The 56,872-nt window shown below is 60.1% G+C and carries 52 protein-coding genes and 1 tRNA gene (1 of these 53 running past the window's edge); 14 read left to right on the top strand and 39 right to left on the bottom strand.

The genetic code is table 11. The features are described from left to right. Positions 1-362: 362 nt before the first annotated feature. Positions 363-719: a DUF6124 family protein gene (locus tag V5E99_RS15000; protein WP_499803128.1), complete on the top strand. Its 357-nt coding sequence runs from the start codon at positions 363-365 to the stop codon at positions 717-719. A 141-nt stretch (positions 720-860) separates the two neighbouring features. Further along, positions 861-1,490: a class I SAM-dependent methyltransferase gene (locus tag V5E99_RS14995; RefSeq protein WP_499803127.1), complete on the top strand. Its 630-nt coding sequence runs from the start codon at positions 861-863 to the stop codon at positions 1,488-1,490. A gap of 96 nt (positions 1,491-1,586) precedes the next feature. Here V5E99_RS14995 and V5E99_RS14990 read toward each other — a convergent pair whose 3' ends face one another. The 3 genes from V5E99_RS14990 to V5E99_RS14980 are packed head-to-tail and all read right to left on the bottom strand — an operon-like array spanning position 1,587 to position 6,804. Further along, a complete protein-coding gene (locus tag V5E99_RS14990; RefSeq protein WP_499803126.1) occupies positions 1,587-4,640 on the bottom strand; it encodes an efflux RND transporter permease subunit in 3,054 nt (1,017 codons plus the stop codon). Continuing rightward, the gene (locus tag V5E99_RS14985; protein WP_499803125.1) at positions 4,637-5,704 is read right to left on the bottom strand and encodes an efflux RND transporter periplasmic adaptor subunit; all 1,068 of its coding nucleotides are present in this window, start codon (positions 5,702-5,704) and stop codon (positions 4,637-4,639) included. The genes V5E99_RS14990 and V5E99_RS14985 overlap by 4 nt, the downstream gene beginning before the upstream one ends. After that, a complete protein-coding gene (locus V5E99_RS14980; protein WP_499803124.1) occupies positions 5,701-6,804 on the bottom strand; it encodes an efflux RND transporter periplasmic adaptor subunit in 1,104 nt (367 codons plus the stop codon). The genes V5E99_RS14985 and V5E99_RS14980 overlap by 4 nt, the downstream gene beginning before the upstream one ends. Positions 6,805-7,039: 235 nt before the next feature. Between V5E99_RS14980 and V5E99_RS14975 the strand changes: the two genes are divergently transcribed. Next, complete coding sequence (locus V5E99_RS14975; protein WP_499803123.1) at positions 7,040-8,200, top strand: AAA family ATPase; 1,161 nt, start codon at positions 7,040-7,042, stop codon at positions 8,198-8,200. A 114-nt stretch (positions 8,201-8,314) separates the two neighbouring features. Here the strand turns inward: V5E99_RS14975 and V5E99_RS14970 are convergent, their stop codons facing one another. From V5E99_RS14970 to V5E99_RS14920, 11 genes are all read right to left on the bottom strand, one after another. Next, positions 8,315-9,196 carry a transporter substrate-binding domain-containing protein gene (locus V5E99_RS14970; protein WP_499803122.1) on the bottom strand — a complete coding sequence of 294 codons (882 nt, stop codon included), beginning with the start codon at positions 9,194-9,196 and terminating at the stop codon, positions 8,315-8,317. Beyond that, a complete protein-coding gene (locus V5E99_RS14965) occupies positions 9,193-9,975 on the bottom strand; it encodes an amino acid ABC transporter ATP-binding protein (RefSeq protein ID WP_499803121.1) in 783 nt (260 codons plus the stop codon). Before V5E99_RS14965 ends, V5E99_RS14970 begins: the two co-directional genes overlap by 4 nt. Next, positions 9,972-10,631, bottom strand: a complete 660-nt coding sequence (locus V5E99_RS14960; RefSeq protein WP_499803120.1) for an amino acid ABC transporter permease — start codon at positions 10,629-10,631, stop codon at positions 9,972-9,974. The genes V5E99_RS14965 and V5E99_RS14960 overlap by 4 nt, the downstream gene beginning before the upstream one ends. After that, positions 10,612-11,277 carry an amino acid ABC transporter permease gene (locus V5E99_RS14955; RefSeq protein WP_499803119.1) on the bottom strand — a complete coding sequence of 222 codons (666 nt, stop codon included), beginning with the start codon at positions 11,275-11,277 and terminating at the stop codon, positions 10,612-10,614. Before V5E99_RS14955 ends, V5E99_RS14960 begins: the two co-directional genes overlap by 20 nt. Positions 11,278-11,843: 566 nt before the next feature. Further along, complete coding sequence (locus V5E99_RS14950) at positions 11,844-12,641, bottom strand: MetQ/NlpA family ABC transporter substrate-binding protein (RefSeq protein ID WP_123402724.1); 798 nt, start codon at positions 12,639-12,641, stop codon at positions 11,844-11,846. A 252-nt stretch (positions 12,642-12,893) separates the two neighbouring features. Further along, the gene (locus V5E99_RS14945) at positions 12,894-13,823 is read right to left on the bottom strand and encodes a sigma 54-interacting transcriptional regulator (RefSeq protein ID WP_499803118.1); all 930 of its coding nucleotides are present in this window, start codon (positions 13,821-13,823) and stop codon (positions 12,894-12,896) included. A 56-nt stretch (positions 13,824-13,879) separates the two neighbouring features. Beyond that, positions 13,880-14,461 (bottom strand): alpha/beta hydrolase, encoded by a 582-nt coding sequence (locus V5E99_RS14940; protein ID WP_499803117.1) that lies wholly within the window; start codon positions 14,459-14,461, stop codon positions 13,880-13,882. 276 nt (positions 14,462-14,737) lie between these two features. Continuing rightward, entirely contained in the window at positions 14,738-15,139 is a 402-nt protein-coding gene (locus tag V5E99_RS14935) for an ExbD/TolR family protein (protein WP_499803116.1), read from the bottom strand. 1 nt (position 15,140) lies between these two features. Then, the gene (locus tag V5E99_RS14930) at positions 15,141-15,548 is read right to left on the bottom strand and encodes a MotA/TolQ/ExbB proton channel family protein (RefSeq protein ID WP_499803193.1); all 408 of its coding nucleotides are present in this window, start codon (positions 15,546-15,548) and stop codon (positions 15,141-15,143) included. A 12-nt stretch (positions 15,549-15,560) separates the two neighbouring features. Further along, positions 15,561-15,866: a hypothetical protein gene (locus V5E99_RS14925; RefSeq protein WP_499803115.1), complete on the bottom strand. Its 306-nt coding sequence runs from the start codon at positions 15,864-15,866 to the stop codon at positions 15,561-15,563. A 45-nt stretch (positions 15,867-15,911) separates the two neighbouring features. After that, positions 15,912-16,724 (bottom strand): energy transducer TonB, encoded by an 813-nt coding sequence (locus V5E99_RS14920; protein ID WP_499803114.1) that lies wholly within the window; start codon positions 16,722-16,724, stop codon positions 15,912-15,914. 447 nt (positions 16,725-17,171) lie between these two features. Between V5E99_RS14920 and V5E99_RS14915 the strand changes: the two genes are divergently transcribed. Next, the gene (locus V5E99_RS14915) at positions 17,172-18,092 is read left to right on the top strand and encodes a LysR family transcriptional regulator (protein ID WP_499803113.1); all 921 of its coding nucleotides are present in this window, start codon (positions 17,172-17,174) and stop codon (positions 18,090-18,092) included. 120 nt (positions 18,093-18,212) lie between these two features. Here V5E99_RS14915 and V5E99_RS14910 read toward each other — a convergent pair whose 3' ends face one another. Further along, complete coding sequence (locus V5E99_RS14910; RefSeq protein WP_499803112.1) at positions 18,213-19,286, bottom strand: fatty acid desaturase; 1,074 nt, start codon at positions 19,284-19,286, stop codon at positions 18,213-18,215. A 100-nt stretch (positions 19,287-19,386) separates the two neighbouring features. On the opposite strand from V5E99_RS14910, the gene V5E99_RS14905 reads away from it, so the two are divergent. Next, entirely contained in the window at positions 19,387-20,391 is a 1,005-nt protein-coding gene (locus V5E99_RS14905; RefSeq protein WP_499803111.1) for an AraC family transcriptional regulator, read from the top strand. A 128-nt stretch (positions 20,392-20,519) separates the two neighbouring features. On the opposite strand, the gene V5E99_RS14900 is transcribed toward V5E99_RS14905, so the two are convergent. Both V5E99_RS14900 and V5E99_RS14895 read right to left on the bottom strand, forming a co-directional pair. After that, complete coding sequence (locus V5E99_RS14900; protein WP_499803110.1) at positions 20,520-20,885, bottom strand: response regulator; 366 nt, start codon at positions 20,883-20,885, stop codon at positions 20,520-20,522. A 153-nt stretch (positions 20,886-21,038) separates the two neighbouring features. Beyond that, on the bottom strand, positions 21,039-21,725 hold the full coding sequence (locus V5E99_RS14895; protein WP_499803109.1) for a Crp/Fnr family transcriptional regulator: 687 nt from the start codon (positions 21,723-21,725) through the stop codon (positions 21,039-21,041). Between the two features lie 84 nt (positions 21,726-21,809). On the opposite strand from V5E99_RS14895, the gene V5E99_RS14890 reads away from it, so the two are divergent. Beyond that, positions 21,810-22,334 (top strand): Mpo1 family 2-hydroxy fatty acid dioxygenase, encoded by a 525-nt coding sequence (locus V5E99_RS14890; protein WP_499803108.1) that lies wholly within the window; start codon positions 21,810-21,812, stop codon positions 22,332-22,334. Between the two features lie 114 nt (positions 22,335-22,448). Here V5E99_RS14890 and V5E99_RS14885 read toward each other — a convergent pair whose 3' ends face one another. From V5E99_RS14885 to dibA, 6 genes are all read right to left on the bottom strand, one after another. Continuing rightward, positions 22,449-23,438: a sulfate/molybdate ABC transporter ATP-binding protein gene (locus tag V5E99_RS14885; RefSeq protein ID WP_213941851.1), complete on the bottom strand. Its 990-nt coding sequence runs from the start codon at positions 23,436-23,438 to the stop codon at positions 22,449-22,451. Positions 23,439-23,441: 3 nt separating this feature from the next. Next, positions 23,442-24,314 carry a sulfate ABC transporter permease subunit CysW gene (cysW, locus tag V5E99_RS14880; RefSeq protein WP_054050211.1) on the bottom strand — a complete coding sequence of 291 codons (873 nt, stop codon included), beginning with the start codon at positions 24,312-24,314 and terminating at the stop codon, positions 23,442-23,444. 13 nt (positions 24,315-24,327) lie between these two features. Continuing rightward, on the bottom strand, positions 24,328-25,146 hold the full coding sequence (gene cysT, locus V5E99_RS14875; RefSeq protein WP_499803107.1) for a sulfate ABC transporter permease subunit CysT: 819 nt from the start codon (positions 25,144-25,146) through the stop codon (positions 24,328-24,330). Between the two features lie 176 nt (positions 25,147-25,322). Continuing rightward, positions 25,323-26,336, bottom strand: a complete 1,014-nt coding sequence (locus V5E99_RS14870; protein ID WP_213941852.1) for a sulfate ABC transporter substrate-binding protein — start codon at positions 26,334-26,336, stop codon at positions 25,323-25,325. Between the two features lie 154 nt (positions 26,337-26,490). Beyond that, entirely contained in the window at positions 26,491-26,673 is a 183-nt protein-coding gene (oscA, locus tag V5E99_RS14865; protein WP_499803106.1) for a sulfur starvation response protein OscA, read from the bottom strand. A gap of 257 nt (positions 26,674-26,930) precedes the next feature. Then, positions 26,931-28,850, bottom strand: coding sequence for a phosphodiesterase DibA (gene dibA / locus V5E99_RS14860; RefSeq protein ID WP_499803105.1), 1,920 nt, complete (start codon positions 28,848-28,850; stop codon positions 26,931-26,933). Positions 28,851-28,997: 147 nt separating this feature from the next. On the opposite strand from dibA, the gene desA reads away from it, so the two are divergent. Then, on the top strand, positions 28,998-30,182 hold the full coding sequence (gene desA / locus V5E99_RS14855) for a delta-9 fatty acid desaturase DesA (protein WP_499803104.1): 1,185 nt from the start codon (positions 28,998-29,000) through the stop codon (positions 30,180-30,182). A gap of 226 nt (positions 30,183-30,408) precedes the next feature. Beyond that, a complete protein-coding gene (locus V5E99_RS14850; protein ID WP_499803103.1) occupies positions 30,409-31,398 on the top strand; it encodes a GGDEF domain-containing protein in 990 nt (329 codons plus the stop codon). 45 nt (positions 31,399-31,443) lie between these two features. Here V5E99_RS14850 and V5E99_RS14845 read toward each other — a convergent pair whose 3' ends face one another. The 3 genes from V5E99_RS14845 to gabD form a co-directional block, all read right to left on the bottom strand. Continuing rightward, complete coding sequence (locus V5E99_RS14845; protein ID WP_499803102.1) at positions 31,444-32,658, bottom strand: HDOD domain-containing protein; 1,215 nt, start codon at positions 32,656-32,658, stop codon at positions 31,444-31,446. A 136-nt stretch (positions 32,659-32,794) separates the two neighbouring features. Beyond that, positions 32,795-34,072, bottom strand: a complete 1,278-nt coding sequence (gene gabT / locus V5E99_RS14840; RefSeq protein WP_123515981.1) for a 4-aminobutyrate--2-oxoglutarate transaminase — start codon at positions 34,070-34,072, stop codon at positions 32,795-32,797. A gap of 183 nt (positions 34,073-34,255) precedes the next feature. Next, positions 34,256-35,698, bottom strand: a complete 1,443-nt coding sequence (gabD, locus tag V5E99_RS14835) for an NADP-dependent succinate-semialdehyde dehydrogenase (RefSeq protein WP_008148203.1) — start codon at positions 35,696-35,698, stop codon at positions 34,256-34,258. A gap of 349 nt (positions 35,699-36,047) precedes the next feature. On the opposite strand from gabD, the gene V5E99_RS14830 reads away from it, so the two are divergent. The 5 genes from V5E99_RS14830 (at position 36,048) to V5E99_RS14810 (ending at position 39,492) form a co-directional block, all read left to right on the top strand. Continuing rightward, positions 36,048-36,124 (top strand) — tRNA-Arg (locus V5E99_RS14830). A gap of 167 nt (positions 36,125-36,291) precedes the next feature. Beyond that, a complete protein-coding gene (locus V5E99_RS14825; RefSeq protein WP_499803101.1) occupies positions 36,292-37,527 on the top strand; it encodes a tyrosine-type recombinase/integrase in 1,236 nt (411 codons plus the stop codon). A 243-nt stretch (positions 37,528-37,770) separates the two neighbouring features. Next, positions 37,771-38,691, top strand: coding sequence for a hypothetical protein (locus V5E99_RS14820; protein ID WP_499803100.1), 921 nt, complete (start codon positions 37,771-37,773; stop codon positions 38,689-38,691). 80 nt (positions 38,692-38,771) lie between these two features. After that, entirely contained in the window at positions 38,772-39,107 is a 336-nt protein-coding gene (locus V5E99_RS14815; protein WP_499803099.1) for a helix-turn-helix transcriptional regulator, read from the top strand. Then, the gene (locus tag V5E99_RS14810; protein WP_499803098.1) at positions 39,064-39,492 is read left to right on the top strand and encodes a M48 family metallopeptidase; all 429 of its coding nucleotides are present in this window, start codon (positions 39,064-39,066) and stop codon (positions 39,490-39,492) included. Before V5E99_RS14815 ends, V5E99_RS14810 begins: the two co-directional genes overlap by 44 nt. Before the next feature lie 212 nt (positions 39,493-39,704). On the opposite strand, the gene V5E99_RS14805 is transcribed toward V5E99_RS14810, so the two are convergent. The 7 genes from V5E99_RS14805 to V5E99_RS14775 all read right to left on the bottom strand — a co-directional run bounded on the left by V5E99_RS14805 (position 39,705) and on the right by V5E99_RS14775 (position 46,512). After that, positions 39,705-39,977 (bottom strand): hypothetical protein, encoded by a 273-nt coding sequence (locus V5E99_RS14805; protein ID WP_499803097.1) that lies wholly within the window; start codon positions 39,975-39,977, stop codon positions 39,705-39,707. 20 nt (positions 39,978-39,997) lie between these two features. Beyond that, positions 39,998-40,621 (bottom strand): hypothetical protein, encoded by a 624-nt coding sequence (locus V5E99_RS14800; protein WP_499803096.1) that lies wholly within the window; start codon positions 40,619-40,621, stop codon positions 39,998-40,000. After that, positions 40,618-41,199, bottom strand: a complete 582-nt coding sequence (locus V5E99_RS14795) for an RNA polymerase sigma factor (protein ID WP_499803095.1) — start codon at positions 41,197-41,199, stop codon at positions 40,618-40,620. The genes V5E99_RS14800 and V5E99_RS14795 overlap by 4 nt, the downstream gene beginning before the upstream one ends. A gap of 17 nt (positions 41,200-41,216) precedes the next feature. After that, on the bottom strand, positions 41,217-42,929 hold the full coding sequence (locus tag V5E99_RS14790; RefSeq protein ID WP_499803094.1) for a vWA domain-containing protein: 1,713 nt from the start codon (positions 42,927-42,929) through the stop codon (positions 41,217-41,219). 89 nt (positions 42,930-43,018) lie between these two features. After that, a complete protein-coding gene (locus V5E99_RS14785; RefSeq protein WP_499803093.1) occupies positions 43,019-44,416 on the bottom strand; it encodes an amidase in 1,398 nt (465 codons plus the stop codon). A 52-nt stretch (positions 44,417-44,468) separates the two neighbouring features. Further along, entirely contained in the window at positions 44,469-45,782 is a 1,314-nt protein-coding gene (locus tag V5E99_RS14780; protein WP_499803092.1) for an MFS transporter, read from the bottom strand. 169 nt (positions 45,783-45,951) lie between these two features. Further along, entirely contained in the window at positions 45,952-46,512 is a 561-nt protein-coding gene (locus V5E99_RS14775) for a YbhB/YbcL family Raf kinase inhibitor-like protein (protein WP_499803091.1), read from the bottom strand. A 140-nt stretch (positions 46,513-46,652) separates the two neighbouring features. Here V5E99_RS14775 and V5E99_RS14770 point away from each other — a divergent pair, with 140 nt between their 5' ends. Then, positions 46,653-48,182 carry an FAD-dependent oxidoreductase gene (locus tag V5E99_RS14770; protein ID WP_499803090.1) on the top strand — a complete coding sequence of 510 codons (1,530 nt, stop codon included), beginning with the start codon at positions 46,653-46,655 and terminating at the stop codon, positions 48,180-48,182. A 122-nt stretch (positions 48,183-48,304) separates the two neighbouring features. Here the strand turns inward: V5E99_RS14770 and pgaD are convergent, their stop codons facing one another. The 6 genes from pgaD to V5E99_RS14740 all read right to left on the bottom strand — a co-directional run. Next, a complete protein-coding gene (gene pgaD / locus V5E99_RS14765) occupies positions 48,305-48,802 on the bottom strand; it encodes a poly-beta-1,6-N-acetyl-D-glucosamine biosynthesis protein PgaD (protein WP_499803089.1) in 498 nt (165 codons plus the stop codon). Then, positions 48,799-50,151, bottom strand: a complete 1,353-nt coding sequence (gene pgaC, locus V5E99_RS14760; protein WP_499803088.1) for a poly-beta-1,6-N-acetyl-D-glucosamine synthase — start codon at positions 50,149-50,151, stop codon at positions 48,799-48,801. Before pgaC ends, pgaD begins: the two co-directional genes overlap by 4 nt. 1 nt (position 50,152) lies before the next feature. Beyond that, positions 50,153-52,150, bottom strand: a complete 1,998-nt coding sequence (pgaB, locus tag V5E99_RS14755; protein WP_499803087.1) for a poly-beta-1,6-N-acetyl-D-glucosamine N-deacetylase PgaB — start codon at positions 52,148-52,150, stop codon at positions 50,153-50,155. A 12-nt stretch (positions 52,151-52,162) separates the two neighbouring features. Continuing rightward, positions 52,163-54,646 carry a poly-beta-1,6 N-acetyl-D-glucosamine export porin PgaA gene (gene pgaA / locus V5E99_RS14750; RefSeq protein ID WP_499803086.1) on the bottom strand — a complete coding sequence of 828 codons (2,484 nt, stop codon included), beginning with the start codon at positions 54,644-54,646 and terminating at the stop codon, positions 52,163-52,165. 260 nt (positions 54,647-54,906) lie between these two features. Continuing rightward, the gene (locus tag V5E99_RS14745) at positions 54,907-56,412 is read right to left on the bottom strand and encodes a YdgA family protein (RefSeq protein ID WP_499803085.1); all 1,506 of its coding nucleotides are present in this window, start codon (positions 56,410-56,412) and stop codon (positions 54,907-54,909) included. Between the two features lie 273 nt (positions 56,413-56,685). Beyond that, positions 56,686-56,872, bottom strand: the final stretch of a protein-coding gene (locus V5E99_RS14740) for an NADH:ubiquinone oxidoreductase subunit N (protein ID WP_201199503.1). It continues 449 nt past the right edge of the window; only the last 187 of its 636 coding nucleotides appear in the window; the start codon falls outside the window, past its right edge — the gene reads right to left on this strand; the stop codon is at positions 56,686-56,688.

Genomic DNA, 56,872 nt, shown 5'->3' with positions numbered 1-56,872 from the left:
TTCCCCGCCGATGGGGAATTTTTCGTACAAGAAAATCAGGGTGCCAGCAGGCCCGTTCCCTTTCATTTGCAGGACATTTCCTAGATCATTCCGCTCGCTTGCGCCTGCCAAATCCGGTGGCTAGTCTTCGGTCCGTCACTGCATATCAGTGATCGGGTTTAGTAGCCCGGAACAATAGGCGCATAGCGTTTCATGCTCATGTTCGGCCCCTTGCCGAACACTGAATATGGTGGCTGTGCGCGGGGCATCTTCGGGTGCACCGGTTTTCCTATTGACCGGCCTACTAACCTGCGTACAGCCGCCACCCAACGTTTAGTAGGCGAAAAAGTGACGGCTCCAATGCAGCAATAGGAGCAACTTGCATGGATAAAAGCATCCCCGACCCACCGCCCGAAACATCCTCCAACGAAGCCTTCACCGCCGACCTGCTCAAGGACCGTTCCGCGCTGTATCGCGCCATCGATTTCCACCTCACCGGCAAGCAACACACCGCCCGCGATGAACTGCGGTTCTACAACGTCAGTGAGGATGTGAGTTTCGAAGACATCCAGCTCTATGTCGCGGATCTGCTGCGCTGTGCATCGGTCACGACGTATCAGTGTGGCGACCAGCTCAAAGGGGCGGACCGCGCCATGGTGTTTTCGGTGTGGCATTTGCTGGAGATTGCCAAAGCGATGATTGACCGTTCGATTGATTGCCTGGGGATGAAACAAACCTAGGGCAAGATCAAAAGATCGCAGCCTGCGGCAGCTCCTACCGGGTGTACGTCATCCCACGGTAGGAGCTGCCGCAGGCTGCGATCTTTTAAAGCGCCAAAGCGCTTATAGTTTGCATACCTCCAATTGCCTGCGCAGCCCACCATGAAACAAACCCCCGACGACCTCGACCAGATCACCGCCACCACCCTGGGCCATTACAACTCGGTGGCCGAAGGTTTTCGCGAAGGGACGCGCGATCACGATGTGAGCCAGAACATCGACGCGTTGCTGCGGAATATTCAGGGTGAAGCGCCGTTCAGCCTTCTCGATTTCGGCTGCGGGCCGGGGCGGGATTTGCAGACGTTTACGCGCATGGGTCACATCGCGGTCGGCCTCGACGGTTCGGAGAAGTTTGCGCAGATGGCCCGGGAGGACAGCGGTTGCGAGGTCTGGCAGCAGGACTTTTTAAAGCTCGATTTGCCGGCGGAACGCTTCGACGGGATTTTCGCCAATGCTGTGTTGTTTCACATTCCGCGCCAGGAATTGCCTCGGGTATTGAAGGAGTTGCGCGGGGCGTTGAAACCCGGTGGCGTGCTGTTCAGTTCCAATCCCCGTGGGGAGAATCAGGAAGGCTGGAATGGGCCACGGTACGGGGCGTATCACGATTGGCAGGCCTGGCAGGAACGGCTGACCGAGGCCGGGTTTGTCGAGTTGGAGCATTACTACCGCCCGGCGGGGTTGCCGCGTGAGCAGCAGCCTTGGTTGGCGAGTGTTTGGCGTCGCGCCGGGTAACGTGAAGATCAAAAGATCGCAGCCTTCGGCAGCTCCTACATCGGGATGACGTACATCCTGTAGGAGCTGCCGAAGGCTGCGATCTTTTGCTTTTAATTACGCGGCGCCCTTCTTGGGCTCGCGAATCTTGTACCAAGCCACATAAAGCGCCGGCAAAAACAGCAGCGTCAGCAGCGTCGCGATGATAATCCCGCCAATCATCGCGTAGGCCATCGGCCCCCAGAACACTTCCCTCGCAATCGGGATCATCCCCAAACTGGCCGCCGCAGCCGTCAGCAAAATCGGCCGGCGCCGATGTTCCGTCGCTTGCGCCACCGCATCCCACGGCGCCAGCCCTTCTTTCTCCAGCGCATCGATCTGCGTCACCAGAATCACCGAGTTACGGATGATGATGCCGATCAGCGCCAGAATCCCGAGGATCGCCACAAACCCCATCGGCGTGCCGGTCGGGATCAGCGCCAGCACCACGCCGATCAAGCCGAGCGGCGCGACGCTGGCCACCAGGAACAGCTTCTGCACGCTGTGCAGCTGGATCATCAGGAATGTCGCCATCAAAAACAGCATCAGCGGCACGACCTTGGCAATCGGCCCTTGGGCCTTGCCGCTCTCCTCAACGGTGCCGCCCGTCGCCACTTTGTAGCCCACCGGCAAACCGGCGGCGAACTTGTCGATGGTCGGTTGCAGTTGTTTCACCAGATCGGTCGGCTGAATCTCGTCACGCACCGCAGCCTTGATGGTGATGGTCGGTTTGCGGTCGCGACGCCAGACCAGCGGTTGCTCCAGCTCATAACGCACCGTGGCAAACGCCAGCAGCGGAATCGACGTCCCGCCCGGTGTGACGATTTGCAGGTTTTGCAGGGTTTCCGGCGTACCGCGCTCGGCATCTTCGGCGCGACCAACGACGTTGATCAGGTAAATATCATCGTCCACCTGAGTGATCGGCGAGCCAACGACAATGCTGTTCATCAGGTTGGCCACATCTTCCGACGACAACCCGAGTTGCCGCGCCTTGTCCTGGGCGATGTCGATGCGCAGGACTTTGCCCGGCTCGTTCCAGTCGTAAATGATTTCGCCGATGTGCGAGTTCTTGTCGAGTTCGGTGGCCAGTTCAATCGCGTGTTTGCGCACCTGATCGATGTCCTTGCCGCTGACCCGGTACTGAATCGGCCGCCCCACCGGTGGACCCATTTCCAGGGCCTGGACGTAACTGCCGATGCCGACAAAATCTTTGCGCAGCCGCTCGCGCAAGCGCTGGCTCAGCGCGGTGCGCGATTCCAGGCCTTTGCTGACGATGATCAGTTGCGCGTAGTACGGGTTCTGCAATTGCTGGTCGAGGGGCAGGTAGAAACGGATCGCGCCTTCACCGATGTAAGTGCTCCAGCGCACGATGTCCGGGTCGTCCTTGAGCGTCGCTTCGAGCTTGTCCACGGCTTTGCGGGTTTCGTCGATCGAGGCGTTTTGCGGCAGGTTGAGGTCGACGAGGATTTCCGGGCGGTCGGAGGACGGGAAGAACTGGTTTTGCACGAACTGCATGGAAAACACCGACGCCACGAACAGCGCGACGGTGATGCCGATGGCCCACCAGCGATTGCGCATGGCCCAGAACATGCCGCCATTGAACGCCCGGCCGATGCGACCCGGCTCGGCGGAATGCGGTTTCACGTTGGTGCTGAGGATGTGCACGGCGATCACCGGGGCGAACAACACCGCGACCACCCACGACACCAGCATCGCCACCGCGATCACCGCAAACAGCGTGAACGTGTACTCGCCGGCGGAACTGGCGTTCAAGCCAATCGGCACAAACCCGGCCACGGTCACCAGCGTGCCGGTAAGCATCGGGAACGCGGTGGAGGTGTAGGCGAACGTCGCCGCTTGCTCCTTGGTCTCGCCCATTTCCAGGCGCGTGACCATCATCTCCACCGTGATCATCGCGTCGTCCACCAACAGGCCGAGGGCGATGATCAGCGCGCCGAGGGAAATCCGCTGCATGGTGATGCCGCTGTATTCCATGAACACAAAGACCATCGCCAGCACCAGCGGAATCGAGCACGCCACCACCAACCCGGCGCGTACGCCGAGGCTGATGAAGCTGACGATCAGCACGATCACCACCGCTTCGAACAACGCACTGGTGAAGCCGCCGACGGCTTTTTCCACCACGTCGGCCTGGTCCGAAACGTTATGTACGCCGACGCCCACCGGCAGGTCGGCGGTCAGGTCGGTCATGCGCTGGTGCAGGGCCTTGCCGAATTCCTGGATGTTGCCGCCCTTCTTCATCGCAATGGCGAGGCCGATGGCCGGGTGACCGTTGAAGCGGAATTCCGGGGTCGCCGGATCAACGTAGCCACGGCTGATTTCAGCAATGTCGGCCAGACGATAGAAGCGGTCGTTGAGCCGCAGGTTGACGTTGGCCAGATCCTTCTCGGAAGCGAATTGCCCGGAAGTGCGCACGGAAATCCGCTCCGGTCCGGCTTCGATCACACCCGCCGGGGTCACGGCGTTCTGCGATTGCAGGCTCTGCACCACTTGCCGCTGATCGATGCCCAGCGCGGCGAGTTTGCGCGTGGAGAAATTCAGATAGAGGACTTCATCCTGTTCACCCACCATCTCGACCTTGCCCAGCCCCGGCACATCACGAATCGCGGCTCGCACTTGCTCGACATAATCGCGCAACTGGCGCATCGACAAACCGTCGGCGGTGTAGGCGTAGACCGAACCGTAGACATCGCCGAATTCGTCGTTGAACCCCGGCCCTTGCAGGCCCTTGGGGAAGTCGCCGCGAATGTCGTTGATCTTCTTGCGCACCTGGTACCAGATTTCCGGGATGTCCTTGGCGCTGGTGGTGTCGCGCAGGTACACGAACACCGTGGACTCACCGGGTCGGGTGTAGCTTTTCACATAGTCGAGGGAGTCGAGCTCTTCGAGTTTTTTCTCGATGCGGTCCGTGACCTGCTTGAGGGTTTCTTCCTGGGTCGCGCCCGGCCAGCGGGTCTGGATGACCATGGTTTTGATGGTGAACGACGGGTCTTCCTCGCGGCCCAGGTTCATGTACGAGAACACGCCCATCAGCAGCGCGACGAACATCAAATACCAGACAAACGACTGATGCTTGAGGGCCCATTCGGATAAGTTGAAACTCCCTTTCATTGTGGGCTGCCCTCGTCGACTTTAACTTTCTGCCCGGGTTTCAGGCTGTTCACACCGGCGCTGACCACCCGCTCACCGGACTTCACACCGTCGGCCAGCACCACCGTTGCATCGGTGCGGCTGATCAGGCTGACGTCCCGTGGGGAAACGGTTTGACTCTGCGGGTCGATGATCCAGATACGGGTTTTGCCGTCGGCCTCCTGAAGGGCGCTGACCGGCAACTCGATGCGCGGTTTGATGGCTGAGCTGAGGGTCACGCTGATCGCCGTGCCGAGGCGAAAGCCTGGCGGCGTGTCCGCCAGGGTCAGGCGCGCGCGGCGGGTGCGGGTCGCGCTTTGGGCCTGGGGTTCGATTTCGCGGATGGTCGCGGTGCTGGTGATGCTCGGGTCCAGTTGCGAGGCGACCTGGAACACCACGTCGGCGGGCAATTGATCGACCAGAGTGTCGGGCAGGTCGATCACCGCTTCCTTGATGTCCGGTTGCGCCAGGGTCACCACTTGCTGGCCGGCGGTAACCACTTGCCCGGCCTCGGCATTCCACGCAGTGACGATGGCTTTGTGATCGGTGCGCAGTTCGACGTAGTTGAGCTGATCTTTGGCCTGGCTGACCGAGGCCTTGGCCTGATCGAGGGAGGCCTGGGTGGTTTTCAGGTCGGTTTGGGCAATGTCCAGTTGTGCCTGGGCGCCGACGCCACGATCAAACAATTGCTGCTGGCGACGGGCGCTGGCCTGGGCATTGATGAATTGCGCCTGAATGCGCGCCAGATCACCTTCGGCCGAGCGCAACTGGTTCTGCTGATCGGTGGGGTCGAGGGTCGCGAGCAAGGCGCCCTTCTCGACTTCGGCGCCGACATCGACATTACGGCTGGCAATCCGCCCCGGCACCCGGAAGCCGATGTTGCTTTCGTAGCGCGCTTGAATATTGCCGGCGAAGCGGCCGAGGTCTTCCTGATTCAGCGCTTTGACTTCAACCGACAGCACCGGGCGTACAGGCTCCGGCGGCGGTTCCTTTTTTGAGCAAGCGACCAGCAACAGGCCGGCGGACAACAGCATCAGGCGCTTCATTGGTCGGCTCCCGGTGCCAGATCCTTGTAGGTGTTCTCGGCGATTTCCACTTTCATTCCCGGGTGCAGTAACTGGCCGCCGGCGATGATGACTTTTTCGCCGCCGTCCAGACCGCCGCTGATGATGACTTTGCCGGTCAGGTAACGACCGACGGTGACGGTGTGCAACTGTGCTTTTCCGTCGGCGTCCACCAGCCACACGGCCGGGTCGCTGAGGTTTTTGGTCAGGGCTGACCAGGGCAATTCAACGGCGGATTTGCCCGGCGTCTTGGCGGTGGCGCTGACCACCGAGCCGAGTTGCATGCCGTCGGGCAGGCCGTTGAGACTGACTTTGACTTGTACGGTGCCGGTTTGCGCGGACACCGCTGGCGTGATTTCCCTGACGGTGCCGGTGGTTTTGATCGCCGGGTTGTCGAGCAGGCTGACCACCACCGATTTGTCCGAGGGCGGTTCGGCCAGCAGCGACTCGTAGACGTTGAACACGGCGTCGCGCTCACCGTCCCGGGCCAGGCTGAAAATCGGCACCGTGGCTTGCACCACTTGGCCGACTTCGGCCTGGCGCGCAGTAATCACGCCGGGGGCTTCGGAGATCAGCGAGGTGTAGCTCAGTTGCTCACGGGCATTGGCCAGTTGCGCCTGAGCGGCGGTCAGGGCGCTTTGGCTGCTGCGCAACGCGGCTTGAGCGGCATCGTATTCACTTTGGCTGGTGTAGCCCTTGGGCAGGAGTTTTTGCTGGCGCACGAACGCAGCGGCGGTCTGTTTGACTCGCGCCTGTTCGGCAGTGACTTGGGCCTGGGCCGAATCGACGTTGGTCTGCAAGTCTTTCGGGTCGAGTTTGGCGAGCACCTGTTTGGCGGACACCCGATCACCGACATCGACCATGCGCTGGATGATCTTGCCGCCGACGCGGAACGACAACTCGGTCTGCACCCGGGCCTGGACATCGCCGGTGAGGGTCACCGACGCGGCGTAATCCGCGGGTTTGACCGCCTGCACGAAGACTCGCGGCAGGTCTTTCTCGACCGGTTTCTTATCGCCGCAAGCGGCCAGCAGCGCGCAAACGCCCAGGCTCATTATTATTTTCAAACCGGTACCCGCCATGCAGACTCCTTTTCGTTGTACGAACGTGCAAGTGACGATACGACTGTGAGCTTAGAACAGGGTTCCACCTTCGCCCGCAGGAATGGGCATTTCCCCCGTAGGAGCTGCCGAAGGCTGCGATCTTTTGATCTTGATTTTCTAAAAGCAAAAGATCGCAGCCTTCGGCAGCTCCTACAACGTTAATTCGCTGACGCGGTTATCCTGATGCCGATTCGGGCCACAGAGAACGTCCCACATGCTCAAAACCCTCGCGGTGGCCAATTACCGCTCGATCAATAAATTGGTGATCCCGCTGGGTCGGCTGAACTTGATCACCGGCCCCAACGGCAGCGGCAAGTCCAACCTCTATCGCGCCTTGCGCCTGTTGGCGGAAACCGCCCAGGGTGGCGTGGTGAATGCGCTGGCCCGTGAGGGCGGGCTGGATTCGACGTTCTGGGCCGGGCCGGAAAACATTACCCGGCGCATGCGCAATGGCGAAGTCCCGATCGAGGCCACCGTGCGCCACGGCGTCAAACGCCTGCGCCTGGGGTTTGCCGGGGAAGATTTCAGCTATTCGATTGCCTTGGGCCTGCCGGCGCCGACTCGCTCTTACTTCGCCCTCGACCCGGAAATCAAAAAGGAATGCATCTGGTCCGGGCCGTTCTACCGCCCCGCCAGCCTGTTGGTGGACCGTGAAGGGCCGATGATTCGTGCCCGCGAGGGTCGCAGTTGGGAAGTGCTGGCCCAGCACACGCCGAATTTCGACAGCCTGTTCGATCAGGTCGGCAGCTTCCGCACCTCGCCGGAAGTCATGCAGTTGCGCGAGTTCATCCGCCGCTGGCGCTTCTACGATCACTTTCGTAGCGACGCCGATGCGCCGGTGCGCCAACCGCAACTGGGCACGCGCACGCCGGTGTTGCATCACGATGGGCGTGATCTGGCGGCGGCGTTGCAAACCATTCGTGAAATCGGCGATCCCGAGGCATTGCAGACCGCTATCAGCGATGCCTTCCCCGGCGCACGACTGAACATCGCGCCGTTGCAGGGCGGCCGGTTTGCGATTGAGTTTTATCAGGAAGGGTTGCTGCGGCCGTTGTCGGCGGCGGAACTGTCGGACGGGACGTTGCGTTATTTGCTATTGGTCGCGGCGTTGCTGACCCCTCGCCCACCGACGCTGATGGTGCTGAACGAGCCGGAAACCAGTCTGCATCCGGATTTGTTGCCGGCGTTGGCACGGTTGATTATTCGCGCGTCCGAGCAGTGTCAGGTGTGGGTGGTGTCCCATGCCCGGCGGTTGATTTCGGCGTTGCAGGAAGACCCGGAGTGCAATTGCATTGTGCTGGAGAAAAACCTGGGCCAGACCGGGATTGTCGGGCAGCGGGTGCTGGATGAGCCGGCGTGGTATTGGCCGGATTGATTTGAAAAGCGGAAAAGATCGCAGGCTTCGCCAGCTCCTACACGGGAATGCGTACCCCCGTAGGAGCTGCCGAAGGCTGCGATCTTTTCAACGGTCAATTACGACTTAGGCCGATCACCCCTGCCACTTCCCGCCTTCAACAATCACGCTCTCAGGCTTGGTGTCATCGCTCAATTCTTTACGCACGTATTGGTCGTACAGCTTGAGCAGGTACTTCTCTTCTCCCAACTTCGCCAACTCGGTGTTCACCCAGTCGCGCAGTTCGATGTTGCCCTTCTTCACCGCTGGCGCAATTGGTGCTTCGGCGCCCAGGGTCTGGGCCAGCACACGGTAGCCAGGGTTTTGCTTGGCCCAGCTGAACAGCACCAGGTTGTCTTGGGCATAGGCATCGCCGCGACCATTGGCCAGGGCTTGCAGGGACTCGGAGTTTTTCTCGAACTTCAGCAGTTTCCAGTCCGGGTGGTTTTTAGTCAGCCAGATATCAGCCGTAGTGCCGGTGGTGACGATGGTGGTGCGGGTGGCCAAATCATCGAGGTTCTGCACCGAACTGCCCTGGGGCACCAGCGCTTGTACCGCCACTTTGAGGTTCGGGTTGGTGAATTCCACCGCTTCCTTGCGCTCCGGGGTCACGGTCATGTTGGCCAGGATCAGGTCGACCTTGTCGCTTTGCAGGAACGGAATCCGGCTGGCCGGCTCCACCGCCACGAACTCGACTTTGTTTTCATCGCCGAGCAGATCCTTGGCGAATTGGCGGCCGATGTCGGTATCGAAGCCAACATAGCGCCCCGCCTCATCGACAAAACCAAACGGCGGCTTATCGGTGAACACGCCGACGATCAACTTGTCCCGGGCCTTGATTTTGTCCAGATAGCTGGCGGTTGCCGCGCTTTCGCTGGCGACTTTGGGCTTTGGTGGCTCTTCGGATTTGTTGCACCCGGCCAGCAGTGCGAGGCCGAGCAGCGGCAGTAAAAAGAGTGAAGACTTGGCAGTTTTCATAGCAGTTCCAGTTCCTTTGTTTGAGTCTTTTTGGGCAGGGCTTCGACGTAGGAGAATTTCTCCAGGAACTGCTGCGCTCGTGCGGTTTGCGGGTTCGTAAAGAAAAGCTCGGGAGGGTTTTGCTCAAGAATGCGCCCGGCATCCATGAACACGATGCGGTCGGCCACCGCGCGGGCGAAGGCCATTTCGTGGGTGACGATCAACAGCGTCATGCCTTCGCGGGCCAGGCCCTGAATCACTTCCAGCACTTCCTTGACCATTTCCGGGTCGAGGGCGGCGGTGACTTCGTCGAACAGCATCACTTTGGGGTTCATGCACAGCGAACGGACGATAGCGATACGTTGCTGCTGCCCACCGGAGAGCTGACGCGGGAAGGCATCGCGCTTGTCCGACAGGCCCACCCGCGCCAACAAGGCTTCGGCCTGTTCACGGGCTTCGCGGCGCTCACGTTTTTGCACTTTCAGCGGGCCGAGCAGCACGTTGTCGAGCACGCTCATGTGCGGGAACAGGTGATAACTCTGGAACACCATGCCGATCTGCTGGCGCACCTCGCGCCAGTCGGTGCCCTTGTCCAGCAGTTCGCGACCGTTGAAGGTCAGGCTGCCGCTGTGGGCGACTTCCAATCCGTTAAGGCAGCGCAGCAAGGTGCTTTTGCCACAGCCGCTGGGGCCGAGGATGACGATCACTTCGCCTGATTTCACTTGCAGGTCGATCTCTTTGAGCACCTGTTGCTCGCCGAAAAACTTGTTGAAGCCCTTGAACTCGATCAATGCGCTCATGCTTGCGTCCAGCGCCGCTCCAGCACGCGCGAGGCGGCCGAGAGCGGGTAGCAGATGAAAAAGAAAAACAGGAACAGGGCGCCGTAGATCAGCACCGATTCGTAGGTGCGCTCGATGATCTGCTGGCCGACCTTGATCACGTCCACCACGCCGATCAGCACGGCCAGGGAACTGGTCTTGATGATCCGCGTGTAGACGTTGATGGTCGGCGGCGTCATGCGTTTCAGCGCCTGGGGCAGCAGCACGTAGCCGAACAGTTGCGGGCCGTTCAGGCCAATCGACAGGCCTGCTTCACGCTGCCCGCGCGGCAACGACAGCAACGCGCCGCGCACCACTTCGCCGACCTCGCTCGCGCCCCACAGCGACAGCACCAGCACCGCGCACCAGAAACTCGGAATGCTCAGGCCAAAGAAAATCGGCAAGCCGAAAAACAGCAGGTAGAGCCAGACCAATACCGGGATCGCCCGGAACAGTTCCAGGTAAACCCGCAGGATCGCGTTCAGCCATGTCGAATTCAGCGTGCGCAACACGCCGTAGAGCACGCCGCCGACGGTGCTGATGGCGATGCTCAGAAACGATATCGATAAGGTTTGCACAGCGCCCTTGCCCAGTTGCGGCAACGACACCCACAACAACTCAAGACCCGAACTGGCCATGCTGGAGCCTCCTTTCCAGACGGCTGAGCAGCAGCGACAGCGGCAAGAACAACAGCACGCAAATCAGCGTCAGCACGGCGAGCATTTCGTAGGTTTTGTAGTAGAGCGCGATGTAGCTTTTGGTGGTGTAGAGAATCTCTGGCACCGCCACCGCCGAAACCACGGTGGTTTCCTTGAGCAGAAAAATGAAATTGGCGAACAGCGACGGCAGGCTGAGGATGCCGGCTTGCGGCAGGATCACGTAGCGCAACAATTGGCCGTGGGACAAGCCGATGGAGCGCCCGGATTCGAGCTGTGCTTGCGGCACCGCGTCCACCCCGGCGCGCAGCACTTCGGTGAGGTAAGCGCCACCGAGGAAGGTCATGGTGATGATCGCCGCCGCAAACCCGGAAACACTGATGCCCAGTGCCGGTAAGGCGAAGTAGACGAAGAACAGTTGGATCAGCAACGGCGTGTTGCGCGCCAGTTCCACGTACAGCCCGACCAGGCGCTGCAAGTAAGGCGTGCGGAACACCAGGATCGTCGCGTTGATCAGCGCCACCAGCAGCGAGGTGCCGATGGCAATGAAGCCGACCTGCAGCGTCACGCCCACGGCGTTGAGAAACGCCGGCAGGGTGCTGAGGATAAAAGCGTAATCGAAGGTCATTGAACATCCTGAACGCCGCTCGGTAAGCGACGGTGGTGCAGTCCATGGGCAGTGGATAACCACCCGGCAGGAAGCGACTTTAAAGGCATAAGAAGAAGAATTTAAATACCGTTAAAGCATATTGATATCACGCAAAAAACTATCTCGCGGATTTGCCGAGGCAACGGAACACGACTATTTTCCTTTGCGCTGTAGGAAGGATCTTTTTTTCAGAAAGGCCCTCCAAGGACGTACAGCTTTTGGCCAGACTCCCGGCCAACCCATCACAAGGAAGAGAAAAATGGCGGACGTAAAAGTGCCACAGCGGCTGGACCCGCAGGACATCGTGAAGTTGCTGGTGGCGTTGCGCAGGGCGTTGAAGGCTAGGGTAGGGTAGGTCTTCTTAAAATCAAAAGATCGCAGCCTCGTTTCACTCGACAGCTCCTACGGGGAAACGCATTCCGATGTAGGAGCTGTCGAGTGAAACGAGGCTGCGATCTTTTGATCTTTGAGCGCAATAAAAAACGCCAACGCTAGCGCTAGCCGTCGGCGTTCGAAACCTTGAAGGGGTTTATTACTGCGTCAGATCAGAACGCCGGCAGTACCGCGCCGCTGTATTTCTTCTCGATGAACGCTTTCACTTCCGGGCTGGTCAAGGCTTTGGCCAGTTTCTGGATCGCGTCGCTGTTCTGGTTGTCCTTGCGGGCGACCAGGAAGTTCACGTACGGCGAATCCGCACCTTCGATGATCAGGGCGTCCTTGGTCGGGTTCAGCTTGGCTTCCAGCGCGTAGTTGGTGTTGATCATGTCCAGGTCAACCTGATCCAGCACACGCGGCAGCAGGGCCGATTCCAGTTCCTTGAACTTGAAGTTGTGCGGGTTCTTGGCGATGTCTTTCGGTGTAGACACAGCGTTTTTCGGGTCTTTCAACTCGATCAGGCCAGCCTTCTGCAGCAGGATCAGAGCCCGGCCGCTGTTGCTGCCTTCGTTCGGGATCGCGATGGTCGCGCCGTCTGGCAGTTCGGCCAGGGATTTGTATTTCTTCGAGTAGCCGCCGAACGGTTCAACGTGTACGCCGATCACGGTGACCAGGTATTTATCTTTGTCGGCTTTGTATTTGCCTTCGTTGAAGCTGTTCAGGTAAGGCAGGGTCTGGAAGTAGTTAGCATCCAGACGCTTTTCGCCCACCTGTACGTTCGGCTGAACGTAGTCGGTGAAGACTTTGATTTCCAGATCCACGCCTTCTTTGGCGAGGGTCGGTTTGATCAGTTCCAGAATCTCGGCGTGTGGGATCGGGGTCGCCGCAACCACCAGTTTCTCGCCGGCCTGGGCCAGGCTTGCAGTCAGGGCAGCCGCCAGTGCGGTGAACAACAGAACCTTTTTCATGCAGTGTCCTTATCGAAAATCACGGTCGCCAATGACGACGGCTTCTAGTACGAGTGCCAGTGAAGTGCTATCGCTGGCGTGAAGCGGACAATACCGGGATTTTTTATTCCCGAACAATATCTTTTATTCACTTTGATATTCCATTTTGTTCATACAGCTCTAACTCGCCGCTGACCCGTAGGAGCAAGGCTTGCCCGCGATGGCGTCCTTAAAGGTCAACCGCGTCGCCTGGTTCGCGAGCAAGCTTTGCTCCTACGGAAATGCGGTGTTTTTGAGTAACTGTTTCAGGGCGGTTTGCTCGACGACGGAACCACTGGCGAGGATCTGTTTGAGTTGTCGCTCGATCTGCTGCAACGACGGCAACACCTCTGGCAAATTCAAATGCTCCGGCAAAATCTCATCCCCGGTGCTCACCAGCAGCGCAAAGTGAATAACGTTCTCCAGCTCCCGGGTATTGCCCGGCCAACGGTGAGCCTCCAACACCTGCTGCGCGGCCTCACTGATCAGCGGCACCGGCAGGTCGAGGCGCTGGCTGTAGATGCCCAGAAAGTATTCAGCCAGGGAAAGAATGTCCCCCACCCGCTCACGCAACGCCGGCAATTCGAGCTGGCCTTCGCTGAGGTAGTGATAAAGCCGTTCATGGAATTTTCCGGCGGCCACCGCTTGGGCCAGGTCGATGCTGGTGGCGGCGACCAGGCGCACGTCCACCGGGCTCGGCTGGTGCGCGCCGACGCGGGTGACTTCGTGGTTTTCCAGCGCCGCGAGCAATTTGATCTGGATCGGCAGCGGCAAATCGCCGATCTCATCCAGGTACAGCGTGCCGCCATTGGCCGAGCCGAACCAGCCGGCACGGCTACTCGCCGAGCCGGTGTAGCTGCCGGCGGCGTAGCCAAACAACTCGGCGTCGGCGTAGGTCGGGCTGATCGCGCCGCAATTGACCGAGACGAACAACCCGCCGCGATCACTGGCGCGGTGGATGTGGCGGGCGAGCAATTCTTTGCCACTGCCGGTTTCACCGCGAATCAAGACGGAAATCGCGCGCGGTGCCAGTTGCTCCAATTCCTGGCGCAACTGCCGCGAGCGCGGATCGACAAACACCAGCGCTTTGGCGCGGATGCTCAGGGGACTTTTTTCTGCATCGGGAAAGGTCAGCAGTGGCTGACCGAAGGCTTCAAAACTCATGGCAAGCTCCCGCCCAAAACCGCCGGGAGACGGGGGCGTTTAAAGAAAGAAAAAATTCAAGCGCGGCGCAGGGCGTGATGTTCCATGCGGTTTTGCAGGCGATAGAGGTACGCAAACCCCTGCTCCCAGCGCTGGTGACCGGACTTGACGTTGATATGCCCGGCCCCCGACAAAATCCCCGCCTCGGCGCCCCAGTTGCGCGCCAGCTCCAAGGCGCGTGGCGCACTCACGGCGCTGTCGTTGTCGGAGCTGACGACCTGACTCGGGAACGGCAACAGGTGGGTGGGGATCGGCGCGAAGTTACGCAGGGCCGGCGCGCAGGCCGGGCGCTCGACGTCCGCCGGCGCGACCAGCAAGGCGCCACGCACCTGCCGCAAAAACTGCACCGGCGCAGTCGCCGCCCAATGCGCCACGGTGATGCAACCCAGGCTGTGGGCGATCAGGATCACCGGCGTGCTGTCGGCGGCAATCGCCTCGGCCAGCGCCGCGACCCAGTCTTCACGGCGCGGCGTCAGCCAATCGGCCTGCTCCACCCGCGCGCTGTTCGGCAGGCTGTTCTGCCAATGGCTTTGCCAATGATCTTCTGGCGATCCTTGCCAGCCCGGCACAATCAGGTAGCGAATTGATTCGTTGCGCATGGGGGAGCTCTCCTGCTGCGTGTCTGTTCCTGATCGAGTATAGGGACGAGAGTTATATTCGCTAAGGAATAAGAAGCTATTTATTAAGACCCATATCGAATATAAAACACCAATCCCCCGTAGGAGCTGCCGAAGGCTGCGATCTTTTGATTTTGATTTTTAAAAGCAAGATCAAAAGATCGCAGCCTTCGGCAGCTCCTACAGGGGGGCTTTGTTTTGGGCAAAAAAAGGGCCGCACCCTGCCAAGGAGACGGCCCCGGAAACTGTAGAAACCCTTTATTTCGCAGTAATCACCGACAACTTGGTTATCCCTGCCCGCTCAATCGAGGCCATGGCTCGCGCCACTTCGCCGTAATTCACGCCATCATCGGCCTGCAACTGCACCCGCACCTCCGGGTCCTTGGCTTTCGCCGCTTGCAGCTTGAACTCGAGCAATCCTGGCTCGATCTCGTCCTTGTTGATAAACAGCTTGCCGCCGCCATCGATGCTCACCACCAGCGGATCTTTCTGCTCCACCGGGGCCACGGACTCGGTCTTGGGCAGGTTGATCGGGATCGCGTTGGTCAGCAGCGGCGCGGTGACGATAAACACCACCAACAGCACCAGCATCACGTCCACCAGCGGCGTCACGTTGATCTCGCTCAGCACCTCATCACTGTCTTGCGTGGAGAACGCCATATCAGGACGCCTCCTTCACTTTCTGCGCGCCGCCCTGGGCCACGGCTTTGTGCGAAGTCGGGTGGATCAGCAGGCGGAACGAACTCTTCTGCGCCAGGCTGTAGAAGTCATGGGCGAAGTCATCCAGGTCCGCCGCCGTCAGTTTCAGACGTCGCAAAAAGTAGTTGTAAACCAGCACCGCCGGCACCGCGACGGCGATCCCCACACCCGTGGCGACCAGTGCCGCACCAATCGGCCCGGCCACCGTTTCCAGACTTGCCGAACCCGCCGCGCTGATGCCTTTCAACGCTTCCATGATTCCCCACACCGTGCCGAACAACCCAATGAACGGCGAGGTGCTGCCAATACTCGCGACCACCGCCAGCCCGGTTTCCAGCGAGCGGCGCTCGCGGACGATTTGCTGACGCAGCGCACGCTCCAGTCAATCCTGATGGTTGATCGCCTGGCTCAAGTCATTGGTGGCCGGCGTTTCACCGACCTGGATCGCCGCATAACCGGCCTGGGCCACACGGGCCGCCGCGCCGGGTTGGGTCTCGCTCAACTCGGCCGCCGAATCGAGACTCGACGCGGCCCAAAACTGCTTATGAAATTTTTTATCCTGGGCTTTCAGGCGACCGAACTGCACGCCTTTGAGCAATGCCAAACCCCAAGTGGCTATGGAAAAGACCACCAGCAGCCAGATCACCGCGCCTTCGATGGATTCAAGTGGAGAGGCCAGTAACGTCATGATGTATTCCCTCGTGTAAACGTTTCGCGCGAAATTGGTTTCGGTTTAATGAATCTTGAAATCGATGGGCACGCTGACCCAGCCATCCTGGGCCACGTCACCTTGCTTGGCCGGTACGAAGCTCCAACGCTTCACGGCGGCCAGCGCCGCGTCGTCGAGTTGATCGCGGCCACTGCTTTTCTGAATCTGGATCTCGCCCGGCTTGCCGCTGGCCAGCACATGCACCCGCAACAACACCGTGCCTTCCCAACCGCGACGCTGAGCCAGCGACGGGTATTCCGGCGCCGGGTTCTTCAGGTACGCGGCGTTGGCCGAGGCCGGGGTGACTGGCGCGGGCGCCGGTGGAGCGGGTGGTGCCGGCGCTGCGACCGGGGCTGTCGGTTGCGGCGGTGCCGGTGGCTGCTCAACGGCTTTGGGCGCCGGTTTCGGTACGGGTTTAACGACCGGTTTGGGCTTCGGAACGGGTTTGGGTGGCGGTGGCTTTACGGCCAACTCGTCTTCCACGGGTGGTGGTGGCTCGACCACCTGTTGAACCGGGGGTGGCGGCGGTGGCGTCTCGACCACGGGCGGCGCCGGGCGCGAGAACTCAATGGTCATCGGCGGAATTTCCGGCGGCACGATCGGCAGCACGATAGTCGGTTGCTGATTGACCCAATAGATCACCGCGCCGTGCACCAGCAACGCCAGCACGCCGAGCAGAATCGCCTCGCGCCGGCTCAGAATGCCCTTGGGCGCGCGCTGCAAACGCAACTGGCCCAACGGCACGCGTGGCACCCGGCCGAGGTCGACCAACTCGCCACTCGGCGCCTGGCGCCAAAGCACCTCATGTGCGCCGGCGGCGGTCTGGACATTGCCCATTGATTAACTCCCTGCGGTCTCTTTGCGAATAACCCCATACACCCGCTTATCCATCCCCCGCGCGGCGTATCGACGGGCCAATCATTGGGCCAGACGCTTATCTCTTAAAGTAATCTTTTAGGTTATGAATAGATCCGTATCGAATATCAGAATTGATTAAATTCAGCCAAGCCACGCGATACAAGGCTTGTAGCTGAGCGACAAAAACACGATGCATTTCAAGCATTGAAAGTATTCGCGCAGGGCATCGAATCACCGGGGAAGTCATTGCGTTGCAAGCCGAAGCGGTAGTTGGCCGGAAGGCGAGCTATTGCTCTATCAATATGCTTTTTGGATCTAGTAGGTATTAGATTGCTTCATTGACGGAATAAGAGACCGTATTTAAAACCTCACACAAGCTTCGTCGCGAATGCCTTCGAGCTATTTTTTGGGAATGCCGCAAAGCCTATGGATCTTCGCCAACTGCGCTACTTTATTGCCCTCAACGAACACCGAAGTTTTGTCCGCGCGGCCGACGCCATGGGCATCACTCAACCGGCGTTCAGCCGCAGTATCCAGGGGCTGGAGCAAGAGTTCGGCTGTGTGCTGGTGGACCGTGGCAACAAGGATTTGCGCCCCACACCGGAGGGCCAAGTGGTGCTGCAACACGCCCTGACCCTGGTGCAAGGCGCAGCGTTGCTCACTGCCGAAGTCACGCAGATGACCAAGCTCGACGCCGGTGAATTGCGCTTCGGTTGTGGCCCGGCGCCAGCGGTGAAACTGGTGCCGGATGCGGTGGCGCAATTCATCAACGCGCACCCGAAAGTGCGCACCTGTTTCCAGGTGGATAACTGGGAAAAACTCAGCCGCGCCCTGAGCCGTGAGGAGATCGAATTCTTTATCGCCGACATTCGCCATTTCGAGGCCGACCCGAACTTCCAGACCCAGGCCCTGACGCCCAAGCGCGGCGTATTTTTCTGCCGACCGGGGCATCCGCTGTTGGCCAAGGACAGCCTGTCGACCAACGACATGTTCGACTACCCGCTGGCGACCACGCTGATCCCGCCGGGCATTCGCAAACTGTTGGCGAACCTGAGCGGGCGGATGGATTTTTCGCCGACCGTCGAGACCGAGCACTTTGCGGCGCTGGTGAAGATCGTGCTGCAATCGAACGCGATTGGCATCGGCACGCAAGAGGCGTTTATCGAGGACATTGCCCGGGGTTCGCTGGTGCTGCTGCACTGGCGCAACCTGCCGCAGGACATCGAGAGCATGAATACGCGGTGCGGGATTGTGAGTCGCACGGGGTTCCGGTTGTCGCCGGCGGCGCGGGCGATGATTGAGACGTTGGTGGCGGTGGATAAGCAGCAGATTAGCGTCGCTGTTTAGGGCCTCTTCGCGAGCAAGCCCGCTCCCACATTTGATTGGCGGTGGACACAAATTTTGTGCCTGGTCGAGATCCACCGTGGGGGCGAGCTTGCTCGCGATGAGGTCATCAGCGACAGCCCATCAAGCCTGAGCGGTACGCACCTCTTCCCCAGCCACTTCGTCCTTGCGCACAAACCGGTTCGCCCGCCCGAACGTCCCGAAATCATTAAACCGAACCCCCATCTCGCGCATCACCTTATGCGCCACCGGCACAGTCATCTGGCGGATGTAAAACGGCTCCTTCACCACAAAATGATGTATCCCGTGGCTGCTGCCGAAGTTGAAGCAGAACGCCTGCAACGGCCACATCCACCATGGGTTCAAAACCTGGGTTTGCTGGATCACATTTCCCAATTCCACATCACCGTAGTAATGCATGTTCGAACTGACAAAGTGCAGGCAGAAGGTGCGCAACACGTTCGGGCCGATGATCACCACCGCCGCGATGTCGATCACCTGCATCACTGACAATGTGGTCGCCGACCATTCAATCGGTGTGCCGAGTAGATGGGCGATGCCGTTGGCCCCGTGGAAGCCGAGAAACACGTACCACGCGCCCCAATGCACCAGCGCCAGCGGCGCGTAGACCTTCAAGGTGCGTTTGATGATGCTGAATTTATGCGCCCAGGTTTTGGCCCGCAGCATGCGGATAAACGCCGACATCACGTTATCGCCGACCATCAGCAACCGCGCGATGCCCCAGGGTTCGCCGTTGGTGATCGCGCGCTCTTCCATGTCGGCTTCGGTGCCGGACACCTTGTGGTGATTAAGGTGCAAATGCCGGCGAATCCATGGGTTGATCGTGCTCGGCCGCGCCAGCCAGACCAGGCCCATCATCAGGTTGTGCGGCAGGCGTTGCTTGCGGAAATACATGCTGTGGATCAGGTCGTGCTCCAGCTCATGGGTCAACGAGGCGAAAAACGCGTTGAGCAACAGGCACACCCACCAAGCCATGTGCCCGGTGATGTAGAGCGCGGCCGAGCCGATCATCCCGGCCAGCGCAAAGGCCAGAATGCCCGCGCCCACGGCGTCCTGATGGTTGAGAATCGGGTAGCGTTTGCGCAGTTCGACACCCTTGGCCAGCACCACGTCGCGAATATGCGCTGATCGCTGGGCTGCATTCAGTCGCTGGGGACTTGCAGAAGTACCGTCCATGCTTCCATCCTCTGGTTATTGATGTTCGCATCCTGCCTTGTGAACCCTCACAACGTGGTAGCCGTGAACGCCAACCTGTTGACCGGAAGCGCCAATCAGCATGACTGAACCGACCTCCCTCGCCAGCTGGACCCGCGCCCTGCGCAAGCAACTCGATGCGTTGGGCCTCGACAGCACCGCCCTGTGCCAACAGGCGGGGCTCGACCCGCAGTTGATGGACGACCCGAACGCCCGTTACCCGTTGTCCGGCACCACGCGCCTGTGGGAAATCGCCGTGCAGGTCAGCGGCGACCCGGCGATTGGCTTGCGGGTGTCGCGTTTCGTCAGCCCGACCACGTTCCACGCGCTGGGTTATGCGCTGGTGGCCAGCGGCAGTCTGCGGGAAGTGTTTGAGCGCATCGTGCGGTATCACCAGGTGGTCAGCGATGCGCTGGAACTGGAACTGACCCGCAGCGAAGATCGCTACCGTTTCTGCCTCAAAGTCCCGCCCGGCAACCCGGCCCCGGCCTTCGAAGCCATCGATGCGTTTGCGGCGATTTACGTGCGCACCTGCCGCAATCGCCTGGGCCGCGAATACGCGCCACTGGCGGTGTACCTGCGTCGCCCGGAACCGGCGGACCCACACCAATGGCACAAGGTGTTCCGCGCTCCGGTGCATTTTGCTGCCGACGAAGACCGACTGGAATTCGCCCTCATCGACTTCGAAAGCCACCTGGACGACGCCAACCCGGAACTGGCCGAACACAATGAAACCGTGCTCAAGCGCACTCTGGCGCAACTCAAACCGCTGACCTGGGAACGCAAGGTCCGCGACGCCATTGAAGAGCAACTACCCGAAGGCGAGCCCAGCGCCGAACACATCGCCAAGACCCTGCACCTGAGCTTGCGCAGCCTGCAACGGCACCTGGCGGACGAGGGATGTCGGTTCGACACGCTGCTCAACGAAAGCCGCGAGAACCTGGCGCTGCTGCACCTGCGCGATCCGCTGTGTTCGTTGAGTGAGATCAGCTATTTGTTGGGGTTTGCGGATACGAGCAGTTTCAGCCGCGCGTTCAAACGCTGGACGGGGATGACGCCGGGGCAGTTTCGGGACGGGTTGCGCTGACGGAGCTGGGAGGTGGGTTGCCGGGTCTGGCCCCTTCGCGGGCAAGCCTCGCTCCTACGGGTCGTGCGCGGTCCCTGTAGGAGCGAGGCTCGCCCGCGAAGCGATTATTCAAACAACGCGAAACGCTCTCAGCGCCCCCGATCCCGCCGCAACAACTTGCGCACCCGCGCCACCAACTCACTCACGGTAAACGGTTTGAGCAGGTAGTCATCCTCATGCAGTTCCAACCCGCGCAGGCGATCTTCGATGCCGTCCCTGGTGGTGAGGAACAGCACCGGGGTTTCGCCGAGTTTGCGGATTTGTTGTTGCAATTGCCAACCGTTGAGGCCCGGCAGCATGACGTCGAGGATGATCAGTTCGTATTCGCCGGACTCGATAAAGCGCCGGCCGTCCATGCCGTTGAGCGCCACATCCACCGAATAGCTCGCTTCGTTCAGGCCATTGGCGAGGAGCTTGGCGGTTTCGGGTTCGTCTTCCACTAACAGGACACGCATGGCACACCTCGATTATTCAGGGGTACAGGCTAGGCGTGTTCGGGCGCAAAGCCCACCAATTACCGCCAGATTTTAAAAGATCGCAACCATCGGCAGCTTCTGCATTGGATGGCGAACACCTGTAGGAGCTGCCGAAGGCTGCGATCTTTTGCTTTAAACCACCGCCAACGCGCGCAGCCGCTCGGCATCCAGAATCTCGATCTCGCCATAGCCCAGGCCAATAATCCCCTGGGCCTGCAATTCCTTGAGCATCTGGTTGGTGGTCTGGCGTGACAGCGAGAGCATCGACGCCAGTTGTTCCTGGGGCAGTTGCAGCACCCGGCGCGGCGGGTCGATCTCGCCGTAGCCCTTGGCGATCATCAGCAAGCGGTGGGCCAGGCGCGCCGGGGCGGGCATCAGGCTCAGTTGTTCAAGGTTGATGAAAGTCAGGCGCAGTTTGTGGCTCATCAGCAGCGCCAGTTGCCGCCAATACAGCGGCTGTTCATCGAGCAGCTTCAGCAACACGGTTTGCGGAATGTGCAGCAGCACGCACTGGCCCACGCTGTAGGCATCGTGGGTGCGTGGCTGGCCATCGAACAGGCAGATTTCGCCGAACCAGTGGGGCGGTTCGACCAGGCTCAGCAGCGCCTCCTTGCCCTGCTCACTCACCGCGCCGATGCGTATCGAGCCTTCAAGCACGGCGTACATACCGCACGGTGGATCGCCGCGCTTGAACAGCCGCTGCCCCGTCGACAACCGCCGCACCCGGGCCGCTGCCAGCAGACTATCCTGAAAGGGAACGGGTAAATGACTGAACCACTGCCCACTCATCAGGCGTGGACGCCAGACCTGCATATCCATGAAGTCTCCTAGAGAATGTCGCCTGGCTGACAGAGAGCGCGCCGAACCCGGGGCATGATCAGTCACCCTACAGGAGGAATAACAATGAAAAGCCTCGTTGACCATCTCAGTCAATACGCCGCGTATCACCGTGACCCGCGCAACATCGCCAGCCACTTTATCGGCATTCCCTTGATCGTGGTGGCGGTCTCGGTGTTGCTGTCGCGGCCGGAATGGCCGCTGGCCGGGGTCTGGCTGTCTCCGGCGGTGCTGCTGGCGTTGGCGTCGGCGTGGTTTTACCTGCGCCTGGAACTGCGCCTCGGGGTGCTGATGACGCTGTTGTTGGGCCTGTCGGTCTGGCTGGGGCATGTGCTGGCGCAACAAAGCACGATGCTGTGGCTGAGCAGCGGTTTGGCGATGTTTGTGATCGGCTGGGCGATTCAGTTTGTCGGCCATCACTACGAAGGACGCAAACCGGCGTTTGTCGATGATGTGACCGGGTTAATTGTCGGGCCGTTATTTGTGGTGGCGGAGTTGGCGTTTTTGCTGGGGTTGCGGCATGACCTCAAGGAACAGATTGAGGCGCGGGTGGGGGGTGTGCGGGTCAATCCGAAAAACGCGGCGGCTTAGGCCGCTTTAAAAGATCGCAGCCTGCGGCAGCGCCTACGGTGAAATGCGTCGATCATCAATGTGTGAACGACTGAAAACCCTGTAGGAGCTGGCGAAGCCTGCGATCTTTTGATCCTAGATATTGGCGACTTTCTGCCAGACCTTCGGCTTGAAGAACAACGTCTCGCCCTTGGCCAACCCGACCAGGCTGTCGTGATCCTTCACCACTTCGGCCTCGATCAATTCGCTCTGCCCTTCTACCTTCAGCGTCACCCGCGTGGTGGCGCCCAATGGCCGGATATCCCGCACTTCCGCCGCGTGGTGATCCTCCAGCTCATGCCGCGACAGCGACACTTCATGTGGACGGAACAGCACGTGATTGTCGTCGCCCAGATGCAAGCGGTTCGAATCACCGAGGAAGTGATAAACGAAATCGCTGGCCGGGTTTTCGTAGACGTCGCCCGGTGAGCCGATCTGCTCGATCACGCCTTTGTTCATCACCACGATGCGGTCCGCGACTTCCATCGCTTCTTCCTGGTCGTGGGTCACGAACACGGAAGTCAGGTTGATGTCTTCGTGCAGCCGCGCCAACCAGCGACGCAGTTCTTTACGGACCTTGGCGTCCAGTGCGCCGAACGGTTCGTCCAGCAGCAAAACCTTTGGCTCCACCGCCAATGCGCGGGCCAGGGCAATCCGCTGGCGCTGGCCGCCGGACAGTTGCTCCGGGTAGCGATCCGACAGCCAATCCAGTTGCACCATGTTCAGCAGTTCATGGACTTTCACCGCGATCTGGCTTTCGCTCGGGCGCTGGTTTTTCGGCTTCATGCGCAGGCCGAACGCGACGTTGTCGAACACCGTCATGTGGCGGAACAAGGCGTAGTGCTGGAACACGAACCCGACGTTGCGATCCCGTACGTCGTGGCCGGAAACGTCTTCACCGTGAAACACGATGCTGCCCTGGTCCGGGGTTTCCAGGCCGGCAATGATCCGCAGCAGCGTGGTCTTGCCGCAACCCGACGGGCCGAGCAGCGCCACGAGTTCGCCGCTCTGGATGTCCAGGCTGATGTCGTTCAGGGCCTTGAACGCGTTGAAATTCTTGCTGACGTTACGCACTTCGATCGACATGAATTATTCCTCCGCGGCGCTGGCGCGCAGGCGGTTAATACGGTTTTCGCTCCACTGCTTCAGCAGCAGGATGAAGAGCGCCATGATCAGCAACAGGCTCGCCACAGCGAACGCGGCCACGTGGTTGTATTCGTTGTAGAGGATCTCGACGTGCAGCGGCAAGGTGTTGGTCACCCCGCGAATGTGCCCGGACACCACCGACACCGCACCGAATTCACCCATCGCCCGCGCGGTACACAGCACCACGCCGTAGATCAGGCCCCATTTGATATTGGGCACGGTGACGTGCCAGAACATCTGCCAGCCATTGGCGCCGAGCAGGCGCGCGGCTTCTTCTTCCTGGGTGCCTTGTTCCTGCATCAACGGGATCAGCTCCCGGGCCACGAACGGCACGGTGACGAAAATCGTCGCCAGCACGATGCCCGGCAAGGCGAAGACGATCTGGATGTCGTGATCCTGCAACCACGGCCCGAACAGGCCCTGGGCGCCGAACATCAGCACGTAAACCAGGCCGGCGATCACCGGCGAGACCGAGAACGGCAGGTCGATCAGCGTCACCAGCATGCTCTTGCCACGGAACGAGTACTTGCTCACGCACCACGCCGCGCTGACGCCGAACACCACGTTCAGCGGCACCGAAATCAGCACGGCAATCACCGTGAGTTTCAGCGCCGACAAGGCGTCCGGTTCAAATATCGCGGTGAAGAACGCGCCCAGGCCGTTTTTCAGGCCTTGGGACACCACGATAAACAGCGGCAACAGTAAAAACAGAGTGAAGACCAGCCAGCACAGGCCGATCAGGATGCGCCGCGAGGTCGCACTGCCACGGCGGGCAGCGTTGGCCGAAGAGGCGGCTGCAATAGACGATTGGGACATGGTTCGCGCCTCCTTATGGGGTTTCGATGCGCCGCTGCAGCAAGTTGATCAGCAGCAACAGGACGAAGGAAACCACCAGCATCAACACGCCAATGGAGGTTGCACCGGTGTAATCGTATTGGTCGAGTTTGACCATGATCAGCAGCGGCAGGATCTCGGTTTTCATCGGCATGTTGCCGGCGATGAAAATCACCGAGCCGTACTCACCGACGCCACGGGCAAATGCCAGGGCAAAACCGGTCAGCCAGGCCGGCAACAGCGCGGGCACCAGGATGTAGCGGAACACTTGCAAGGGCTTGGCGCCGAGGCACGCGGCGGCTTCTTCCACTTCACGGGGGATGTCGGCCAATACCGGCTGCACCGTGCGCACCACGAACGGCAACGTGACGAAGGTCAGCGCCAGGGTGATGCCGAGCGGGGTGTAGGCGATTTTGAAACCCAGGTCCGCGGCGAACTGCCCGACCAGACCGGTCGGCGTGTACAGCGCAGTCAGCGCGATACCGGCCACGGCGGTGGGCAACGCGAACGGCAAATCGATCATCGCGTCGATGATCTTGCGCCCCGGGAATGTGTAGCGCACCAGTACCCAGGCCAGCAACGTGCCGATGAGGCCGTTGATGATCGCGGCATACAGCGCGGTGCCAAAGCTCAGCTTCAACGCCGCCAGCACCCGAGGCGCGGTGACGATGGCGTAGAACTGATCCCAGGTGAGTTGGGAGGCATGGATGAACATCGCCGCCAGTGGAATGAGCACAATCAGGCTGAGGTACACCAAGGTGTAGCCCAGCGTCAGCCCGAAGCCGGGTATGACGGGGGAGATACGACGCGACATAGAAGTCCTTGGTTGAAAAATCAATCAGCTCAACGCATCCATGTGGGAGCGGGCCTGCTCGCGAAGAGGGAGTGTCAGCCGATCAAAATATTGACTGACATTCCGCTTTCGCGAGCAAGCCCGCTCCCACCTGTTCCGCGCCCAAGCTTAAGGCTCGTTGTGTGGCTTACGGCAGGTTACTGCGCCTGGTAGATCTGGTCGAACACGCCACCGTCATTGAAGAATTTCGGTTGGGCAGTTTTCCAGCCGCCGAAGTCTTTGTCGATGGTCACCAGATCCAGTTTCGGGAACTGCTTGGCGTATTTGGCCGCTACGTCCTTGTCACGTGGACGATAGAAGTTTTTCGCCGCGATTTCCTGACCGGCCGGGCTGTACAGGTGCTTGAGGTAGGCTTCGGCGATTTGCTCGTTGCCCTTTTTCTCGGCGTTCTTGTCGACCACGGCCACGGGCGGCTCGGCGAGGATCGACAGCGAAGGCACGACGATTTCGAACTTGTCCGCACCGCCGTCTTCTTTCAGCGCCAGGAACGCTTCGTTTTCCCAGGCCAGCAACACGTCGCCCTGACCGTTGTTGACGAAGGTGATGGTCGAACCGCGAGCGCCGGTATCCAGCACCGGTACGTGCTTGAACAGGGTTTGAATGTAGTCTTTGGCCTTGGCTTCGTCGCCGCCGTTGGCTTTCAGGCCGTAGGCCCACGCTGCGAGAAAGTTCCAGCGAGCGCCACCGGAGGTTTTCGGGTTCGGGGTGATGACCGACACGTCGTTCTTGACCAGGTCGCCCCAGTCCTTGATGCCTTTAGGGTTGCCCTTGCGCACCAGGAACACGATGGTCGAGGTGTATGGCGTGCTCGCATCCGGCAGGCGTGTTTGCCAGTCGGCCGGCAGGGTCTTGCCGAGTTTGGCGATTTCGTCGATGTCACCGGCCAGGGCCAGGGTCACCACGTCGGCGCGCAGACCGTCGATCACCGCCCGGCCCTGCTTGCCCGAACCACCGTGGGACTGCTGGATTTTCACGTTGTCGCCCGCGTGGTCTTTCTTCCAGAAGTTGATGAATTCAGCGTTGTAGTCCTGATACAGCTCACGGGTCGGGTCGTAAGACACGTTGAGCAGCTCGTAATCCTTGGCAACCGCGGAGCCTGCAAAAAGGGCGCTGGCCAGCGCGGCCAAAGCGAAATGACGAATCGACGACATGGTGAAAGCTCCTGGAATTCGGGGGTGTTGGCTTTTCTTATGGATTTCTGGAATCGCGGTTGCCGGTTAGAAAAGATCGCAACCTTCGGCAGCGCCCACAGGCACGTAGGAGTTGCCGAAGGCTGCGATCTTTTGATCTTTCTTTCTTTTGATTTCAGCTCGACTTGTTAGCCGGGCTCTGCAAGCGGAATTTCTCTTTGCGTTCGATCTGGACCACCTGAGCGTTGTGCACGGTGATTTCCACTGCGCCGAAACGCAGGTCGCGCAGGGCGCTCTGGATTTCACGCAAAATGGTTGCTTCGCCCTGGCCGTCAACGCTACGTAGGGATGCGCTCATGGTGCTGCTCCTTCGACTGAGAGGTTGCCTGGCAGTGGCGGCACTGCTTGCGGCGTGAGAGCGATAATAGATAGCCGGGGATATTCTTAAAAAGACTATTTAAGAATGTTTATATAACCAGAAGGTATTATTTGACGGGACAAGGGGTTGCGGGGGTGGTTCGCGGTTTTAAGATCAAAAGATCGCAGCCTGCGGCAGCTCCTACGCCGGGCGCATAACCCTGTAGGAGCTGCCGAAGGCTGCGATCTTTTCAGCGGTTAGCAAATTACTGGCGTCCGAGCCCAATCCAGCAGCTCCGCCGGCACTGGCCGGCCAAACCAATAGCCCTGGCCCAGATTGCAATCGTGTTCGAGCAGGAACGCCGCCTGTTCCACTTGCTCGATGCCCTCGGCGTGTACCTGCATCCCCATGCTGTTGGCCAGCGCGATGATCACTCGCACAATCGCGGCGTCGTCCTCATCCCATGGCAACCCGGCAACAAAACCTTGATCGATCTTGAGCTTCTGCACCGGCAAACGCTTGAGGCGCAGCAGCGATGAATAGCCAGTGCCGAAATCGTCGATGGCCAGCCGCACGCCCAGTTCACGCAAGCGATGCATTTGCTCCAGCGCCACTTCCGGATCGTCCATCACCGCGCTTTCGGTGACCTCCAGTTCCAGATACGCCGGGTCCAGCCCGGTTTCGTGCAGTACTTGCGCCACCTGCTGATACAACTCGCGACGGGCAAACAAACGCGAAGACACATTCACCGCGACAAACGACAGCACCACGCCGGCCTGTTGCCATTGGCACATCTGCTGACAGGCCTGTTGCATGACCCAGGCATCGATCTCGGAAATCAACCCGGTGCGCTCGGCCACCGGGATAAATTCTGCCGGCGATATCAACCCCCGTTGCGGATGCTGCCAGCGCACCAACGCCTCGACACCAATCAGACGACTGGTTTTGAGGTCATGGACCGGCTGGTAGTAAACCCGCAGCTCATGCAGTTCCAGGGCACGACGCAGCTCGAAAGCAATCTCGACCCGCTGCTGGGCATGGGCGGTCAACTCTTCGGTATACAGCGCATAACCATCACGGCCGGCACTCTTGGCCTTGAACAGCGCCGAGTCGGCATTGCGCAGCAGTTGCTCGGCGCTCAAGGCGTCGCTGGGAAACAGGCTGATGCCGATGCTGGCGTTAACGAACAATTGATGCCCGTCGATCTCGAACGGCTCCTTGAGGCCATCGATAATCCGCTGCGCCAGCGCCGCCGCCTGCACCAGTTGCGGACAGTTTTCGGCCAGTACCGCGAATTCATCGCCGCCCAGACGCGCCAGGGTGATGCCTGGAACAAACAGGCCTTTAAACCGCGCGGCCACCGCTTTGAGCAACTGATCACCGATGTTGTGCCCGAGGCTGTCGTTGATCATCTTGAAGTGATCCAGATCGATCATCAGCAACGCGCTGCCACGCTTGTGCAACTGCGCCGAGGCCAGCGCCTGCTCGATGCGATCGGTGAACAGCAGCCGGTTGGGCAAGTCGGTCAGCGGGTCATGGTGGGCGAGGTGAGAAAGTTCATGTTCGGAGTTCTTGATCGCACTGATATCGGAAAACACCGCCACGTAATGACTGAGCCGCCCCAGATCGTCATGAATGATGCGGATAGTCTGCCATTGAGGGTAAATCTCGCCGCTTTTACGACGGTTCCAGATCTCCCCGCTCCACTCGCCCGTGCTGCCGAGCGCGGCGAACATCGTCTGATAGAACTCCGGCAGATGGTGGCCGGACTTGAACATGCTCGGCTGCTGGCCCAGCACTTCTTCACTCTGGTATCCGGTAATTTCCATGAAAGCGCGGTTCACATGGACGATCAGGCCTTTGCTGTCGGTGACCAACACGCCTTCGTGGGTGCAGTCGAACACGGCGGCGGCCTGGCGCAGACGCTCGCGGTCTTCAACACGCTCGCGCAATTTCGCACCGATCCCCAGGCAACGGAACAATTTAGCCCGGGCGAGGAAGATCAACCCGGCACTGAGCAAGACCCAGGCGTAACCGTTGATCAGTTGCCATCGCAACAGCTCGGTGGAGCTATCGAAGAAACTGTTCAATAAATAACCACTCAACTGCAGCCAGATGACTGAAATCACCAGGTAGAGCAGCGCTGCACGCAAAGCATCGCGATAGGTTGCAGACATTCGGCCGTCCATGTCCCTACAAAAGGGTTGGAATTATAGGTTAAAGAAACATCAAGCCACTCTTATCTGAAAGCGCGACTGGTTTTATCTGTGGGCTTAGTGATAATGCAACGGCTGTTTTTTTATTTATCGAGGGCCCTATAGCCTATGTGGTACGAAGGTTTTCTCGGCTTGTCGCCCTGGTCACTGGTGGCAGTCACCCTGCTGATGACCCATGTGACCATTGTTGGCGTCACAGTCTATCTGCATCGTTATTCAGCCCATCGCTCACTGGAGCTCCATGCCGGCCTGAAACATTTCTTCCGCTTCTGGCTGTGGCTGACCACGGCGCAGAACACCCGCGAGTGGACCGCCATCCACCGCAAGCATCACGCCAAGTGCGAAACCGTCGATGACCCGCACAGCCCGGTCATAAAGGGCCTTTCTACCGTTTTGCGCAAGGGCGCCGAGTTGTACCGCGCCGAAGCGGAGAACCCGGAGACCCTGCGCATCTATGGCAAGAACTGCCCCGAAGACTGGATCGAACGCAACCTCTACAGCCGTTTCCCGCTGCTGGGCGTGGCGATCATGGGCGTTATCGACCTGCTGCTGTTCGGCACCATCGGCATCACCATCTGGGCCATCCAGATGATGTGGATACCGGTCTGGGCCGCCGGCGTGGTCAATGGCCTGGGCCACGCCATCGGCTACCGCAACTTCGAATGCCGCGATGCGGCGACCAATCTGGTGCCCTGGGGCATCCTGATCGGCGGCGAAGAACTGCATAACAACCATCACACCTATCCTAATTCGGCAAAACTGTCGGTGAAGAAGTGGGAGTTCGACCTCGGTTGGGCCTGGATCCAAGTCTTCAGTTTCTTCCGTCTGGCCAAGGTCCAGCGTGTTGCGCCGATCGCCCACCGGGTCGAAGGCAAAGGCAATCTGGACATGGACACCGCCATGGCCATCCTCAATAACCGCTTCCAGATCATGGCCCAGTACCGCAAGCTGGTCATTGCGCCGCTGGTCAAACAGGAGCTGGAAAAGGTCGATCATTCGGTCCGTCACCAGTTCCACCGCGCCAAGCGTTTGCTATCGCGGGAAACCAGTCTGCTGGACGACAAACACCATATCCGCATCCAGAACATGCTCGAGCACAGCCAGGCGCTGAAGGTAATTTACGAGAAACGCCTGGCCTTGCAGCAGATCTGGGTCAAGACCAGCTCAAATGGTCACGATATGCTTGCGGCAATCAAGGATTGGGTACACGAAGCCGAGGCCAGCGGGATTCAATCCCTGCGCGACTTCGCTGACCAGTTGAAAACCTACTCCCTGCGCCCAGCCGCCGTCTGACGCCGTTGATCGGTGCGCCCCGCTCGCGGGCGCACCCTCCGGAACTAAGCTCCAAATCCCCTATCTCAAAGACACTTCGCCATCCAGGCGGGCCGAGACCTGTTATCAATTATTTCCCACCTAAGCGTGACAGCGCCTGCTGTGGCACAAGAAATAATCGATAAGGGGCCCACGCAGTGGCCGCTTTCGAACCTTAAGCGGCGCACGCCCTTTGAGAATTGTGTCGATGGTCGATAAGAACCTGCAAAACCCCTCCCACCCGCAGTGGCCCGAGGCCGCGCAAACCCTGATGGCGCTGATGCATGCCCAAGGTGAGGTCGCACGCCTGAGCGAACGCGAGCAACTGTTCAGCTCGCTGCTGGTGAGCGTCAACGCGGTGCTCTGGGCATTCAACTGGGAAACCCGCCAGGTGCTTTACGTCAGCCCCGCCTATGAACGGATTTTCGGCCGCTCCGCCGGCCTGCTGCTGGCCGACTACAACCAGTGGCGCGACAGCATTTACCCCGACGATCTGGACTACGCCGAGCGCAGCCTGGCCGATGTATTGGTCAAAGGTGCCGTGGAAGATCGCGAATACCGCATCATCGCGGCCGACGGCCAAGTGCGCTGGCTCAGCGACAAATGTTTCATCAACCGTCAGGCCGAACCGGGGCAACCGGTGATCATCGTCGGCATCGCCGAGGACATCACCGACAAGAAGCAAATGGAAACCGAGCTGCAACGCCTGGCGACCACCGACGTGTTGACCCAAAGCAGCAACCGCCGGCACTTCTTCGAATGCGCCCATCGCGAGTTCGAACAGGCACGCCTGCAAGGCTCGCCGCTGGCATTCCTGCTGCTGGACATCGATGACTTCAAGAAGGTCAACGACACCTACGGCCACCCGGCCGGCGACACGGTGCTGCAACACATCGCCGAAAGCGGTCGTGCGGCGTTACGCCGGGGGGATTTGTTCGGGCGAATTGGCGGCGAAGAGTTCGCTGCGGTATTCCCGGGTTGTGCGCCGGACATGGCCATGCAAGTGGCCGAGCGGTTGCAGCGAGAGATCCAGCGGTTGAGCTTCAGCCATGACGAGCAAACGTTCGGGATCACCGTCAGCCAGGGCCTGACCAGCATGACGGCCGAGGACGAAACCCTCGACAGCCTGTTCGCCCGGGCTGACGCGGCCATGTACGAGGCCAAGCGCCAGGGCAAAAACCGCATCATCTCCGCTTGAGTTCGTGATCGTTCCCCCACTCTGCGTGGGAAAGATCTGGTGAAATTATTTTTTGCGCAACCGCATCAACTCCGGCAACCCGATCTTGAGCAACCGCGCCGTCCGGCTCTTGGCCAATGCCTCAATGCCCTCATGCTCGGTCAGGCGCGCCAGTTGCGCGGCCATGTTCATCACCAGCGCTTCGCGCGAGTAAACCCCACCACCGAGCTGATAGACCGCCGCAATCAGCTCACGCAGCTCCAGCGGCAGGCGCCAGCGCGTGCGCAGCGCCGACCCATATCCCGCGCCGAACCCGGCCAGCGCTTCGCCGACCTCCTCCCACTCGTCCAGCTCACCGCCGGCCTGCTTCCATTCCTGCAAGCAACGCAGCAAGGCCAGATCGCCAAGGCGATGCAGCATCCCCGCGCAATAGCAGCGCTCCTGGTCCAGATCCAGCAGGCGCGCCAAGGTCCGGCCATATTCGGCGGTGCGCAGTGACAGGTCCCAATAGCGTTCGGCGTAGTCCGCCAGTTGCGGATCACTGAGCCGCGCACAGCGCTTGAGCGCCAGCCCCAGAATCAGGTTCATGCTTTGTGCGGTGCCGAGGCGATGCAGCGCCTGGGACAGGGTTTGCACCGCCGCGCCATGGTGCTGCGCCGCACTGTTGGCGGCGGCGATCAGCACGGCGGTGATTTGCGGATCGTTGCGGATTTCACTTTCCAGCCGCGTCAGGTCGAGGCCGTTGGGATTCAGGCTGCGCTGGACCGCCACCTGCACATCGGTCATCAGCGGCGCGCCATCCGTCTGCTCGCGTCGACGCTCCAGAAACACCGACAAGGTCATGCCCGGCGCCAGCGACGGCACTTCACACGACACTTCTTCACCAGCATTGAGCAGCAACTCCTGCAAACGGTGAGTCAGGTTGTCCATGTCCAGGGGTTTGGTCAGGTACGCCGTGGGCGCCAAGGGCAAGGCTTCGCGCACGCTGGCGCTGTCGTTGCGGCTGCTCATCAAAATGAACGGCAACGGCGGATTGCGTTTGCGCTGACGCACGCTGCGCAACACGTTCAGGCCATCGACGCCGGGCAATTCCCAATCGACGATCACCAGGTCGTAAGGCACCTGCGACAGCAGCTCCATGGCTTGCTGGCCATCGGCGCACAGGTCCAGCCGTGCGTCGCAGCGCACATTCAATAAAACCTGCTTGAGCAAGTCCCGGGACCAAGGATCGGCCTCGGCAATCAGCACACGCGGTACGGCAGGTAAAACCACAGCGGTCATTCGCACACTCCAACGGCAATGCTTGAACCTTAGTCAATGCTGGCCATTCGATACAACGCATTTGTCCCGGTTATGTTTCAGGATCATAAAAAAACCCGCCGAAGCGGGTTTTTTGTCGATCAGGTCACACTTGGCATTACAGCTCGGAGAAGCACTCTTCGATGATCGCCAAGCCTTTGTCCAGTTGCTCGTCCGGCGAAGTCAGCGGTACCAGGACGCGCAGAACGTTGCCGTAAGTGCCGCAGGACAGCAGGATCAGGCCCTTGTCGCGAGCCTTGGCCACAACAGCGGCCACGGCTGGCGCGTTCGGTTTGTGGCTGTCGCCATCGACGAACAGCTCGACCGCGATCATTGCGCCCAGGGCACGGACTTCGCCGATCACCGGGTACTTGGCCTGGATGGCTTTGAGGCCAGTCACCAGACGCTCGCCGACTGCCTTGCAGCGATCCAGCAGGTGTTCTTCTTCGAACACTTCCATTACGGCCAGGGCCGCGGCGCAAGCGATCGGGCTACCGGCGTAAGTGCCGCCCAGGCCACCTGGCGCGATGGCGTCCATGTATTCGGCTTTGCCGCACACACCGGCCAACGGGAAGCCGCCGGCGATGGATTTGGCGAAGGTGGTCAGGTCGGCAGCAACGCCCATCTGTTCCATGGCGAAGAAAGTGCCGGTACGGCCAGCGCCGGTTTGCACTTCGTCAGCGATCAACAGAATGCCGTGCTGGTCGCACAGGGCGCGCAGACGCTTCATGAACTCTTTTGGCGCGACGTAGAAACCGCCTTCGCCCTGAACCGGCTCGATGATGATCGCAGCGATGTCACGCGGCTCGGCGTCGTTCTTGAAGATGCGTTCGATGCTGGCGATCGAGTCGTCGACGCTCACACCGTGCAGTTCGTTCGGGTACAGCGCGCGGAAGATGCCGCCTGGCATCAGGCCCATGCCGGCCGAGTAAGGCACGACTTTACCGGTCAGGCCCAGGGTCATCATGGTGCGACCGTGGTAAGCGCCGGTGAACGCGATCACGCCGGCGCGGCCAGTGGCGGCACGAGCGATTTTCACGGCGTTTTCCACGGCTTCGGAACCGGTGGTCACCAGCAGGGTTTTCTTGGCGAAATCACCCGGGACCTTGGCGTTGATTTTTTCACACAGCTCAACGTAAGGCTCGTAGGCCAGCACCTGGAAGCAAGTGTGGGTCAGCTTGTTCAACTGCGCGGTCACGGCGGCGATGATTTTCGGGTGCAGGTGACCGGTGTTCAGCACGGCGATACCGCCGGCGAAGTCGATGAACTCGCGACCTTCAACGTCGGTCACAGTGGCGTTCTTCGCGGACTCGGCGAAGATCGGGTGAATCTGGCCAACACCGCGTGGTACAGCGGCTTCGCGGCGTTTCATCAGGGAAGCGTTAGTCTTGCTCATAAAGTCCTCATTCACCGCTCATCGGGCGGCGTGGTTCAAGGAAAATGCAGCGGGGAGGCAACTACGGCAGCATGCGATGATCGACTGCCACAGCTTTCCCGGCCACAGAGAAATTTCCGTTTGAAGCACGCAAAGGGTCAGCGCTCTCGTGCCCTTTGCGTTTAAAGCAATGCCTAGCCGGGCTTAGATGCCCAGGCAGAGGTATTTGATTTCCAGGTAATCTTCGATGCCGTACTTGGAGCCTTCACGGCCCAGGCCCGACGCCTTGATGCCGCCGAACGGCGCGACTTCGTTGGAGATCAACCCGGTGTTGACACCGACCATGCCGTATTCCAGGGCTTCAGCCACACGGAACACACGGCCCAGGTCACGGGCATAGAAGTACGACGCCAGGCCGAACTCGGTGTCGTTGGACATCGCGATCACTTCGGCTTCGTCTTTGAAGCGGAACAGCGGCGCCAACGGACCGAAGGTTTCTTCCTTGGCCACGGCTGCGTTTTTCGGCACGTTGGTCAGGATGGTCGGCTCGAAGAAGTTGCCTTCCATGACCTTGCCGCCCGCCAGAACAGTGGCGCCTTTGCTGATCGCGTCAGCAATGTGCTCTTGAACCTTGGCCACGGCTTTCTCGTCGATCAGCGGACCCGTGGTAGTGCCTTCTTCCAGACCGTTGCCGATCTTGAGTTTGGCCACGGCCACTTTCAGCTTCTCGGCGAACGCGTCGTAGACCGAATCCTGAATGTACAGACGGTTGGCGCAGACGCAGGTCTGGCCGTTGTTGCGGTACTTGGAAATGATCGCGCCTTCGACGGCCTTATCCAGGTCCGCGTCGTCGAACACGATGAACGGCGCGTTGCCGCCCAATTCCAGGGAAACCTTTTTGATGTCCTTGGCGCACTCGGCCATCAGCTGACGACCGATTTCGGTCGAGCCCGTGAAGGACAATTTGCGGACGATCGGGTTGCTGGTCAGCTCGCTGCCGATGTCGCCGGCGCTGCCGGACACCACGCTGAACACACCGGCAGGAATGCCGGCACGCTGGGCCAGTTCAGCCAACGCGAATGCGGAGAACGGGGTTTGCGAAGCAGGCTTGAGCACCATGGTGCAACCGGCGGCCAATGCAGGACCAGCCTTGCGGGTGATCATCGCGGCCGGGAAGTTCCACGGGGTGATTGCAGCGGTCACGCCGATTGGCTGCTTGATCACGATCAAGCGCTTGTCGGGCTGGTGGCCCGGAATCACGTCACCGTAGACGCGCTTGGCTTCTTCAGCGAACCACTCGATAAAGGAAGCGGCGTAAACGATTTCGCCCTTGGCTTCGGCCAATGGCTTGCCCTGTTCCAGGGTCATCAGGCGAGCGAGGTCGTCCTGGTTTTCGATGATCAGTTCGAACCAGCGACGCAGCTTGTTGGCGCGGTCCTTGGCGGTCAGTGCACGCCAGGCCGGCAGCGCTTTGTCAGCGGCTTCGATCGCACGGCGGGTTTCGGCAGCGCCCATTTTCGGCACAGTGCCCAGAATTTCGCCCGTTGCCGGGTTGTTGACCTTGATCGTCTGACCGTTGTCCGCATCGACCCAAGCGCCATCGATAAAGGCTTGCTGGCGGAACAACTGGGTGTCTTTAAGCTGCATGTCGGCTTTCCTTAACAGCACCGCGACCAGCGCGGAGCGAATTATGATTGTAGAAAGGCGCCCTATAGGCTGCCGTCAGGGAAATCATTCACCGGGCTGAAGCACATAAATAGCGCACTGATCGAAACTCGTGCGGTTCAGCACCCAGACAAGAGCGTTTGAAATCTCGAACGAATCCTAGGATCAATGCCGGTAAAGGACAATAGGGCGTTCGAAAAAAAGAACGAAAACGGCGCATTTGCCTAGTTTTTCTGATCAACGTAGCAAACGCCCGTTACAGCTTGGAAAAACACTGACGATTCAGCAGCATGGACGCCCGCAACGCTTATGAGTATCATGGCGCCCGCTTGCACCAGTAGCTCAGCTGGATAGAGTACTGCCCTCCGAAGGCAGGGGTCGTGGGTTCGAATCCCGCCTGGTGCACCATATAGCAGTCTAGACCTGTCTCAGACAGTCTACGAAACACCCCAAGAAGCCCGCCCCGTGCGGGCTTTCTTGTTTCTGGCTATCCCTCCCTGTCTACCCCTATAACTTCACGCCGTGTATGCCCACGTGTATGCTTTGAGATTCATTGAACTGGAGGCATACACGCAGTGAAGCGTACTGAAATCAAACGCCGCCCACTGGCCGACACTACTCTTGCAGGCTTGGAGGCAGAGAGTGCGACGTACCGCGAGCAAGACGGCAACGGCTTGTATTTTCGGGTCAAGGCAAATGGGCAGAAGTCGTGGGAGTTGCGCTACAAAAAACCAGACGGGAAATGGTCCTGGCTGGGCCTAGGCGGTTACCCCGAAATCAGTGGCTCGCTAGCCAGGCAGAAGGCGGCACAACTGCGGGATGACGCATCGACTGGTAAAAATCCTTTAGTCAGTAAGCAGGCTCGCAAGATTGCTGACCGGGTGGCTGCCAACAACACTTTCGAAGCGTTAGGGCGCGAATGGTTTGAGGCTAGGCGCTCAAGCTGGGAAGCTGGCACGTCCCGTCGAGTCCTTGGAGCCCTGGAGCTTCACGTATTCCCCGTTTTCGGCAAACGCATTTACACAGAAATACTGCCCCTTGAATGGATGGAGTTTCTGCGCGGCATGGAGCAGAAAGGGATCATTGAGCAAATGGGCAGAGTTCGGGCCTTCTGCAAAGAGATCTACGACTTGGCACGAGTGACAGGCCGAGCGATCCACAACCCCCTTGAAGGCCTTAATAAATTTCTTCAGACACGTAGTGCTGAAAATTATGCACACGTATCAATAGAAGAGCTGCCCGCATTACTTCGAGCTATCAACTCTTACCCTCACGCAAAAGATGTCCGTCTTGGGCTTCGTTTGCTTGCTCTGTTAGCGGCACGCCCGAGCGAGATTCGAGAAGCACGCTGGTCAGAAATCGATCTCAACAAAAAGCTCTGGACGATCCCAGCCGAAAGAATGAAGCGTCGGCGCGAGCATGTAGTGCCTCTATCTCGGCAGGCCATTGAATCGATAACGGAGCTGCGCACGCTGACAGGCGCATACCCTCTTCTCTTCCCTGGAAGAAAAGATCGAACCATTCCCCGAAGCAATACTGTCTTTCTGATGGCGCTACGCAGGCTGGGATATGCGGGCCGGCAAACTGGCCATGGCTTCCGTCACATTGCTAGCACGATCCTTAATGAACAGGGATTCGACGAAAACCACATTGAGGCCCAGCTTTCTCATGTCAAAGAGGGAATTGCAGGGGTGTACAACAAAGCGGTGTACCTATCTCAGCGCAAAGTCATGATGCAGTGGTACGCAGATCATCTTGATGAGCTAGTAGTTGGCAATGTCGTGCAAGGCCAATTTGGAAAGGTGATATGAAACTCCTTATCCACTCCCCCCCAAAAAACCGTGTTACGCGTGTTACAGGTGTTACGACAATCTGTAACTTATTGAATATAAAGGGCTTGGCTCACGTTACACGAAGAAATGCTCAACGCTACACGACGTGTTACGCGGTCGAATCGTGTAACAACACTGGCCCAGCCACCTCACTGTTGGTCGAGGAGGACCGTGTCGTGAAACGCTGCATCCATGACGCCAAGCGGGGCCAAGGGGCGGTGAATGGACGATGAGAATATGCCGATTGGCCGCCTGGAAATTGCTGGCTTCGATGTCAGTAATTTGTTGTGGGAACTAGACGACATCGAACAGGCCGTGCGTGAGTTAGCGTTGTATTCGCCGTTTCGAAAGTATTTCAACGAGGCGCTGGAGCTGGCCCATTACGCCACCTCATTCTGGCTTGAGGATGGCCGTTATCCTGATCGAGCAGGATCGGTGGTCGCCACGATGTTTCGACTCCGCGACGAGATCGAGGAACATGCCAGCTACGCCGATGCAGCCTCATTGCCGAGTGTCATACGACGGTTTCATAGCGTTGATCGCAACGCTGCGGACTCGCAACTCGTGGCGACTTACACCCTGGTGCAGAGCATTCAAGCTGTTCAAGTTCTCGCCAACTGGCTGTTTGAAACGGAACTCTACGTCTTCGACCTGGACGCAGACCTCATAGCCCAAATGCAAGTAACAGATCCTAAGAAATATTGCGCACTGGCCGAAAAGGAGCGACTAAAGGATCCAGGCGGGGAAATTGACGCTCGTGAATCCTTCCGCACATTCATGGGCGATGCCGACAAGGCGATCATGCTAGCGAGCCTCTACAGACAAGTTGAGGACATCGACGTATCGAAAGGTAACTTCAATGTGGCCAATTTTCTAAGCGAGGCGCTGAGTAAAGCGTTTTCCGCCAAGGCATCGCAAAGAGGCGCGGCTGCGGGCAAGGCCAACAGGAAGCCGGAGTCAGTAAAGCAGCAGAATGCAGCGGATCTCCGCGAGCGCGTTTGCAAGGCAGCTGATCGTCACATTTTTGCCAATCCTACTATTTCAGCGCGGGAGCTAAAAAAAGCATTGGTAGAACAGGAGGGCATAGCGTCTGAGCCTACCGTCAAAAAATACCTGATCTTGGGTGGATACCTACCTCGATAAATTTCAATCAAAAAGCAAACCGTGTTTGCTTTTTTCCCCCTCTCTAGTCTGTGCCTGTCTCTCACCATATAGGCACAGCTATGAACTCCCCTCTCCAAGAAGTAAACAGCAATACCACGATGGCAGAGCTTTCTCATAAGGCTCCTGCAAGTCCTTACACGTTGCTTGAGCTATTTGATGCCGCCTCCACGCTGATTCGCGTGAAACAGGTCATGGCAATCACTGGTATTGGTCGCGCTACCGTTTACAAACTGATGAACCAGCCTGAGAGCGGTTTTCCACAAGCCGTAAAACTCACCAATAGCACGGCACGCGGCGCGCCTGTAGCGTGGGTTCTGTCCGAAGTCCAAGCATCCTGCAGATGTTCCGCAAGTGCGGTTGTTGAGGGGGAAACTGGAGGTTTCTGTCAGGCATAAAACTGCAGAAAATGTTCGCGAGCATTTAAGGGCTTGGTACAGAGTCCGCGCTCGTGACGTGTTCAGCCGTCGCTTAGCGGCGGTTCTGGAGCAGACGTTATGGGTAGCGGATGAACCGCCATTACGCATTCAAACGATGCAGACCCAGTGGGGAAGTTGTTCACCGAATGGTCGGATTACGTTGAATCCCCACCTTGTCAAGGCGCCACGCGACTGCATTGACTACGTGATTCTTCATGAGCTTTGTCATATTGCCGAGCACAACCACAGTGAGCGCTTCTATCGGTTGAAACAGGTCATGCCAAATTGGGAAAAAGTTAAAGCGCGTTTGGACGGAATGGCTGCGCTTGTCCTTAGCGATTTGCCAAAACTGGATAAAAGCTAGGCCCTCCATCGATTGCATCTCTGTGGAGAGCCCCACAAATTCACCTCTCAGTTTTACCGACCATTTCTTGGGTAGTTTCTTGGGTAGTTGGTTTTTTCAGGCCCGCGCCCTTGAGCTCTCAGGGGGAAACCACTAAGGGTTCAGTTGTTCGTTTTTCTCGAACCATTGCCACCTATCAAAGATCTATAAAAAACCGCCTAAGCGGTTTTTTATCATTCAGTCGTCCAATCAAACTCGTCATATTCCTCATCGTCCTCGTCCCCCTCCTCCAACACCTCATCATCAACGATGTCTTCCTCGGGAACGCCTGCCTCCTGCTTATTCAGCAGAAACTCCTTACGACTCTCAACAATTCCGCGCCTCAGCTCTTCCCCCTTCTGCGGGCAGCTGAACATTTGGGCGATGCGATCGATTTTTTTCGCCACGGCTTCCTCCAACGCATCGGCTATGCCCCGATAGTGCGCGCTTTCGGGGCTTGTTGCCAAATTGGCGGAGGCTCTTTGGCTCAGTTTTTCTTCAGGACCTTGAGTCGGGCGGTGAGGTTTTCGTTAGGGAAACTTTTGTGCAGGGTTTTCAACAGTTCATCGGCGGCGTGGGTTTGACCGGTGTTTTGCAGGCGCAAGACCTCGCGCAATTGATCATCGAGGGCTTTCGCCGGAGCGGCCGCGCGTTTGCTGGCTTTTGCTTCATCAGCCATTTCCGCGTTGATCGATTCGCTCTGTGCAGGGGCAGCGAAATCGGCCATTGGTGCTGCGGGTGCAGGCGCAGATAACGCGCCGGCGGGGGCGGACAAAGAACGTGCGATCGGGGCCGGGGCTTCTTTCTTGGCAGCCGCAAACGACGAGGTTTTAGGCGCCGGGGCTGAGTCAAACTGCGGCTCCTGCTCAGGCGTACGTTGCACCAACGCCAACATCAGCGCCACACCCACCAGGCTGGCAAACGCAACCTGCCAACGGGGTTTTTGGCAAGCCTGGACCCAACGCTGCCAAACATTCGGTTTGCGTACAGGCGTTTCCCGATGTGCAGCGGCCAGGATGAAGGCATCCAGATGCGCCGGTGGGCCATCGCTGCTGTTGTCACGATAGTGCTTCACCACTTCGTCTTCTTTTGTAGAACGGGCGTCAGTCATGTCAGTACCTCCTCGGCCAGCAGCCGACGCAGTTTTTGCTGGGCGTAGCGCAAGCGGCTTTTGACGGTTTCCAGCGGTGTTTCGGTGAGGGCGGCGATCTGCGGCAGGTCGAGGTCGCCGTGGGCGCGCAGCAGGAAGACTTCGCGCTGGTCGGCGGGCAAGGTTTGCAGGGCGGTTTCGAGGCGCTGGGTGTCGCGGCTCAGGCTCAGCAGTTGTTCGGGGTCGGCGGCGTTGTCGATCACGGCGTGGGCCTGTTCGTCGTAGCTGTCGTGCAAGGGGTTGTGGATGCCATGTTTGCGCCAGTGGTCGATCAGTCGGTTGCGGGCAATCTGGTAAAGCCATGTCCGAAAATTCGCCCGGCCTTGTGGCTGACTGGTGCTGCGGATCAGGCTCAGCCAGGTGTCCTGGTAGACCTCTTCGGCCAGTTCGGCTTTGCCACTGAGGCCGAGGAGGAATCGGTAAAGGCCCTGGCGATGGCGGGCGTACAACGTTTCGAACGCCGGCCCATCGCCCGAGCGATAGCGCGCCAGCAGCGATTCGTCGCTGCTGGCATCGGTGCTCAATTCTGGAGCCGTCATATCAGCGATGATCCCTTTCACTCGATGGGGTTGGCAGTGGACAACTGATTCGATGCCGTGGATGTGCGCAGGCTTTGGGCCAACTCAACCAATTGCACAAACTCCGCGCGCAGGCCGAAGCGGTCATCACCCCGAGCGCCACGGGCCAGGGTTTCGGTGTCTTTCAGGCTGAAATCACCGGTGTAACGCCCGTCCTTCAACTGCTGGGAAAACGCTGCCACGGCGGCCGCAAAGCGCAGGTCATCACTCGCTTTACCAACCGAATTGCTGCCAATAGGCCGCTCAATCAAGCGACTCTTCCCACCTTCCGGCAACTGATATCGCACACGCAGCATGGCCATTTCTTCAGACTTTCCACTAGAAACAGCCGTGGAATCACCATACCGCAACGGCTCCAACCACCCTTTCTCACCAGCAGGCACAATTTCATACAACGCCGTCACCGTATGCCCTGCGCCAATTTCACCGGCATCCACCTTGTCGTTGTTGAAGTCCTCACGCTTCAACGCACGGTTTTCATACCCCAACAGCCTATATTCACTGACCTGCGCCGGGTTGAATTCCACTTGCAGCTTCACGTTCTTGGCCACCACATCGAGGGTCGAGCCGAGTTGATCCACCAGCACTTTGCGTGCTTCCCGCAGGTTGTCGATGTAGGCGTAGTTACCGTCGCCGGCATCGGCCAGTTGTTCCATCAGGTGTTCATTGTAGTTATCCACACCAAAACCCAGGGTGGTCAGGGAAATACCGGTTTTGCGTCTATCCGCAGCCATTTGCTTGAGGCTGTCGAAGTCGCTGATGCCGACGTTGAAGTCGCCGTCGGTGGCCAGCAGGATGCGGTTGATGCCTTTGGGAATAAACGCCTGTTGCGCCATCTGATAGGCCAACTCAATGCCCGACGCGCCAGCGGTGGAACCACCCGCCGTCAATTGGTCGATGGCTGTGCGAATTTTCGCTTTTTCCCGTCCGGAAGTGGGTTTCAGAACGACTCGCGATTCGCCGGCATAAACCACTAGAGAAACTCGATCCTGTTCGCGCAATTGATCGACCAATAACTTCAACGTGCTTTTAACCAGCGGCAGGCCTTCACGGCGATCCATCGAACCAGACACATCCACCAAAAACACCAGATTCGCCGGGGCCAACTCTGCCACCGCGCGGTCCGAGGCCTTGATGCCGATGCGCAGCAATCGGGTGTGCGGGTTCCACGGCGACGGCGCCAGTTCAGTGGTCACGCCGAACGGCGAGCCATCGGTGGGCAAGGCGTAATCGTAGGGGAAGTAATTGACCATCTCCTCCAGCCGCACCGCGCCTTCCGGGGGCAGGCGTCCCTGGTTCAGCAAACGGCGGACGTTGGCGTAGGCGCCGGTATCGACGTCAGCACTGAAGGTCGAAACCGGCGCCTCGGCGACGCTGTGGATCGAATTGTCCGCCAGCGCCTCATATTGTTCGCGCTGTTCATCTTGATAGCCCGGAGCGGAAAGCTCAGGCGCATACATCGCCATCGGTGCCGCCCGCACACTGCGCTTGGCCATCGAAGCATCCGCCATGACCGCCTCAGGTTGCACCAGCGCTTCGGTTTTCAGCTCACCTTGAGCCGGTGCCGGTGACGGCGGTGCCACCACGGCGGAATCAGGTTTGGACGAAACACCGCAACCGGCAACCGCCAGCAGCAAGCCGATGGCGAAACCGTGGGCGGCCGGACGCAGGAAATGCACAGGGAGGGACATGGGGGCTGACCTCAGGAGGAAATTGATCCATTCATCCTCTGAGACGGACCGCCCGCCAGGTTCGGGTTAAAGCGCTGAAAAAAGAATATTCAGCGGTCCCTCGGCACAGAAGGCCAGCCTTCAATCGGCCCGCGCCAATCTTCATAAGCCTTGGCACATTGCAGCAACCATTGATCAGCAAAACGCGGGGCGATCATTTGCAAACCGATGGGCATGCCTTGGGCGGTGAAGCCGCAATTGATCGACAGCGCCGGTTGTTCGCCCATGTTCCACGGCACGGTAAACACGATGTGTTCGAACGGCTGGCGCGGGTCGTTGCACGGCGAGGGCCAGTCGGCGGGGAAGCTACTAACCTGGTTGGTGGGTGACAGCACCAGGTCCAGATCGCCGAACACACCGGCGCAGCGGCGGCGAATTTCGAAGGTCTGGTTGAAGCCTTCGACCGCTTGCACCGCGCTCATCCCCGCCGCCGTGGCCGCCCAGTCTTCGATGTAGGGCAAGACCTTTCCCCGCTGAGCCGGGCTCAGGGTTTGCAACTGCGACAACTGACGAGCGCGCCAGAAATCATCGAGCCCGTCCAACAGTTGGCGATCCATCAACGGCCCGATCAAGCGCACCTGCGCCCCATGGGCCGCGAACAGTTGCGCGGCATTGCGCACGGCGTCGCAGACCTCGTCTTCAGGCTGCAAGCCGCAGCCGGGGTCAAGCATCAAGCCGATTTTCAAACCGTTCATCGAGGGTGTTTGCAGGTTCCAGTCCAGCGGCTGAGGCGCCAGGCTGGTGGCGTCGCGGGGGTCGGGTTGGGCCAGGTAGCGCATCATCAAGGCGCAATCCTCGACGGTGCGGGTCATCGGCCCGGCGCAGCGGCCGGTGTAATACGGGTCGATGGGGATACGCCCCAACGTGGGCTTGAACCCGACCAGTGCGCACCAGCCTGCCGGAAGCCGGACCGAACCACCGATGTCGGTGCCCACATGCAGCGGGCCATAACCGGCCGCCGCCGCAGCCGCCGCGCCGGAACTCGAACCGCCGGGGTTCTGGCTAACGTCCCAAGGGTTGCGGGTGATGCCGTGAAAACTCGACAGCCCCGACGACAACATGCCGAAATCCGGCACGGTGGTTTTCCCCAGAATGATCGCCCCGGCCTCACGCAGGCGCGCCGCCGGCGGGGCATCTTCGGTCGCCGGGACCAGCGTCGTGGCGGCGCTGCCCAGGGGAATGCAATCGCCTTGGGTGGCGATCAACTCCTTGATCGTCACCGGCACGCCGTCGAGCATCCCTTGCGGCGCGCCTCTGTTCCAGCGCTCGGTAGAGGCCCGCGCCTGTTCGCGAATACGCTGCGGATCGAAGGCATACAGCGCACCGATGCGGGGCTCCCAGCGCTCGATGTGGGCCAGCAGGTGATCGTAATAGTCCAGCGGCGACAACTCGCGGCTGGCAAACAAGGCCAGCAGTTGCGCGGCGGGTAAATCATGTAATTGCGTCATCGAATCGCCGTCCGTGCCAAAACCCTGTTGCGCACCCTGCAACGTTCTTGCCTTAACGCTCCGAAACCAAGGCCTGACTTGCCTCTTCGGGCTCACGCCCGCCGAAGAACCCGGCGCAGCCAACACCGACAGCCCCCATCACCACGCAATACGCCACGCACACCCATGGGCTCCACGGCATCAGCGCGATCAGCAATAACGGTGTCGTGCTCGCCCACAGGGCATACGCAATATTGTAGGTAAAGGAAATGCCCGACACGCGGATGCGCGCCGGAAACAGGCTGACCATCACCGACGGCACCGCGCCGACCACCCCGCAGCTCAAACCGGCCAGCGCATAGGCCAGGCCCAGCCAGACGCCGCCGCTGATCAAACAGCCATAAAGCAGCGCAATGCCGACCGGCAGCAACACGCTGTAGAGCATGACCGTGCGCCACGCGCCGATCCGATCGACGATCAGCCCGGCCAGCACGCAACCGATGTTCAGGAACACGATGCCCAGGCTGCTCAGGGCAAAGGTGTGGCTCGGGGTCATGCCGAAGCTCTTTTGCATGACGGTCGGGGTAATCACCACCAGCACCACCACGGCGGAAGTCAGTACGCAGGTCAGGATCATCGCCGGCAGCAAACGATGGCGGTGTTCGCGCAGCACCGTGCGCAAGGGCAATTCGGCGTCCGCTTCGCGCCGCGCTTGCAGGGCCATGAACACCGGTGTCTCGCTCAGCCAGCGCCGCAACCAGACGCCGATCACACCAAAGACGCCCCCCAGCAGAAACGGCAGGCGCCAGGCGTAATCGAGGATTTCAGCGGCGGTAAACACTTGCGCCAGCAGTGTCGCGGTCAGCGCGCCCAGCAAGTAGCCGAACGTCAGCCCGGCCTGCAAAAACCCCAGGGCATAACCACGATGGCCGGCCGGCGCGTGCTCGGCCACGAACACCCACGCACTCGGTACTTCCCCGCCCACGGCGGCGCCCTGCAGCACGCGCAACACCAGCAGCAGCAACGGAGCGAAATAACCGATCTGTGCGTAGGTCGGCATGATGCCAATCAACAGGCACGGCAGCGCCATCATCAGGATGCTCAGGCTGAACACCCGTTTACGGCCCAACTGGTCGGCAAAGTGCGCCATCAGGATGCCGCCCAGCGGCCGCGCCAGGTAACCGGTGACGAAGATGCCGAAGCTTTGCAGCAAGCGCAGCCATTCCGGCATTTCAGGGGGGAAAAACAGTTGGCTGAGGGTCAGCGCAAAAAACACGAAGATGATGAAATCGTAGATTTCCAGCGCGCCACCGAGGGCCGCCAGGCCGAGGGTCTTGTAGTCAGACTTGGAAAACTGACTTGCTCGCGAATCAGTAAGGGCGGTCATGGGCAAACTCTGAACAGACGATAAAAAACGACGCTGCGGTAGTAAGGAACGGTTCAAACCGCTCCCCCGCAGCGCGTTATGGTCTACGCAAAAGGAACCACGGACAACCCGACTGTGGCGTTGTACTGCTTTTTAGCTGAAATCTGTCGCCCGTTTAAACAGGTCGCAATCAGCGGTGATAACGGCGCACCACGCTGCTGTTTTTCAGCACGTGGTCTTTGATTTTTTCCAGCAACTGCGCGCGGGTCAGGCCGGCGGGCAAGGCGTCTGGCGCCAGGTCCAGGGCGTAGATCTGAATGACGTAGTGGTGCGCGCTGTCGCCGGTGGGCGGGCAAGGGCCGATGTAAGTCGTGGTGCCCTTGACGTTTGTGCCGCCGACGCCTTCGAGGGCGTTTTTGGCGCCGACACCGGCCGGAATCTGGTGGGTGGTCGGTTTGATGCCGTAATGCACCCAGTGATCGACGCCCTGGCCTTTTGCGCCATCGGGGTCGTGCATGACGATGGCGTAACTGAGGGTGCCCGCCGGGCCGGCGTTCCAGTTCAGGGCCGGTGACTGGTTGTGCCCGCCACACCCTGGGGCGTCGCTGGCGGCAGCGGAGGTGAACAGTCGATCGTCGGTAACACCCGGAATATTGAGGGTGAAACGTTCCTGGGCCTGCACGGGCAATTGCACGCAAAGGGCGACTGCAACGGCCGCCAGCCAAGGGTTCAGAGAGGTCAATCGGGTCATACCGGAGCACCTTGTGCGGGTTAGGCCGTCGTCGGCTGGCAGACTATAGCCGTACCGTTCGCCCGGTGGCAGTGGCAATTGAGCTGAACCTCAGGATAAGGGCCCAACTCAATAGAGAAACCTCTGCCTGGAGAGCGATCATGGCACTGCACCGCGTCGCCCGTTTTGCCGATGTGCCGGAAAACCGGGGCCTTGAAGTCCGGATTGATGACACCAAAATCCTTCTGCTGCGGGTCGGCGATCAAGTGCGCGCCTTCCAGGGCGAATGCCCCCACGCCGGGGCGCCGCTGGCCGACGGCGCGCTGTGCCACGGGCGGCTGATTTGTCCGTGGCACAAGGCTGCCTTTCGCATCGAAGACGGCGCGTTATGCGAGCCGCCGGCCCTGGACAGCCTCAAGCGCTACCCGCTGGAAATTCGCGACGACGAGGTTTGGGTCGATGACCAGCCGTTGGCCGACGCCCATACGCCGCCCGCGGATGATGAGCGAACCTTTGTGATCGTCGGCGCCGGGGCCGCCGGCACGGCAGCGGCGGCCGCACTGCGGGAGAAGGGTTTCGGCGGCCGGGTGCTGTTGATTGATCGGGAAACCGATGCCGGCTACGACCGCACCGTGCTGAGCAAATTTGTGATCGCCGGGGAAATGCCACCTAACGAAGTTCCGCCCCTGCGCGACGAATCTTTTTATCGCGAGCAACGCATCGAACGCCTGCACGGCGAAGTGGCGAGCCTGGACGCGCCGAACAAAACCCTGCACCTGGCCGACGGTCAAACCCTGCATTACGACGCCGCATTACTGGCCACGGGCGGCATCCCCAATCCGTTATCGCTGCCCGGCGCCGACCTGCCGCAGGTCTTTGTGCTGCGCTCGAAAGATCAGGCCCGGCAGATTCTCGACGCGGCCAAACCCGGTCAGCGGGCGGTGATCATCGGAGACAGTTTTATTGCCCTGGAAGCGGCTTCTTCCCTGCGCACTTATGGCCTGGACGTGACCGTGTTGGCCCGCCACGCCGTGCCCTTCGCCGCCCAATTCGGCGAAACCGTCGGCAAGGCGATCCGCGCCCGGCACGTCGCCCATGGCGTGGTGTTTCACACCGACAGCGAAGCCGCGTCCATCGAAGGCGCCGGCAAGGTTGAAGCGGTGATGCTGGACAACGGCCAGCGCTTACCGGCGGATCTGGTGCTGGCCGGGATTGGCGTCAGCCCCGCGACCGCCGTGTTCGCCGACCTGCCCAAGGAAAAAGATCAGTCGCTGAAGGTTGATGGCGGCATGCGCGTCACTGATGGGCTCTGGGCGGTCGGCGATATCGCCACGTTCCCGCTCAACGGCCAGCCCCAGCGGATCGAACACTGGCGGCTGGCGCAGCAACAGGCGCGGATTGCCGCCGCGAATATGCTGGGGGGCGATGAGCATTACCTCGACGTGCCGTTTTTCTGGACCTGGCACTTTGGCAAAAACTACGACTACCTGGGCCACGCCGAGAGCTGGGACGAGGTCGAATTCAAGGGCGATCCCTGCCATCCGCCGTTTATCGGGCTGTTCGGCAAGCACGGGGTCGTGGTGGCGGCGGTGGCCTGCGATGAAGAGCGGGCGATGGCGATGCTGGCGGAGCGGATGAAACAGCCGCTGCCGATGGATGAAGCGTGGCGATTGGTCCGGGATGTCACCTGATCTTGCACTGCACCTGTAGGAGCTGCCGAAGGCTGCGATCTTTTGACCTTCAAGATCAAAAGATCAAAAGATCGCAGCCTTCGGCAGCTCCTACGGGGACATGCGTCAGGTTTGGAGAGGGTTCAGCGGCTCTCTGGCAAGCGAATTACCCGTGGATGCTCCAACGGCGCCAATGGCGACGATTGCTGCGCCCGATCAATCGGGAAGTAATGGGTAACGACATGACTGACGTCGCCTTCCTGGTCGTTGTGAATGGTCATCGAGCCCGGGGTGCGCAGCTTCTCCAAGCGGTCGCCGCTCAGCTTGAAGCTTTTGCGCAAGCCGTGATCGTCCACCACCGGTGCCGGCAAGCGACGCTGGGCAAAGCTTTTGCTTTTGCGATGCTGGTAACGCGCCCAGGCAATCAGAATCACCGCGTTCAACACCGCCACCCACAGATAAATCTGCAACGTGCCGAGCGCGTCGAACACCGAGGCATCAATACGCGGGCCGTCGTGGGTATCGATCAGTGGCCATAAACCGCGCACCAGCAGGTAGAGCAAACCAATCCAGGCCAGTACGGTGAAGAAGGCATCGATCACGACCAGAAAGGGCCGCTGCCGGGTTCTGATGATTTTCATTTGATGACTTCCTCTTCATCGTCCAATGGCTTGATGCCCCGGTCCGGGCTGACCCAACGCGCGCGTTTCTGATGTTGGCCGAACAGCACTTTGGGGAAACTGACCAGTGTGGTGAACAAACTGACCAACCAGAACACCAGCGGGTACCAGACCACCCAGAACATGGTCTTGCCCAAACCCTTCTCATAGCGTCGGTCGATCATGATGCTGATCGCGAATTGCAGCAGGCAAACCATCGCCAGCAACAACCCGGTAAACGCCGGTGGCAGCAGGTGATCCACCGCAATCGCCGAGGGCATTTCGACAAACTTGCCCACCCCCCAAAAGATCACCGACAGCAGGAAAGTAAACGCCCAACCGGTGGACAGGCAGTACTCGAACAGCAGCGGCCACAAGTAACGATGACGGTACTGCCAGATCCCGCGAATGTTCTTGAACAGCACTTCGGCGCCGCCCTGGGCCCAGCGCAGTCGCTGCTTCCACAAGCCGCCGAGGGTTTCCGGCATCAGAATCCAGCACAGCGCCCGGGGCTCGTAGAAGATGCTCCAGTGGTCCAGTTGCAGTTTCCAACTGATGTCGATGTCTTCGGTGATCATGTCCGGGCTCCAGTAGCCGACCCGATTCAGCGCCGTGCGGCGGAACGCGACGATCACCCCGGACACAGTAAAGATCCGCCCGAACACCCGTTGTGTGCGCTTGATCAAACCAATGATCGAGGAGAATTCACCGACCTGAACCCGCCCCACCAACGTCGAGCGCGTGCGGATGCGCGGGTTGCCGGTGACGGCACCGAGGCGTGCGTTGTCGAGCATCGGCGCCACCAGATAGGCCGCCGTGTTGGGTGCCAGCAGCGCGTCACCGTCGATGCACACCAAATACTCGCTGCGCGCCGCGATGGCGCCCATGCGCAGGGCTACGGCTTTGCCCTGGTTTTCCGCCAGGTGCAGCACCCGCAAGCGCGGATCTTGCGCCGCCAAGGCGTCGAGCACGGCGGCGGTGTTGTCCTTGGAACCGTCGTTGATCGCGATCACTTCGATGTTCGGGTAATGCTGGGCCAGCGCCGCATGGATGGTGTCGGCGGCGTTGTCACCTTCGTTGTAGCAAGGGATCAGGATCGAAATCAGCGGTTCGCCGGCCAGCGGTGGCGGCAAAGTATCGTCCTTCCATGGCCAGTGCCGCTCCCAGTGCAGCCAGAAATACAGGCCACCAGCGATCCACAATCCGGACATGAACAGGGGATAAAAGAACACGAAGTCCATCAGGAATTGCCCGGTGACCAGGAAGATCAGCCCCAGGGGTATCCCCAGGACGATCGCCAGAACCAGCAGGGCCAGAAGTCTATCCAGCATGTTAAGGGTTCCACTTGTTGGAGAGCGCGGGCCGCACGGTGTTCAGGTCCGGCTGGTTCTCGAGGAAATTGTCCGGGTAGTAGCCGAAACTGGTGGCGCCCTGACGCTTGAGGCGGTTCATCCAGTCGCTCAGCTGCGCGCCGTCGATGTCGGAATCGGTTGTTTTCGTCCAGTCCTTGGCCTGCAATTCGAACACCGTGCGCTCGAGCGCACCGGGCCGCGCCTTGACCGTGGCCACCAGCGCTTCGAGCCAAGGCCCGGATTGCGCCTGGGTCTGTTTTTCCATCAGCGGCATGGCCATCGGCGCGGTCCAGTCGTAGGCAGCGAGGAAGTCGTCGAGGTTCTGCGCAAACCAGGCTTCGCTCGGGGGATTGAGCATCGGCTCGGCAAAGATATTGCGCGCGGTCAGCACCTGCGGGCCGCGAATGGCGCGGACCTTGGCGGTGAGTTCGTTAGTGAAATCGATCAGGTAACGGCTCTTGAATCGCGTCCAGCGTTGCAGCGTGGCCGGGTCGCCCCGCAGCGCGGCAATCGAGCCCGGCAGACCATGGGCGACATAGGCCTTGAGCGCTTCGGGGCTGGCGTCTTCGAAATCCGAGAGCACCGCGTCGTCGTGGTAGAGGATGCCGTCCACCGAGGTCAGGCGCGCCACGTCTTCGTAGATCTCACCGATGATGCGCCGCACGTTCGGGTCGAAGGGCGACAGGCGTTTGTACTGGTCCGGGTCCACCGACGTGGTGCCGGTTTTCGGGTCCCAACGCGTCACGCGCGGCAGCGTCGAATCCAGGGCAAAACTCAGCACCGGCATCCAGGCGAAGACCTTGACGTGAGCCCGGGTGCGCAACTGCCAGGCCACGCGGTCAAAGATGTCGGCGCGCACCGGCAAGTGGCGATTGGGGAAGTACAACGAATGCACCAGACCATCGCCCTTCGGATCGGCGAAGGCTTGCAGGAACACCGTGTTGGCGCCCATGTCGGCCATGCGCTGGATCAGTTTGCCGAGGTTGATTTCCTGCTGCGCCGGGTCCGCGTCGTAAACGTTATCCAGGTCCACATGCACCACGCGCATCGGCGATTCGGCCTGCACCGAAACGATGCTGTTGGCGAAATGCTCGCCGTCCGGGTCCGAGGCCACCAGGAAGCGCGGGCTGCTCATCAGGTTGTCGAGGGCGTCGAGGCCGTCGTCCAGGGTCAGGGCCATTTGGTAGCCCTGCTCGCTGACCACTTGCAGCGAGGTGCCTTCCGCCGTGCCGTACGGCCAGACCCAGATGCGCGGCTTGTAGCCGGTGACCTTGCGGATTTTTTCGGTGATGGTCACGACGTCCGCACGCATCCGCGACTGGAACTCGACTTCGGTTTCATAGCGACCGGCGACTGCATCGTAGCGACGGGTCGCGGCGGCCGGTTGCAGGTTGCCTTGGGGGTTGGCCAATACGCCTTTATGGCTGGCGTCCGTGTGGGCGGCGATTTCCACCAGCCCGGATTGGGAGATTTCGCGGATTTGGTCCCAGGTCAGGAAGTCCGAACGCTGGCGCGGTGTGCCGGCGAAATCCACCGGTTGGTTCAGCGGCGTGTCGATCCACACCCCGACCGGCGCCAGCAACGCGTGCCAGTTATAGGCGCGCAGCACCGGCAGGACACGGGTGTAGAAGCTCGAATAGCCGTCGTCGAAACTCAACAGAATCGCTTTGGGCGGCAATTCCGGGCCACCCTGGCGGGCGGCCATGATCTGGTCAACGGTGACGGGTTGGTAGTGGTTCTCCCTTAACCAGGCAAGCTGCTCGATCATGCGCTCGGTGCGCACGGCGACCACGGCTTGGTCCGGGTCACGGTCTTCGACGTCGTGGTAGGCAATCCCGAGTACGTGGTTTTTTGGCCACGGCTTTTCGTTGGCGGCCAGCGGGCGCTCGGAGGGCGGCGCGAACGCCGGGGCTTGCTGGGCGCAGGCGCTGACCAGCAGCGCTCCCAGCAAAAGGATGAAACGCGAGATAAAAGGCATCTTCAAACTCTTCTAGAAGCGGTAAGTGAGGTCGACGAGCAGGCGCAGATCGGTTTCGCGGTCGCCGTCATAGGGCCGGTTGATCACCGTCAGCAAGCCGCCCACCTCGAATACGTCGTTCCAGCTATAGCGCTGGCCGTAGCCCAACAGACCGATGCCGCCGGTGCCGTGATCACGCTGGCTGTAGGTGCCCGCGCCAGCCTGGAACTGCTGGCTCCAGGACGTTTCGTAGCGGTGATACAGGACGTGATTGACGTTCACCGTCGGCAACACGCTGAAGTCGGATTTGGGGTTGAAGTACGGCACGTCCTCGGACGCAGAGTTGTGGCTGGTGCCCACTTCCAGGCCCAGATCCACCTGCACTTTTGGCGCGGTGTAGACGCCTTCGCGCCCGGTCAGCAAGGCTTCGACGCGGTTGTTGCCGTCGCTGAAATGCGAGGGGCTGACCGCCAGTTTCCATTCGCGGCTTTCATTGGCGCGCCAGCGGATAAAACCGCTGCCGCCATTGGCGCTGACGTCGCTGTTCAGCGCTCGCAACGGGGTATCCGCCGAGAGGTAAGCGAGGCTCGCGCCGTACTGCCAGTGATCGTCGATGTCTCGGGTCATCGACAGGCGTGCGCCCTGTTTGTCGCCGTAGCCGTAGTTGTGATTGGAGACTTCCGCTTCCAGGGTCATGTCGCGGGTGCGGCGCTCGACGCCGAGCCGTTGCGTGCGGTCGCGACCGGTGCCTTCCTGGAAATCCCCGGAGGCGTAACCGACTCCGGCGAATACGCGCCAGTCTTCGTCGATGGGCGGGCTGTAGAGCACGGTTTCAATGCCGAAATCCTTGCTGCCCGAAACCGCACCGGCCCCGCTGCTGCCGCCGCCATAACTCTTGCCGCCGTAGGTCTGGACCCGCAACTCGGCCATCTCATGCACTTCGCGCTGGCGCTGCAAACGCTGGACTTGGCGGTTGTCGGGGAAACGCGCGCCCACATCGTCGGTCAACGCGTCCATCTGCCGCCATTCCTGCAAATCCATCGCGGTATGGGCCTGGGCGACTTCCAGCCCGACGTCACGGGGGACCATGCTCTCGGTTTCCTTGAGCTGCAATTCCGCGCGGCGCGGCCAGTCCCGCGCCAGGTACAAATCGGCCTGGGCCAGGCGCAAGCCGACATTGCCCGGCGCCTGATCGACCAAGGTCTGCAAGCGCCGCTCGCCGGACGGCAGGTCGGAACCATACGTCCCGGCCTGGGCCGCGAGCTGCTGGGCGTCCATCCATTCATCGTTGGGGTTGCCCACCGGCAAGCCCTTGAGTTCGATCCGTGGCTTCTGGGTTTTCGCCAGGTCCTCGGCGACCTTGCGCGCCTCGTCGGCCTTGTCACTTTCCAGCAGCGAGTAATACAGCGCGGTGCTGTCTTCGAGGCGATCACCGACATCGGCGTCCGGCGCGACCAGCACTTGGCGATAGAGGTCGGTGGCGATTTCCGGCTGGCGTTGATCCAGGTAAGACGACGCCACCCAGCGCAGGGCGTAGGTCGGAATCTTCACACCTTCGCCGGTCAGTTTCTGGTACTCGCTGATCACATCAGCGGTGCGCGCCCGGGCCTTGAGGGCGCCCATGCGGTCGATGCGCCAACGGGTGACGTCCTCGTGGGCCGCCGGGTCCGGGGTCCAGGTGGCGAGCAATTTGTCGTAGTCGGCCAGCGCTCGATCGGCGATCACGTAACGTTCTTTTTCGCTGCGGGTGGCCAGTTCCGCCAGGCGCACGCGTTCGGCGGCGAGGTCACCTTCGATACGCCGCAGTTGCACCGGATCAATCAGCCCCGGCCGTTGCCGGGCCAGGCGCAAGGCCGGTTCCGGCAGGCGCGCGCGTTGCAGGGCAAACACGTATTCCCGGGCAACTTCCGGTTTGCTGCCGGCGCGGATGAACGCCTGGTCGTATTCGAACAGCGCATCGTATGTGTTGCCGGCGCGGGTCAAGGCATAGGCCAGCGCCAGACGCCGGGACGGATCATCCGGTTTGGCGGCCACCAGGGCTTTGGTGCGGATGACGGCTTCGTCGGGTTGGCCGGCGTCGGCCTGGTTCATGGCCAGGCCGAGTTGCAGGTCCGGGTTTTGCGGCTCCAGCGCCAGGGCCTTGTTGTAGACCTGGGTCGCCGCATCCCAGCGCTTGAGGTTGCGGTAAGCCCGCGCCGTGGCGGTCAATGCCTGCACCGGCAACACCCGATTGCGTCCCTGGGTTTCGTAGACCTGCACCACTTCGGCGTCCAGCCCGGCCCAACCGGCAATCTGCAAATGATCGCTGACCTGACCGTTGGTGGCCTGATTCACCGGCACCTGGCGCAGCACCGTCAGCGCCGGCGCGTACTGGCCCGCACGGGCATCGCGGACCATTTGATCGTAAGGCGTGTCGGCGAATGCCAGCGTCGGCCAGAGCAATTGGCTGCACAGCGCAACGCGGATCAGGGGGCGCAAACCACGATGATGAATAGAGGGACCAGCAAAACGCGGCATTCGTCAGCATCCTTACATGGCCAGCCGGGTCGCAGTGCCCTCCTTGCCCATTCGTAGCGGAAAGCCGGGTCGACAGGACCCAGCCAGCTTGTCGGGGCGCAGTCTTGCACGCGATGTTGCTCAACTATTGAGAACACAATAATTGTTCAGATTCGTCAGACGGCGTGCCGCTCGCCCCCGGCAATGCTCAAACCCCAGACAGCAAAACGCCCGGCGTCTGCGTTGCACAGAGGCCGGGCGTTTGGGCTAACCGTCAGGTTTTACTCAACCTGTTCGGCGCCACCGAGTTTGCCCATCACGAAGCCGACAAACTCTTCGACGGTCATTTTCTGGCCGTTGAATTCCACCTGATTGTTGGCGTAATGCAGTTTGCTCACGACGTTGGTGCCGTCCAGTTTGGCCAACTGACTGCCCACCGCCATGGCGCTGAACATGTCGCTGGTGGCCGTCGCCTGATCGACGATGGTCTTGGCGTCGGTCTGGCCATCCGCTTGCGCCTGCAGGCTGAGCAGGTCGACGAGCATCGGCTTGGACACTTGCAGGTTGATGTCCAGCAACGCGATCAACTGACGGACCAATTGGTCGGGCGGCAGGTCCATGGACGCTGGTTTGGTCAGGTCGAGCACCAGGTTGGCGCGGCTTTCACCGTTGGCGGTGTTGAACGACAGGTTTTCCAGCGCCAACTGCGGACCGGCAGCCAGCAGTTTTTCCAGGCCAGCCTTGACCTGCGCATCTTCAGCCGGAGTCAGCTTCAGCTCGGGCGCCGGTTCACCGGCGGCAGTGGCTGCGGCAGCGGCTTGTTCATACGGTTGCAGTTTGGTCTGGTAAACCTCCATCAGCGACATCGTCGCCGGGATGTCGAGGTTCTTCAGGCTCATGGCCATTTGGGCCGAACCGATGGTTTTGCCATTGAACGTCAGCTCGCCGACTTTGTAATCGGCACGCCCGGAAGCGTTGGTGCCCGATTCTTCCGTCTGGTTCTTCATTTCGAATTTGTTGACGCCGACGATCGACTGCTTCGGACCGAACGTGGTCTTGCTGCTGGTCAGTTCGAGGGTGTTTTCGCCGGTGTAGTAGCCGTAGGTGCTTTTGACCAGGTTGCTGGCCAGGGTCAGGCCGTTCAGCTCAACCGTCACCGGCGCCTGATCTTCGGCCACGGTGGTCAGCTTCAGGCTGTCCATGTAGCCGTTGGCCTTGACCTTCTGCGCCTCGGCGCTGGCGGCGATGTCCATGTTCAGCCCGGAAAACTTCAGGCTCGACTTGTCATCCAGGGCCGCTTCCAGCGGCAGCAGCTCGAAAGTGCCGTTGGTGGAGTTGTCGTAACCAATGTTGACCACGCCTTTGAGCGGCGACAGGTCCTTGGTGGCGGCAAACCATTTGGCCGTGAGCGGAGTCTTTTCCAGTTCGTAGTGACTGGTGGCCATGACTGGCAGCCATTTCAGCGACACCAGGCGCGAGAACGGCAGCGGGCCGTGTTCGATGTGATCGACGAACAGCAATTCGACCGGTGCGCTGCCAAACATCTCGCCTTCGCCCTTGAGGCGGTAATGGGCGGTGCTGCTGAAGACATTGCGCTCCAGGGACACCAGCTCCAGCGAGGCAGTGCCCTTGGAACCGACCATCGCCGCTTGCAGTTCTTTGTTGGCATTGCCGATGGCGGTGTTCAACACGCCTTCAATCTTCGTCCCGGTGTACCAGGCACCGCCGGCGCTGATAGCCCCGATGGCGACGACAATTCCAAGAAGCACGCCTGCTGATTTATTCATGAATGACCCGATCAATGTCCGTTGTTGAAAATGTGGTCGTCTTCCCTGAACCCATGGCGGGTTGCAGCTCGACTTCGCGAAAAGTGCGAAGGAGATTAGCATTTGCAGGGCGAGACGGCCCAATGATTAAAGGTGAAAGAGTGTCTATGAGCACACAGGATGTTGATCGTTCCCGGGCGAGAGCGGTGCCTTGAAAAGATCGCAGCCTTCGGCAGCTCCTACAGGTTTACGCGTTCGCTGTAGGAGCTGCCGAAGGCTGCGATCTTTTTGCGATCAGGAATACTGCACTTCAATCTCATCCAGTTGATGATCAAAGCTTTTGAGCCGTGCCGTCCACGTATAGACCAGCACTTCAAAATCCCGATTGATCACCGCCCCGCCCGTCACTTCCGCGCGCGGGTCGCAGAAGTCCAGTTGATAGCGTTCGCGGGCCATGGCGTTGGCGACGTCGGAGAGTTCG

This window comes from Janthinobacterium sp. LPB2021202312-11-4 (genome assembly GCF_037049705.1).
Taxonomy (GTDB): Bacteria; Pseudomonadota; Gammaproteobacteria; order Pseudomonadales; family Pseudomonadaceae; genus Aquipseudomonas.
The sequence above is the reverse complement of the archived record's forward strand: the minus strand, read 5'-3'. Positions and strand labels throughout refer to the sequence as shown.

Bases quoted from the DNA above. Each gene is read 5' to 3' on its own strand.
- V5E99_RS15000 (WP_499803128.1), top strand. From the start codon at position 363: ATGGATAAAAGCATCCCCGACCCACCGCCCGAAACATCCTCCAACGAA.
- V5E99_RS14995 (WP_499803127.1), top strand. From the start codon at position 861: ATGAAACAAACCCCCGACGACCTCGACCAGATCACCGCCACCACCCTG.
- V5E99_RS14990 (WP_499803126.1), bottom strand. From the start codon at position 4,640: ATGAAAGGGAGTTTCAACTTATCCGAATGGGCCCTCAAGCATCAGTCG.
- V5E99_RS14985 (WP_499803125.1), bottom strand. From the start codon at position 5,704: ATGAAGCGCCTGATGCTGTTGTCCGCCGGCCTGTTGCTGGTCGCTTGC.
- V5E99_RS14980 (WP_499803124.1), bottom strand. From the start codon at position 6,804: ATGGCGGGTACCGGTTTGAAAATAATAATGAGCCTGGGCGTTTGCGCG.
- V5E99_RS14975 (WP_499803123.1), top strand. From the start codon at position 7,040: ATGCTCAAAACCCTCGCGGTGGCCAATTACCGCTCGATCAATAAATTG.
- V5E99_RS14970 (WP_499803122.1), bottom strand. From the start codon at position 9,196: ATGAAAACTGCCAAGTCTTCACTCTTTTTACTGCCGCTGCTCGGCCTC.
- V5E99_RS14965 (WP_499803121.1), bottom strand. From the start codon at position 9,975: ATGAGCGCATTGATCGAGTTCAAGGGCTTCAACAAGTTTTTCGGCGAG.
- V5E99_RS14960 (WP_499803120.1), bottom strand. From the start codon at position 10,631: ATGGCCAGTTCGGGTCTTGAGTTGTTGTGGGTGTCGTTGCCGCAACTG.
- V5E99_RS14955 (WP_499803119.1), bottom strand. From the start codon at position 11,277: ATGACCTTCGATTACGCTTTTATCCTCAGCACCCTGCCGGCGTTTCTC.
- V5E99_RS14950 (WP_123402724.1), bottom strand. From the start codon at position 12,641: ATGAAAAAGGTTCTGTTGTTCACCGCACTGGCGGCTGCCCTGACTGCA.
- V5E99_RS14945 (WP_499803118.1), bottom strand. From the start codon at position 13,823: ATGAGTTTTGAAGCCTTCGGTCAGCCACTGCTGACCTTTCCCGATGCA.
- V5E99_RS14940 (WP_499803117.1), bottom strand. From the start codon at position 14,461: ATGCGCAACGAATCAATTCGCTACCTGATTGTGCCGGGCTGGCAAGGA.
- V5E99_RS14935 (WP_499803116.1), bottom strand. From the start codon at position 15,139: ATGGCGTTCTCCACGCAAGACAGTGATGAGGTGCTGAGCGAGATCAAC.
- V5E99_RS14925 (WP_499803115.1), bottom strand. From the start codon at position 15,866: ATGACGTTACTGGCCTCTCCACTTGAATCCATCGAAGGCGCGGTGATC.
- V5E99_RS14920 (WP_499803114.1), bottom strand. From the start codon at position 16,724: ATGGGCAATGTCCAGACCGCCGCCGGCGCACATGAGGTGCTTTGGCGC.
- V5E99_RS14915 (WP_499803113.1), top strand. From the start codon at position 17,172: ATGGATCTTCGCCAACTGCGCTACTTTATTGCCCTCAACGAACACCGA.
- V5E99_RS14910 (WP_499803112.1), bottom strand. From the start codon at position 19,286: ATGGACGGTACTTCTGCAAGTCCCCAGCGACTGAATGCAGCCCAGCGA.
- V5E99_RS14905 (WP_499803111.1), top strand. From the start codon at position 19,387: ATGACTGAACCGACCTCCCTCGCCAGCTGGACCCGCGCCCTGCGCAAG.
- V5E99_RS14900 (WP_499803110.1), bottom strand. From the start codon at position 20,885: ATGCGTGTCCTGTTAGTGGAAGACGAACCCGAAACCGCCAAGCTCCTC.
- V5E99_RS14895 (WP_499803109.1), bottom strand. From the start codon at position 21,725: ATGGATATGCAGGTCTGGCGTCCACGCCTGATGAGTGGGCAGTGGTTC.
- V5E99_RS14890 (WP_499803108.1), top strand. From the start codon at position 21,810: ATGAAAAGCCTCGTTGACCATCTCAGTCAATACGCCGCGTATCACCGT.
- V5E99_RS14885 (WP_213941851.1), bottom strand. From the start codon at position 23,438: ATGTCGATCGAAGTGCGTAACGTCAGCAAGAATTTCAACGCGTTCAAG.
- cysW (WP_054050211.1), bottom strand. From the start codon at position 24,314: ATGTCCCAATCGTCTATTGCAGCCGCCTCTTCGGCCAACGCTGCCCGC.
- cysT (WP_499803107.1), bottom strand. From the start codon at position 25,146: ATGTCGCGTCGTATCTCCCCCGTCATACCCGGCTTCGGGCTGACGCTG.
- V5E99_RS14870 (WP_213941852.1), bottom strand. From the start codon at position 26,336: ATGTCGTCGATTCGTCATTTCGCTTTGGCCGCGCTGGCCAGCGCCCTT.
- oscA (WP_499803106.1), bottom strand. From the start codon at position 26,673: ATGAGCGCATCCCTACGTAGCGTTGACGGCCAGGGCGAAGCAACCATT.
- dibA (WP_499803105.1), bottom strand. From the start codon at position 28,850: ATGTCTGCAACCTATCGCGATGCTTTGCGTGCAGCGCTGCTCTACCTG.
- desA (WP_499803104.1), top strand. From the start codon at position 28,998: ATGTGGTACGAAGGTTTTCTCGGCTTGTCGCCCTGGTCACTGGTGGCA.
- V5E99_RS14850 (WP_499803103.1), top strand. From the start codon at position 30,409: ATGGTCGATAAGAACCTGCAAAACCCCTCCCACCCGCAGTGGCCCGAG.
- V5E99_RS14845 (WP_499803102.1), bottom strand. From the start codon at position 32,658: ATGACCGCTGTGGTTTTACCTGCCGTACCGCGTGTGCTGATTGCCGAG.
- gabT (WP_123515981.1), bottom strand. From the start codon at position 34,072: ATGAGCAAGACTAACGCTTCCCTGATGAAACGCCGCGAAGCCGCTGTA.
- gabD (WP_008148203.1), bottom strand. From the start codon at position 35,698: ATGCAGCTTAAAGACACCCAGTTGTTCCGCCAGCAAGCCTTTATCGAT.
- V5E99_RS14820 (WP_499803100.1), top strand. From the start codon at position 37,771: ATGGACGATGAGAATATGCCGATTGGCCGCCTGGAAATTGCTGGCTTC.
- V5E99_RS14815 (WP_499803099.1), top strand. From the start codon at position 38,772: ATGAACTCCCCTCTCCAAGAAGTAAACAGCAATACCACGATGGCAGAG.
- V5E99_RS14800 (WP_499803096.1), bottom strand. From the start codon at position 40,621: ATGACTGACGCCCGTTCTACAAAAGAAGACGAAGTGGTGAAGCACTAT.
- V5E99_RS14795 (WP_499803095.1), bottom strand. From the start codon at position 41,199: ATGACGGCTCCAGAATTGAGCACCGATGCCAGCAGCGACGAATCGCTG.
- V5E99_RS14790 (WP_499803094.1), bottom strand. From the start codon at position 42,929: ATGTCCCTCCCTGTGCATTTCCTGCGTCCGGCCGCCCACGGTTTCGCC.
- V5E99_RS14785 (WP_499803093.1), bottom strand. From the start codon at position 44,416: ATGACGCAATTACATGATTTACCCGCCGCGCAACTGCTGGCCTTGTTT.
- V5E99_RS14780 (WP_499803092.1), bottom strand. From the start codon at position 45,782: ATGACCGCCCTTACTGATTCGCGAGCAAGTCAGTTTTCCAAGTCTGAC.
- V5E99_RS14775 (WP_499803091.1), bottom strand. From the start codon at position 46,512: ATGACCCGATTGACCTCTCTGAACCCTTGGCTGGCGGCCGTTGCAGTC.
- V5E99_RS14770 (WP_499803090.1), top strand. From the start codon at position 46,653: ATGGCACTGCACCGCGTCGCCCGTTTTGCCGATGTGCCGGAAAACCGG.
- pgaD (WP_499803089.1), bottom strand. From the start codon at position 48,802: ATGAAAATCATCAGAACCCGGCAGCGGCCCTTTCTGGTCGTGATCGAT.
- pgaC (WP_499803088.1), bottom strand. From the start codon at position 50,151: ATGCTGGATAGACTTCTGGCCCTGCTGGTTCTGGCGATCGTCCTGGGG.
- pgaB (WP_499803087.1), bottom strand. From the start codon at position 52,150: ATGCCTTTTATCTCGCGTTTCATCCTTTTGCTGGGAGCGCTGCTGGTC.
- pgaA (WP_499803086.1), bottom strand. From the start codon at position 54,646: ATGCCGCGTTTTGCTGGTCCCTCTATTCATCATCGTGGTTTGCGCCCC.
- V5E99_RS14745 (WP_499803085.1), bottom strand. From the start codon at position 56,412: ATGAATAAATCAGCAGGCGTGCTTCTTGGAATTGTCGTCGCCATCGGG.